This window comes from Chelativorans intermedius (assembly GCF_025398255.1).
Lineage (GTDB): Bacteria > Pseudomonadota > Alphaproteobacteria > Rhizobiales > Rhizobiaceae > Chelativorans > Chelativorans intermedius.
The window spans coordinates 332,795-388,848 of the sequence record NZ_JAODNW010000001.1 but is presented as its reverse complement, the minus strand read 5'-3'; the positions used below and the strand labels follow the sequence as shown (position 1 = coordinate 388,848).

The following is a 56,054-nucleotide window of genomic DNA, read 5'->3' as shown; positions in this document are numbered from 1 at the left end:
TGCCGGTCATCGAGTTGGCGATGACCTCGGCATCCGCCCCCACATATTCGGACCGCGCGAGGATCTCCACCGCTTCCATGCGGTTGGCATTGTCGTTCTCGTCCAGCCACTTGGCGGCGCGGATCAACGCCTTTGTGATGGCAAGCGTTGTGTTGGGATACTTCTCCACGAACTCCGCCGTCAGCCCGAACACCTTCTCGGGATTGTTCTTCCAGATCTCGTAATCGGTGATGACCGGCACGCCGATACCCTTGAAGACGGCCTGCTGGTTCCACGGCTCGCCAACGCAATAGCCGTGGATGGTTCCAGCCTCCAGCGTGGCGGGCATCTGCGGCGGCGGCGTCACGGAGAGGAAGGCATCGGCCTTGATCTGGCCGGAGACATCGGTCTTCGAATAGAAACCGGGGTGGATGCCGCCCGAGGCGAGCCAGTAGCGCAGCTCGTAATTGTGGGTGGAGACGGGAAAGACCATGCCCATGTTGAAGGGCTTGCCTTCCGCCTTGAACTGATCGACCACGGGCTTCAGGGCATCGGCCTTGATGGGGTGGACCGGCTTGCCGTCTTCGCCCATCGGCACATGCTCCTTCATCATCTCCCACACTTCGTTGGAGACGGTGATGCCGTTGCCGTTCAGGTCCATGGAAAAGGGGGTGACGATGTGCGCCTTGGTGCCGAAGCCGATCGTCGCCGCCAGCGGCTGGCCGGCAAGCATGTGCGCGCCGTCGAGCTCGCCGGTAATCACGCGGTCGAGCAGCACCTTCCAATTGGCCTGCGGCTCCAAGGTGACATAGAGCCCCTCATCCTCGAAGTAATGGAGCTCCTTGGCGACGGCGAGCGGCGCCATATCGGTGAGCTTGATGAAGCCGAAGGTGAGCTCGTCCTTCTCCACGTCGAGCATCTCGGCTTCCGCCATCGTTGCGGCCGAAACCAGCGCGAGCGCTGTCACGGCGCCGAGAACCCGGTTTTGGCAAGCATGGGCGGTCATGGTTTTCTTCATCGCTGTCTCCGTGGGGCCGTCGGGAAGTCGGTCCCCTGGTTGGCTGTTCACGCAAAAGAAAAGCTGCCGGTCAGAAATCACGCGCCCGCGGTCACGGCGGCGATTCCCGATCGGCAGCTTTGCCCGAGCGCCCTTCCTTGGACGCTTTCTGTTGGTGTCCCCTCTGGACCCGACATCTTCCATGCAGGAAGCGTGCCAAACCGAGGGCGATTCTTGAAATCTTTTAATTTCAAGTACTTATGGAAATACGCCACGCGCCAGGCTGCAAATGCGGAGGGCGGATGCTGTCTAATGTTGCATCGCAGCGAACAAATTTTAGGCAGATGTAGAGAATGCCTATATTTCAGGCAACACTATGGGAGCGCGACTGCGCGGCGATATAGGCGTCCAGTTCGGCGGGGTCGAACACCGCGCCGTCGAAGAAGCCATCGGGACCCAGGATGAGCCGCCCGGAAGCCGACCCAACGGGAGTGGGGCCGGTCAACGCGCCTTCCACCTTCATGTTCGCCGAGGGCAGCGTCACCCCCAGCGGGCCGAGGGCCGCGCGATAGATGTCCGGGCGGAAGGTGCGTCGGGCACGCTCGGCATTCTCCGCACTGTGCGCCACCTGGCGCCAGCGCACCATCTGCGAATAGAACCACAGCGCGTGGCTCTGCCAGGGAAAGGTCGCCGCCTTCTGCACGGGAAGGAAGAAATCGTCGACCCGGTGGATGCTGCCGCCCGTCTCCAGCCGCCCCTCGAGGGCGCCGAGCACATGCCGTGCAGGCAGGTCGAGATAGGCTGCGCCCGACAGGATCGCCGCCAGCTCGCCGCGGTTTTCGGCCTCTCCGCACCATTCGGCGGCGCGATAGAGCGCGCGCAGCAGGCGGGCAAGCGTGTCCTCATGCGCCTGCGCCCATTCGGCACGCACGCCCAGCACCTTTTCCGGGCTCGATTTCCATATGGCGGCCTTCACCGTGGCGATGCGCGCATGGCCTGCCGCCACGGCCACACTGTTCCATGGCTCACCGACGCAGAAACCGTCGATACGGCCCGCTGCGATGGCATCAGCCGTCAGCGGCGGCGGCACGATGGCGATTTCCACGTCGCGCCCCGGCTGGATACCGCAGGCAGCCAGCCAGTAGCAGAGCTCGAAATTGTGCCCGGAGTGGGGATGCACCACCCCGAAGCGCAGCCTCTCCGCGCCTTCCGACCTGCGTTTGCCGATCACCCTGCGCAGCGCCGCACCGACGGCAGCCGGCGCCTCCGGTCCGGTCGCCCCTGCCTCCTCCATGGCGCGCCACAGGGCGTTGGAGACGCTGACGGCGTTGCCGCCAAGGCCAAGCGCCAAAGGCGCCACCAGCTCCAGGCGCATGGGTGTGAGCCCCAGATTGGCGGCGATCGGCATGGGCGCAAGCATGTGCGCCACGTCGAAGTGGCCGACCGCGATGCGGTCACGGATGCTGGCCCAGGATGTTTCGCGCACCAGGGAAAGGGCAATCCCTTCCTGGGCGGCAAACCCCTTCTCACGCGCAATCACCAGTATGGCGCTGTCCATGAGCGGCAGAAATCCGGCAGTGATGTGATGATCGGCCATGGTACGCCTCATTCGTCGAGCAGCCCGGAAGCCAGGATGAGGCTTTGGGCGATTTCCGATATCTTGCGGTTCTGGTTCATCGCCGTGCGCCTCAAAAGCGCGTAGGCCTCCTCTTCCGAGATCCCCTTGGAACGCATGAGAATGCCCTTGGCGCGGTCCACCAGCTTGCGGTTTTCGAGCGCGCTCTTCGCCTCCTCCAGTTCGCGCGCCATGCGCGAATAGGCGTTGAAACGGCTGATCGCCATGTCCACGATGGGCTTGACGCGCTCCTGCCTGAGCCCGTCCACCACATAGGCGGAGACGCCGGCATCCACCGCCGCTTCGATGGCGCTCTGGTCGGATTGATCCACGAACATGGCAATGGGCCGCTTCACCGCCCGCGACAGGCTGAACATGTTCTCAAGCATGTCGCGATTGGGATTTTCCAGGTCGATGACGATGACGTCCGGCTCAATCGCCGCGATGCGCTGCGCGATGCCGTTCACATCGTGCACCACGGTGACACGCTCATGCCCGGCCTCGCGCAGCCCCGCCTCGATGATGGCGGCGCGCACGGTGTTTTCGTCAATGACCAGAACGGAAAGCGAGCGGGGCAACATGCCTTTATTTTGCGCATGCACAAAGCTTGTGCAATGCAAAAATCGCTCCGCCCGCTTTTTTCCCGGCCGCGCCGCTACAGGCGCAGCTTTCTCAGCCTCAGCGCGTTGCCGATCACCGACACCGAGGACAGGCTCATCGCCGCAGCGGCGATCATGGGAGACAGGAGAACGCCAAACACCGGATAGAGGATACCGGCGGCAATCGGCACGCCTGCCGCGTTGTAGACGAAGGCGAAGAAAAGGTTCTGCTTGATGTTGCGGATGGTTGCCCGCGCCAGCCTGCGGGCGCGCACGATGCCCCGCAGATCGCCCTTCACCAGCGTGATGCCGGCGCTTTCCATCGCCACATCGGCGCCCGTTCCCATGGCGATTCCCACATCCGCGGCGGCCAGCGCTGGAGCATCGTTCACCCCGTCGCCCGCCATCGCCACCCTGGCGCCCTTGGCATGCAGCTCGTCGATCAGCCTTTTCTTGTCCTCCGGCAGCACGTCCGCGCGCACCTCGTCGATGCCGAGCTTCCCGGCCACCGCGCGCGCCGTGCGCGCATTGTCGCCGGTGGCCATGATGATGGTCAGGCCGAGATCGTGCAGCGCGCGGATGGCCTCCGCCGTCGTCTCCTTGATGGGATCGGCAACGGCAATGAGACCGGCAGGCCGACCGTCGAGGGCGACGAACATCGCCGTCTTGCCCTCCTCCTGCAGGCGCTCGGCGCGGGCCGCCAGCGGACCGGGATCGACCTGCAGATCGCGCATCATCGCCGCATTGCCGAGCGCCACGCGCCGGCCGGACACCGTGCCCGTCACGCCCTTGCCGGTGGCTGCCTCGAAGTCCTTCACCTCCGCAAGCCTCGCGCCTTCGGCCTCCGCACCATCCACGATCGCCTCGGCCAGCGGATGTTCCGACCCGCGTTCAAGGCTCGCCGCCAGGGACAGAAGCTCGCCCCGCTCCATTCCTTCGGCAGGGATGACGTCGGTCAGCCTCGGGCGACCCTCCGTCAGCGTGCCTGTCTTGTCCACCACCAGCGTGTCCACCCGCGCAAAGCGCTCCAGCGCCTCGGCGTCGCGGATAAGAACGCCGCCCTGCGCCCCGCGTCCGGTCGCCGTCATGATCGACATCGGCGTGGCGAGCCCCAGCGCACAGGGGCAGGCAATGATGAGCACGGAGACCGCGGAGACGATGGCGAAGATCATGCTGGGCGACGGGCCGAAGAGCGCCCACACGACAAAGGCGACGACGGCCACCAGCACCACGGCGGGCACGAACCAGGCCGAGACGCGGTCGGCCATTCCCTGAATGGGCGCGCGCGAGCGCTGGGCCGCCGCCACCATCTCGACGATCCTGGCCAGCATCGTCTCATCGCCCACCCGCTCGGCACGCATGACCAGCGTGCCGTTCTTGTTGAGCGTGCCACCGGTCAGCCGGTCGCCCGGCTGCTTCTCCACCGGCACGGGCTCGCCTGAGATCATCGATTCATCGACGGACGAGCGGCCATCTTCCACGACGCCGTCCACAGGCACCGATTCGCCGGGCCGCACGCGCAGGAGATCGCCCACCTTCACGGCCTCCAGCGGAACGTCGCTCTCCTTGCCATCGGCGTCGATGCGCCGCGCCGTCTTCGGCGAAAGGTCGAGAAGCGCGCGAATGGCGGAGCCTGTGCGCTCCCGCGCCTTCAGCTCCAGCACCTGGCCGACGAAGATGAGCGCGACGATCACCGCCGCCGCCTCGAAATAGACCGGCACGGTGCCCCCGTGCGTGCGGAACGAGGCGGGGAAAGCCTGCGGGAAGAGCGTCGCCACGACGCTGTAGCCATAGGCCGCGCCGACGCCGATGGCGATCAGCGTCCACATGTTGGGGCTGCGGTTGCGGATCGACTGCCAGCCGCGCTCGAAAAAGGGCGCGGCCGCCCACAGCACCACGGGGCTTGCCAGAAGAAGCTCAAGCCACACCGAGAGCCTCTCGCCCAACCAGTGGCGCACCGGCAGGCCCAGCATGGGGCCCATGGCGATGATGACGAGCGGGGCGGCCATGAGCGCACTCACCCACAGCCGCCGGGTGAAGTCCACAAGCTCCGGGTTGGGGCCCTCCTGGCCGGTGGGCACTCCCATCGGCTCCAGCGCCATGCCGCACAGGGGACAGCTTCCCGGCTTGTCCTCGACGATCTCGGGATGCATGGGACAGGTGTATTTGGTTCCCTTGGGCATCGGTTCGGGCTTTGCCCGCTCCCCCAGATAGCGCTCGGGATCGGCGGCGAACTTTTCCGCACAGCCCGCCGAGCAGAAATAGTGGGCCTGCCCCTCGTGGCGATGGAAATGGCGTGCCGTGGCGCGCTCCACCTCCATGCCGCAGACCGGGTCCCTGGCTTTCAGATAGGCTTCGGGGTCGGCGGCAAAGCGACCATGGCACGACGTGCTGCAGAAATGGTAGGTGTGTCCGGCATGCTCCAGCCTCGGCTTGCCCACCGCGGGATCGACCGTCATGCCGCAGACCGGGTCGCGGACCACCGTTTCCTGATCGTTGTGGACGGTATCGTGTGCTTTGTGCATCTGGCTCTCCGCAATCGCTTCCGGCGTGCAGATAGGCTTTCCAGCAACTGGAAGGTCAAGACGGCACGGCCCGCCTGGCAGGCCTCTCAGCTCTGCTCGTTACAGACCACGGGATGGGCCTCGGCGTAAAGCCGCGCGAAGCTCATGGCCACATGGGCGCGCCGGACATGGCCAACCACCTGCAGATCGCCTGTTTCGATGGCCGCCAGCGTGTCGGCCATCTCGCGCTGGAAGAAGCGGATCTCGTTCCTCAGCATCTCGCGATACTGGGCCAGCCGCGAGGCGGTTTTCAGCCAGTTGCGCGTCGTCTGGTAATAAAGCCTTTCGGAAATCTCGCGCAGCGGCTCGTTGGCCGTCAGCGTCATCAGAAGATGGAAGAATTCCATGTTGAGGCGGGCGAACTCGCGCGCGTCCGGCCGCTTGGCAAGGGCCCTGCCGCGCGCCTCAAGCTCCCGGAACTCTTCGATGGTCCGCCGGTCCGGCATCACCGGCGCCAGCTTGCCGATGAGCTCGGCCAGCTCCACGCGCAGCTGGTAGACCTGTTGCAGATCGTCGATGTGAATGTCGGTGACGATGGTGCCGACGCCATGGACGGAACGCAGCAGGCCCTCGTCTTCGAGCCGGGCCAGCACGCGGCGGATGGGCGTGCGGCTGGTCTTGAACTCCTCGGCCAGGTCCTCCTCCCGCAGCCGTCGGCCAGGCGGGTAGTCGAGCAGGCAGATGCGCTGGCGCAGCGTGCGGTAGATGCGCTCGAAGCGGGCACGCGACTCGCTGCCTTTGTTCATCGGCCGCTCACCTCAGCGTTCGCGCCAGCCGCTCCAGCATCTCCAGGCAGGCGGCAAGCTGCTGCCGCGAGACGAACTCGTCCGGCTTGTGCGCCTGCTTGATGGAGCCGGGGCCGCAGATGACCGCGGAGATGCCGGCGCGCTGAAACAGCCCCGCCTCGGTGCCGAAGGACACCACCTCGGCCTCCGTCAGGCCGGTCAGCGCGCAGACGATGCGCCGCGCCTCCGATTCGGCCGCGGGCTCCAGCCCCTCCACCTCGCCCACCACACGGGTCACGATGTCGGCATCCGCGCACACTGCCTTCATCGCCGGGCGCAGCACCGTGTCGATATAGGTCTGGATGCCTTCTTTCACGAAATCGGCATCGGCCTCCTGCACGGGCCGCATCTCCCATTCCACGATGCAATGGCCGGGAATGACATTGCGCGCAGAGCCACCCTGCATGAGCCCCACCTGCAATGTGGTCCATGGCGGCCGGAAGCGGCTGTCGGGCGGTGCGCGGCCCTTCAGATCCTCCGCCAGCGCCATGAGGCGGGAGACATAGCGCACGGCATATTCCACCGCGTTGACGCCACGCTCCGGGTCCGAGCCATGTCCCTCCAGCCCGCGGAACTCTGTGGTGTATTCGTAGCAGCCCTTGTGCCCTTCGATGATGCGCATCATCGTGGGCTCGCCAATGATGGCCGCTGCCGGGCGGATGTCCGCCCGGTCGATCTCCTCCATCAGGGCGCGGGCGCCGAAGCAGCCCACCTCTTCGTCATAGGTGAAGGCGAAGTGCAGAGGCCGCCTGAGCGTGCCCTCGGCGAAGGAGGGCGCCATCGCCAGGCAACAGGCGATGAAGCCCTTCATGTCACAGGTGCCGCGGCCGTAGAGCCGATCGCCCGCCTCGCGCAGGGTGAACGGATCGCCCGTCCACTCCTGCCCCTCCACGGGCACCACGTCGGTGTGGCCCGAGAGCACGATGCCGCCATCGCCTTCCGGCCCCAATGTGGCAAAGAGATTGGCCTTGGTGCCCGTCCCGTCGTGGTGGATTGACAGCCGCGCCCCCAGGTCGCTGAGAATCTCGGCCGCATAGGCGATGAGCTGCAGATTGCTGTCGGCCGACACCGTGGGAAAGGCCACCAGATCGGCCAGAATCTGCCGGGTCCGCGCAAGATCGGGCATCTTAGAGGCTCATTCCTTGACGATCAGCTCGCGCGGGCGCTTGCAAAGGGTCTCCGCCGGGCCTTCCTCCTTTATCAGGATGCTCTCGGTAATCTCCAGCCCCCAGTCGGCCATCCACAGGCCCGGCATGAAGTGGAAGGTCATGCCGGGTTCGAGAATGGTCTCGTCCTCGCGGCGCAGCGAGATCGTGCGCTCGCCCCAGTCGGGTGGATAGGAAATCCCGATCGAATAGCCGCAGCGCCCGTCGCGGCGGATGCCGGCCTTCTCGAGCTCGCCGTAGAGTGCCTCAGCCACCTGTCCGGCCCGGTTTCCCGGCCGTGCCATGTCGAGCCCGGCTTCGATGCCGGCGACCAGGGCCTTCTCGGCGTCCAGCATGTATTGCGGCGGTCTGCCGAGGAAGACCGTGCGGCAGAAGGGCGCGTGGTAGCGCCGATAACAGCCGGCAATCTCGAAGAAGGTGGCCTGCCCCTCCTCGAAGCGGCGTCCGTCCCATGTCAGGTGCGGCGCCGCCGCGTCGGAGCCGGAAGGCAGAAGCGGCACGATCGCGGGGTACTCGCCCCAGTCGTCGTCGACGCCGCGGATGGCATCGGCATAGATCTCGGCGACCAGGTCGTTCTTTTTCATCCCCGGCTCAATGCGCTCGACGATTCCGTCGATCATCTTCTCCGAGATGCGCGCCGCCCGGCGCATGAAGGCGATCTCCTCGTCGGACTTGACGGCACGCTGCCAGTTGACCAGCGCCGTGGCATCGACGAACTTGGCGTCGGGCAGCTCCTCCTGCAGCACCAGATAGGCCTTGGCGGAGAAGTAGTAGTTCTCCAGCTCCAGCCCGATGCGCTTGTTGGCGTAGCCATGCGCGCGGATCACCTCGGCCAGATGCTGCATGGGGTGCAGCGTATTGGCCTGCACATAGTGGTCGGGATAGCGCAGCACCCTTTCGTCATCCATGTAGCAGGTGCGCACCGCGCCGTTGCCGTCCATGGCCCGGCCCCACCAGATGGGATCGGCATCCTTGAAGACCAGGACGCCCTGGTGAACGTAGAAGGACCAGCCGTCATAACCGGTCAGCCATGCCATGTTGGAAGGGTCCTCGACAAACAGGATGTCGATCCCCTTGGCCTCCATCGCAAGACGGGTCTTCTCCAGGCGGTTCGCATATTCCTGGATGCTGAAAGGCAATTGGGATGCGGGCAATTCTTGACCTCCGAAACCACGGCACCCTCCCGGCGTTCCCGGCGGCATCACGCCCGCAAGGGCGGCCGAGTTGTGCACAAATGTTGCTGACCCGAATTGTTGGGAACGTCCTCTGAAACATCTGCTGGCTTGAAGGTCGTTGACAACCCGGCAGCCTGCGTGATGTTGTATACAACAGGCTCTTCCGGCCAGCAATTTCATTTTCATCAAAAACAGGGGAGAGAACATGAGACGCACGGTTCTGAAGGGAATGGTGGCCCTGGGTGCCATTGCCGCCATGCTCGGTTCGGCCGCCGCGCAGACCACGCTGGAGCGCGCCAAGGAGCAGGGCTATATCCGCGTCGGCTTCGCAAACGAGGCTCCCTATGGCTATGCAACGCCCGATGGCCGGCTGACCGGCGAGGCGCCGGAAGTGGCCAAGGCCATCCTCGCCAAGATGGGCATCAACGAGGTGGACGGCGTTCTCACCGAGTTCGGCTCGCTCATTCCGGGGCTCAAGGCGGGCCGCTTCGACATCATCGCCGCCGGCATGTTCATCACGCCCGAGCGCTGCCAGCAGGTGCAGTTCTCCGAGCCCTCCTATGGCATCGGCCAGGCATTCCTGGTGGCCGAGGGCAATCCGAAGAATCTGGTGGACTATTCGAGCGTGGCCGAGAACAGCGACGTGAAGCTCGCCGTCATGGCCGGTGCCGTGGAGGCCGGCTATGCGGAGGCCGCGGGCGTGCCGCAGGACCAGCTTGTCATCCTGCCCGACCAGGCAAGCCTCGTAAGCGCGGTGAAGTCCGGCCGTGCGGATGCCGCGGCGCTGACCGCCCTTTCCATCGCCCGCATGGCAGAGAACAACGAGGGTGTGGAGTCGACCCCGCCCTTCGGCGAGGTGGCCGGCGAATCGGTGAAGGGCCATGGCGGTTTCGCCTTCCGGCCGGAGGACACCGACCTCTACGAGGAGTTCAACCGGCACCTGAAAGAGTTCATCGGCACGCAGGAGCATATCGAGCTCGTCTCCCAGTTCGGCTTCGGCGAGGGCTACCTGCCGAACAAGACCACCGAGGAGCTTTGCGCCGGCGAGTGACCGGCATCCGAACCTGCGCGCCGGCGCGCCCTTCTGCGGTCGCGCCGGCGTGACAATCCGCACCGGGCCCCTGCGGAGCCGAACGTCAAGTGGGGCCGGGCGTCGGACGCCTGCGCCGCCGCCAGTGGGATTTCAGGGTTTACGCGATGCAGCTTCGCCAGCTCGCGGTTTGCGCGATCGTCTTCTTCACCGCCGGACTGGCCGTCGCCAGCTTCGCGGGTTTCCGTGAATTCATTCCAGGTCTTCTCGAAGGCGCTTGGGTCACTGTACAGATCACGCTCGGCGGCTGCCTTCTGGCCGTCGTCATGGCGCTTGTCGCGGCCATGGCAAAGATGTACGGACCGCTGCCGCTGCGCTGGCTGGCCGTTGCCTATATCGAGGTCTTCCGCGGCACCTCGGCGCTGGTGCAGCTTTTCTGGCTGTTTTTCGTGCTGCCGCATTTCGGCGTCAATCTCGGGCCGATGACGGTGGCCATCGCCGCGCTCGGTCTCAATGTCGGGGCCTATGGGGCCGAGGTAGTGCGCGGCGCGGTCAACGCGGTACCGCGCGGCCAGTGGGAGGCCTCCGTCGCTCTCAACATGTCGCGGCCGCTTGCGCTGAGGCGTATCATCCTGCCGCAGGCGTTCGTGGCCATGATCCCGCCCTGGGGCAATCTGTTCATCGAGCTCCTGAAGGCCACCGCGCTGGTGTCGCTGATCACCATTTCCGACCTTGCTTTCAAGGCGCAGCAGATGAACCAGACGACCTTCCGCACCGTGGAGATCTTCACCATCGTGCTGATCGTCTATCTTGCGATCTCGGTGCTGATCACCGTCGGCACGCGCACGCTGGAAACCTTCGCCGCGCGCGGCATTGCGAGGGGGAGGTAGCGCCCATGTTCTGGGACTGGAACTATGTCTGGGAGATCACCCCTGCCCTTCTCAGGGCCTCGTTGGTCACCATTCAGGCCACGCTCCTGGGCTTTGCCCTGGCGGCCACGCTGGGCCTCGTGCTGGCCATCATGCGCATGTCGAGAACAAGCTGGATTTCGGTGCCGACGGCGGGCTTCGTCGAGTTCATCCGCTCCACGCCGGTGCTCATCCAGATCTTCTTCATCTTCTTCGTCTTTCCCGAGTTCGGCATCGTGCTGCCGGCCATGACGGCGGGCGTCATCGCGCTCGGCCTGCATTACGGCTCCTATTGCTCCGAGGTCTACCGCGCAGGGCTTGAAAACGTGCCGCGCGGCCAGTGGGAGGCGGCGACGGCGCTCAATCTGAGCCCCTACATCACCTTTCGCGACATCATCATCCCCCAGGCGATTCCGCCCGTGGTGCCGGCGCTCGGCAACTATCTGGTGGCGCTCTTCAAGGAGACGCCGCTTCTTTCGGCCATCGCCGTGCTGGAGCTCATGCAGACGGCGAAAATTCTCGGTTCGCAAAGCTTCCGCTATGTCGAGCCCATCACCCTGGTGGGCGGCTTCTTCCTGGTGATGAGCCTGGTGGCCGCGGCCTTTATCCGGCAGGTGGAAGCCTGGCTCAACCGCTCCCTGCGCAACCCCGGAGGCGAACGATGACGACCCCCATGGTCAAGTTCGAGAATGTGACCAAGCGCTATGGTGCGCTCACGGTGCTCGATTCGCTCAATCTGGAGATTGCACCCGACGAGAAGGTCGCCATCATCGGGCCGTCGGGCTCCGGCAAGACGACGGTGCTGCGCATGCTGATGACGCTGGAGCGCATCAACGACGGCATCATCTATGTCGACGGCGAACCGCTCACCCACATGCCGAAGAACGGCAGGCTGGTGCCCGCGGACGAGCGTTATCTGCGCCGCGTGCGCGGCAAGATCGGCATGGTGTTCCAGCACTTCAACCTGTTCCCGCACATGTCCGCGCTCAGGAACTGCATGGAAGCGCCCATCCACGTGCTGGGCCTGTCCCGGCAGGAGGCCGAGCAGCGCGCGGCCGAACTCCTGGACATGGTGGGGCTGAGCGACAAGAAGCACCAGTATCCCAGCCAGCTTTCCGGCGGCCAGCAGCAGCGCGTGGCCATTGCGCGGGCGCTCGCCATGCGGCCCAAGGTGATGCTGTTCGACGAGGTGACCTCCGCCCTTGATCCCGAGCTGGTCGGCGAGGTGCTGAATGTCATCCGCAAGCTGGGCAAGGAACACAACCTGACCATGCTCATGGTCACGCACCAGATGGGTTTCGCCAAGGAGTTTGCGGACAGGGTCTGCTTCTTCTACGGCGGCCAGATCGTCGAATCCGGCAGACCGGAGGAGATTTTCAGCGCGCCGAAGGAGGAACGCACGAGGCAGTTCCTGAGCGCGGTGCTGGAGGCTTCCTAGTGTCGTCTCTCTCGCTGGCAGACATCGTGGCCGCGCGCCGGCGCATCGCCGGCATCGCCGTGCTCGACACACCGCTCGTCCCCTCGCCTTTCCTGTCGCAGCGCGCGGGGACGCAGGTTTTTCTGAAGCTGGAGCTTGCCCAACACACCGGCGCCTTCAAGCTGCGCGGGGCGGCCAATGCCCTCGGGCTGCTGCCTGACGATACGGCGGGTATCACCTGCTGTTCCACCGGCAATCACGGCCGCGGCGTGGCCTATGCCGCAGCGCGGCGCGGCATTCGCGCCGTCATCTGCATGTCGCGCCTCGTGCCGCAGGCCAAGGTGGACGGCATCAAGGCGCTGGGCGCCGAAGTTCGCATCGTCGGCCACAGCCAGGACGAGGCTCAGGTCGAGGCGGATCGGCTGGTGCGCGAGGAAGGTTTGACCGAGATCGCGCCCTTCGATGCCCTGCCCGTCATTGCCGGCCAGGGCACCATCGGGCTGGAGCTGGTCGAACAATTGCCGGCGCTCGAAACCGTGCTCATCCCGCTTTCGGGCGGCGGGCTTGCCGGAGGAATCGCCTTCGCGCTCAAGCGCATGAAGCCGTCGATCCGCGTCGTCGGCATCTCGATGGAGCGCGGCGCGGCCATGCATGCCGCGCTGCAGGTGGGTCGGCCTGTGGAGATTGCCGAGGTGCCGAGTCTTGCCGATTCGCTGGGGGGCGGCATCGGGCTTGCGAACCGCCACACCTTCGCGCTGTGCCGGCAGCATCTGGACGAGGTCGTGCTGGTGTCGGAGGAGGAAATCTACCGTGCCATGCAGGCCCACTATTACGAGGACCGCATCGTCTGCGAAGGGGCGAGCGCGGTGGGTGCGGCGGCCCTGATGTCGGGCAGGCTCGGCGTGGTGAAGGGACCGGTGGCCAACATCGTCACCGGCCGGAATGTGGACATGAAGGTCTTTACCGACATCGTGAACGGCCGCAGCGTCAGGCTCGGCGGCGATCTTCTGGAAGGGTCCCCCTATGGCGAATGACATCTTCATCCTCACCGAGAGCGAGCTGCGCAAGGCCGTCCGCCTCGACATGGAGGCCATCGACGTGGTGGAGCAAGCCTTTGCCGCCCTCGGCACCGGCAAGGTCATCATGCCGCCCATCCTCTCCATGGCAATTCCCGAAGCCAATGGCGAGGTCGACGTGAAGACGGCCTATATTCCCGGTTTCGACGGATTTGCCATCAAGGTCAGCCCCGGCTTCTTCGACAATCCGAAGCTGGGCCTGCCCAGCCTCAACGGGCTGATGATCCTGTTTTCGGCCAGGACGGGCCTTGTGGAGGCGCTGCTGCTCGACAATGGCTATCTCACCGACGTACGCACCGCTGCTGCCGGTGCGGTGGCCGCCCGCCACCTGGCGCCCGCAACCGTGCAGACGGCCGGCGTCATGGGCACCGGCGTGCAGGCGCGCCTGCAGATCGCCGCCGCCCATCTGGTACGCCCCTTCAGCCGCGTGCTGGTGTGGGGGCGCGATGCGCGGAAGGCGCAGTCCTGCGCCCGCGATCTGGCGGCAAATCTCGGCATCGAGGCCCACGCCGAGGCCGACCCCGCCCGGCTGGTTGCCGAAAGCCAGCTCGTGGTGACGACCACGCCCGCGGAAGAACCAATCCTGAAGGCCGAATGGCTGCACCCCGGCCTGCACATCACGGCCATGGGCTCCGACCAGGAAGGCAAGAACGAGATCGACCCGAAGGCCATCGCGGCCGTCGACCTCTATGTCGCCGACCGTGCCAGCCAGTGCGAGAAGCTGGGCGAGCTGCGCACCGCCATCGCAGCCGGTCAATGGAAGGGCGGCCAGCCGCGGGAGCTCGGCGCAATCGTGCAGGGACAGCCGGGGCGCACGGACGAGGCACAGATCACCCTTTGCGACCTTACCGGCACCGGCGCGCAGGACACCGCCATCGCCACCCATGCCCTTTCCGCCGCCCGGGCAGCGGGCGCGGGCCGCGTGATCGAAAGCTGAATCTGGAAATTGCCGGCCAATGGGGGCAAAACACCGCGACGGCCCAGGACCACGCCTCCATGCTCAAGCTCGATGACCGCGACCTGAAGATCCTCTCCATACTGCAGAGGGAGGGCCGCATCTCCAAGGCGGCGCTGGCCGAGCGCGTCAATCTCACGCCTGCCCCCTGCTTCGAGCGGCTCAAGCGGCTGGAGAAAGCCGGCATCATCACCGGCTATCGCGCCGAGGTGGCGCTCGCCCGCATCGCGCCGCACATCGTCGTCTTCATGGCGGCGGAACTCGAAGGGCACCGGGCGGAGAATTTCCAGCTTTTCGAGCGCTGGGTGCAGAAGGTGGATGAGATCGTCGGCTGCTGGGCGGTGGGCGGCGGATTCGACTATATCCTGCAGGTCGTCGCCCGAGACATCGACGCCTATCAGCGCCTGGTCGACCGCCTCCTGGAGGCGCGCGTCGGGCTTGTGCGCTACTTCACCTACATCGTGACCAAGCCGGTCAAGCAGCCCAGGGCGATGCCGCTGGAAACGCTTCTGGAATCGGCGGGCGCGCGGCAGAAGAACTGACGGCGCGCCTCCGTCAACTCAGAAGAATCATCGGCAACGGGCGCTTATTCCATCGGAAAATTTGCCGTCGCAAACCCCATCTCAGAGCGAACGATGGAATCGCCCAGGGAGTGAGCCGATGTCCGCCCTTGCAGCCCTTGAGAAAACCGAGCTTTCAGCCCTTCGCGACCCCCGCCTCTTCCGCGAATACGCCTATGCCGACGGTCGCTGGATCGCTGCCCCCGGCGATGCCGCCATCGACGTGGTGAATCCCGCCGATGCCAGCCGCATCGGCTGCGTGCCGGCGCTGACCGCTGCCCAGGCGGACGCAGCGATCGCCGCCGCGCAGCGGGCTTTCTCCGGCTGGGCCGCGCGCCTGCCGCAGGAGCGCTCAGAGCGGCTGAAGCGCTGGCATGCCCTCATCATGGAGTCGCGCGAGGATCTGGCGCATATCATGGTGCTGGAGCAGGGCAAGCCGCTTTCCGAAGCGCGCGGCGAGATCGACTATGCCGCCTCCTTCGTCGAGTTCTATGCCGAGGAGGCCAGGCGGCTGAACGTCGAGAGCGTCACCTCCCACCTGCCGGACGCCGAGATGCGCATCATGCGCGAGCCCGCCGGCGTGGCCGGGCTCGTCACGCCGTGGAACTTTCCCTCGGCCATGCTCACGCGCAAGGCCGCTGCCGCTCTTGCCGCGGGATGCACCGTGGTCGCCCATCCCTCCTCCGAGACGCCCTTCTCGGCGCTGGCGCTGGCAGAGCTTGCCGAGCGCGCCGGCCTGCCCGCCGGGGTCTTCAACGTGCTCACCGGCAGGGCGGCGGAGGTGGTGGGCGCCATCACCGCCTCGCGCCACGTGCGCATTCTCTCCTTCACCGGCTCCACCGAGATCGGCCGCCTGCTCTACGGCCAGTCCGCCCCGACGGTGAAGAAGCTTGTCATGGAGCTTGGCGGCCACGCCCCGTTCATCGCCTTTGCCGACTGCCATCTGGAGCGCGCCGTGGAAAGCGCGATGGCGGCGAAGTTTGCGACCTCGGGCCAGGACTGCCTGGCCGCCAACCGCTTCTATATCGAGCGCCCCATCTACGAGGCATTCGTGGAGGCATTCGCCACGAGGGTGCGCGCGCTGCGCCTGGGCCCCGGGCTCGCCGACCCCGACATCGGCCCGCTCATCCACGAACGCGCGGTCAAGAAGCAGGAAGAGCACGTGGCCGACGCGGTGCACAAGGGCGCGCGCCTGCTCGTCGGCGGTGAGCGGGCTGCGGCGGGCAGCAACTTCTTCCTGCCCACGGTGCTTGCCGACGTGCCGGACGATGCCCTCGTCTTCCACGAGGAGACCTTCGGCCCCGTTGCCGCCTTCGCGCCCTTCGACGCGGAGGAGGACGTGCTGGCACGCGCCAATGACACCGAGACCGGCCTCGTCGCCTATCTGCACACGCGCGATGCCGGCCGCATCGCCCGCCTCTCGCGGGCGCTGCAGTTCGGCATGGTGGCGGTCAACCGCACGAAGATCACCGGTGCGCCGATCCCCTTCGGCGGCGTCAAGCAGGCCGGGCTTGGCCGCGAGGGCGCGCGCATGGGGATGGAGGCGTTCACCAATGTGAAATATGTCTGCACCGACACGCGCTGAGGCCCGGTCATGTTCGCCAATCCCTTCACCGACGAAGAATTGAGCGGAAGGCTTGCGGCCGTGCGCGCGGCCATGGCCGAGCGCGGTCTCGACATGGTGCTCGTCTCGACGCCGGAGAACATCTTCTATCTGACCGGCCTTGACCATTGGGGCTATTTCGCTCCGCACCTGCTCGTCGTTCCCGCCGAGGGCGACATGGTGCTCGTCACCCGCCAGATGGAGCGCGTCTCGATCGAGAAGCAGGTGCGCAACGCCCTTTTCCACGGCCATGCCGACAATGAAACGGCGGCCGATCTGGCCGTGCGGCTTTTGAAGGATTCCTTTGCCGCCAGGGAGCGCTCGCGCGCTGTCCTCAAGGCCGTGGTGGCAGAAATCGAGGGGCAGGCCGACGGCGCCATGCGCATCGGCGTGGAAACCTGGTCAGCGGGCCACTCCTATGGCTTCGGCCACGCGCTGCGCGAGAGCCTGCCCGACATCCACTGGGTCGACGTGACCGGCCTCGTGGATCACCTGCGCCTCGTCAAGTCGCCGCTCGAACAGAATCTCATGCGCCGCGCCGCCGCCATCTCCGACATCGCCGCGCAGGCGGCCATCGAGGCCATCCGGGATGGCGCGGGCGAACGCGACGTGGTGGCCGAATGTCATGCCGCCATGATCCGCGCCGGCGGCGAGGTGCCGGGTTTCGGCCCCTTCATCCGCCCCGGCGGAAGGCTGGACGAGGAACACACCACCTGGGGCGACGGCGTCTATCGCACTGGCGAGCCGGTGTTCATCGAGCTTTCGGGCTGCGTCAGCCGCTATCACGCCCCGCTCGGTCGGCTCGTCCATGTCGGCGCCATCCGCGACGAGGACGCCCGCATGGCCGAAGTCGCAGGCCGCGCCTTCGACGCGGTGCTTTCCGCGCTGCACCCCGGCGCCCTGGCGCGCGATGTCTATGCCGCCTGGCAGGCGGTGGTCGACGAGGCCGGCCTTTCCCATTACCGCCGTCACCATTGCGGCTATTGCGTGGGCATCGGCTTCCCGCCCTCTTGGACCGGCGGCAACCGCGTCACCGGCCTGAGACACGATTCCGACCTCGAAATCCGCGAGGGCATGAGCTTCCACATCCTCTCCTGGCTGATGGGAACCGGCAAGGGAGACTTCTTCGTCTCCAACGCCGTGCTGCTCGGGCCGGAAGGGCCGGAAGTGCTGACCAGAACGCCCCTCGGGCCCACCGTAAGATAGGAGACGAACATGCTGCTGAAGAACGACCAGCTCGACCAGTGGGACCGGGAGAACTTCTTCCACCCCTCCACCCATCTCGCCCAGCACGCGCGTGGCGAATCGCCCAATCGCATCGTGACGGGCGGCTCGGGCGTCTATATCGAGGATCGCGACGGCAAGCGCCTCCTCGATGCCTTTGCCGGGCTCTATTGCGTGAATGTGGGCTATGGCCGGCAGGAAATCGCCGAGGCAATCGCCGAGCAGGCGAAGGAGCTGGCCTATTACCACGCCTATGTGGGCCACGGCACCGAGGCGTCGATCACGCTTGCCAGGATGATCCTGGAGCGTGCGCCCGAGAATATGTCGAAGGTCTATTTCGGCCTCGGCGGTTCTGACGCCAACGAGACCAACGTCAAGCTGGTCTGGTACTACAACAACATTCTGGGACGCCCCGAGAAGAAGAAGATCATCTCGCGCTGGCGCGGCTACCACGGTTCCGGCCTGATGACCGGCTCGCTGACGGGGCTGGAGCTGTTCCACAAGAAGTTCGACTTGCCGCTTGCCCAGGTCATCCACACCGAGGCCCCCTACTATTACCGCCGCCCCGACCTCTCCATGAGCGAGGAGGACTTCACCGCCCATTGCGTGGCCGCGCTCGAAGCGCTGATAGAGCGCGAAGGGGCGGATACCATCGCCGCCTTCATCGGCGAGCCGGTACTGGGCACCGGCGGCATCGTGCCGCCGCCGGCCGGCTACTGGGAAGCCATCCAGAAGGTTTTGAGGAAGCATGACATCCTTCTCATCGCCGATGAGGTGGTCACGGGCTTCGGCCGGCTGGGCTCCATGTTCGGTTCCCATCACTATGGCCTCGAGCCGGACCTCATCACCATCGCCAAGGGGCTGACTTCGGCCTATGCGCCGCTTTCGGGCTCCATCGTGTCCGAAAGGATGTGGGCAGTCCTGGAGCGGGGCACGGACGAATATGGCCCCATCGGCCATGGCTGGACCTACTCCGCCCACCCCATCGGCGCGGCCGCCGGCATCGCCAATCTGAAACTCATCGACAGCCTGAATCTCGTGAAAAACGCCGGCGAGACAGGCGCCTATCTGCTGGGCGCCATGCGCGATGCCGTGGGCGGCCATCCCCATGTGGGCGAGGTGCGCGGGGAAGGCATGCTGTGCGCCGTGGAGTTCGTGCAGGACCGGGAAAACCGCCGCTTCTTCGATCCGGCAAGCAAGATCGGCCCGAAGGTGGCCGCGGCACTTCTGGAACAGGGCGTGATCGGCCGCGCCATGCCGCAGGGCGACATTGTGGGCTTTGCCCCGCCGCTCTGCCTGACGCGCGGGGAGGCGGAGAGCATCGTCGATGCCACGGCGAAGGCGATGAAGGCGGTCTTCTGACCTCCGCTGGCCAGCCCGGCGCGGGAGGCAGCCTACCGCGCCGGCATGCCGTCGGCCTCGAGCGGCGGCAGGAAAGCGAAAAGATCGGCGTCGCGCAAGGGCGCGGCGTCGAGTTCGATCAGCCCCACGGTCTCGCCCGCCTCGAAGCTCAGCCGCGCATTGAACTTGCGCGCCAGCGCCCGCATCGCCTCGTTGTGCGGGTGGGTGGTCACGCGCAGCCGCGTATAGCCGAGCGCCCGCGCATGGGCGATGAGCCGCTGGAAGAGCTGGCTGCCGAGCCCGCGATGCTGAAGCGGCTTCTCGACGCTGAAGGCGATTTCCGCCGTCGGCGGGTCGAGATCGGGGCGCTCGTGCAATTCTGCCGCACCCAGCACACGGCCACCCTCCACATAGCCGACCACCGTTGCCCCCTGCGCGAAGCTGCGCGCGGCATAGTCCTTGATGAACGCATCGCAGGCCACACCATTGAAGCGGTCGCGGCGGCTCTCACCATCGAGGCGCATCAGGTGATCGCGGAAAAGCGGCAGTTCGGAGGGTCTCAACCGGCGCACCACGCCGGCGGGCGGTGATTCAGCTCTTACCATCCAGGCCATAAGTCGCACTCCTCGCGGGTTCCTCCCCGAGCCGTTCGACTCGCACGCTATATGTGCGGTGCAACAAGGAACCGCAAGAGCCTGCACGCCCGCGCATTGCCCCCATGCATGGACTGCATGGCTCGGTCCTGCTATTTTCCTGATCATGAAAATCATGTTTTTGCGATCGTCTCTGGAATTGTTCTAAACTATGCGCCATATTAGGCACTGGTCTGAGACAAAGGGGATTCCATGCGCCTGACCCGGCAAACCAACTATGCGATCCGCATTCTGATGTATTGTGCGGCCAATGAGGGGCGCCTGAGCCGGATTCCAGACATCGCGCAGGCCTATTCGCTGTCGGAGCTGTTCCTGTTCAAGATCCTGCAGCCGCTTGTGGAGAACAATCTGGTGGAGACCGTGCGCGGGCGCAACGGCGGCGTGCGCCTGGCAAGGCCTGCCGAAGAGATCACGCTGTTCGACGTGGTGCGGGTGACGGAAGAGAGCTTCGCCATGGCGGAGTGCTTCGAGAACGATGGCACCGACTGCCCGCTGGTCGATGGCTGCGGTCTCAATGAGGCACTGCGCAAGGCGCTCGGCGCCTTCTTCGACGTTCTGTCGTCCTACACCATCCGCGATCTCGTCAATGCGAGGCCCAACATGCGCGGACTGCTGGGCATCGAGCATCTGGAAATGCGGCCGGCGGTCAGCTGATCCCGGCCGTCATCCGCCCGGGCGCCAGGGCGGAGCGCCAGTTGCGCGCCGTGTCATCGCCACCTTCGGCGTCGGCTCGATCCCGGGCGCGGATTTGGGGCATCCCTACAGCATTTTGCAGCCAGATGGAATCATCTGGCGACGCACAAATGCCGCAAAAACAAATAGATGGACCGGATCAGCGTTTCATTGAAACGATGAACCGGTCTAGCGGTCGGGCGTGTGCAGCTAGAGCACTCAGCCCAGGAACAGAACGATATGGGCGCTCATATCAGCATCCCTGCGATGGTGTCGTTGTCGGTAATGTCCTGATAGGCCCAGCCGGCCTCGTCGAAACGCCGCTTCAGCAGGGCAAAGTTGCGGGGATCCTTCGTCTCCAGCCCGATGAGCACGGAGCCGAAATTGCGCGCCGACTTCTTCAGATATTCGAAGCGCGTGATGTCGTCGTCCGGCCCCAGCAGTTCCAGAAAGTCGCGCAGGGCGCCGGGCCGCTGGGGAAAGCGGAAGATGAAATACTTCTTCAGCCCCTCGAATCGCAGTGCCCGTTCCTTCACCTCCGGCAGGCGCTCGAAGTCGAAGTTGCCACCGGAAATCACCGCCACCACCGTGCGCCCCTTGAGCGTCTTGCGCGGGAGGTCTTTCAGCGAATCGATGGCCAGGGCGCCGGCTGGTTCCAGCACCACACCCTCGATGTTCAGCATCTCGATCATCGTGGCGCAGAGCCTGTTCTCGGGAACGATATTGACGGTTTGCGCGGAAAAACTCTTGAGGCGCTTGAACGGTTCGCGGCCGATCTCCGCCACCGCCGCCCCATCCACGAAATTGTCCACCCGCTCAAGTTTCACCCGCTTGCCGGCGGCCAGGCTGCGCTGCAGGCTCGGCGCGCCGGCGGGCTCGGCAAAGAGGAAATCCGCTGCCGCGCCGATGTCGCGCAGATAGCCGGTCACGCCGGCCGCCAGCCCACCGCCGCCCACCGGCAGCAGCACCAGCGCCCCGTCGAGATTGTCCAACTGGCCCGCCAGCTCGTGCGCGACCGTCGCCTGCCCTTCGATGATGTCCGGGTGGTCGAAGGGCGGCACCATCAGCGCGGCGTTGGCGGCGGCGAAATCCGCAGCCGCCCGATAGCAATCGTCGAAATAGTCGCCGACAAGCCGCACCTCGATGAAGTCGCCGCCGAAAAGCCGCGTCTTGTCGATCTTCTGCTGTGGCGTCGTCACCGGCATGAAGACCACCCCCTTGCGGCCGAAGTGGCGGCACGCGAAGGCAAACCCCTGGGCATGATTGCCGGCCGAGGCACACACGAAGCTGTCCACCCCGGCCGTGGCGGACAGCGCCTTGCGGATGAAATTGAAGGCGCCGCGCAGCTTGTAGGAGCGCACGGGCGTCAGGTCCTCGCGCTTGAGAAGCACGCGCGCACCGGTCTTCTTCGACAGATAGTCGTTTTCCTGCAGGGGTGTTTCGGGAAAAAGGGCGCGCAGGGCATCGGCGGCCTGTCCGACACGCTCGACAAATGATCTCATCTCGCCTCCGTTCCCACCCTTGGCTTTCCTCGGCTGCGGCTGTATCGCATATCGGATGATGCGAAGCCACACCAGGGCGGACCGGCCGGGCCGCCCGCACTGACCGATACGAGTTGTCGCCGAAAATGCCATTTGCCTCCATATCCAGGCGCCTTCTTCCGTTGCTGCTCGTGCTGCTTGCGGCCGGCTGCGCCTCTGTGGACCGGCACCGCCTGATCGCCGAGACCATCGCCCCGGCCACGCCGGCGCAGCTCTCCGCCCTGCACCGCATCTTCATCGCCACGTCGCGCGAGCGCACGCCGGCGCCGGGCGTGATCTTTTCCGGCGAACGCGCCCAGCAGACCGCATTCGCCTTCGTCGACATCTCCGTACCTGCCATTCATCAGGCGGGTCGGGAGGAACGCTCCCCCTCCCCGCGCGTGGCCGATCCCGCGCGCTATTTCGCCGCCAGAAGGCTCGGCATTTACGGCGGAGAGAAGGGCTTCCGCGATGCGCTCGCCCGCGACATCGCCGCGCGCGGCGGGCGGGCGCTCGTCTTCGTCCACGGCTTCAACACCGGATTCGACGATGCCGTCTACCGCATCACCCAGATCGTGCACGATTCGGGCTATCTCGGCGCGCCGGTCCTGTTCACCTGGGCCTCTGCCGCGCGAACCGTGGACTATATCTACGACAACAACAGCGCCACGGCGGCGCGCGACGCGCTGGAGGAGACGCTGCGGCTCGTCGCCAGCGCCGGCGCCAGGCGCATCGACATCGTTGCCCACTCCATGGGAAGCTGGGTGACCATGGAGGCGCTGAGGCAGCTTGCCATTGCCGGCGACCGGGATCTTGGCGGCCGGCTGGCGGATGTCGTGCTCGCCTCCCCGGACATCGACGTGGATGTCTTCAAGACGCAGATGCGCCGCTACGGCGTTCCAGAGCAGAACTTCTTCATCCTGACATCGCGGGACGACCGGGCGCTCGACGTGTCGCGCCTGATCGCCGGCAACCGGCCGCGCCTGGGCGGCGCCATAGACGCGCAGGAGCTTGCCGGATACGGCGTGACCGTGATCGACGCCACCGAGCTCTCCTCCCCCAGCGGTCTCAACCATTCCAAGTTCGCCGAGAACCCGCTTCTCGTGCGCCTACTGGGCGAGGGACTTGCCGCATCGCGGAACGGCCCCACCCCGTCCGAACAGGAGATCTCCCGGCGAATCGAGCGGCTGACGCGCGGCATCGGCCAGACCATAGGCTCGGCGGCAGAGCTCATCGTCACCACGCCCTTCGAGGCGCTGAACATCGCCGTCGGCCAGTAGGCAGGCGCACACGGGCTTGACTTTCCCGGCATTCCCTTTATGTGTCCGGCGAGTTTTCCGCGCCCCGGCGCCAACGCCTGCGGGCCGCCACCTTCACGACAAGAAACGGACGAATGCCATGGCCAAGGCCACGACCATCAAGATCAAGCTCCAGTCGACGGCCGACACGGGCTACTTCTACGTCACGAAGAAGAACAGCCGCACGATGACGGAGAAGATGACCAAGCGCAAATACGATCCGATTGCGCGCAAGCATGTCGAGTTCAAGGAAGCCAAGATCAAGTAGGCTCAATCATATCTGACACACGAAAGCGGCGCCCCATGGGCGCCGTTTTCGCATGTGCGGAAATGAAAAAGGGGCCGACCGGCGGAACTGGCAGCGGTACGAGGAGGCCACTTTGAGCCAGCCGCCGGCCGGCCGACCCCACGGAACCCAGGAGATGCGGCGGACCTGAGCATCATGGGGTATTCCACCTGATGGCGCCGCGCCTCCCCAAGCGGCGGGTCCACCATCGGTTGCAAGAGTCGCGCAACTGCTCAAGAAAATCAACAATTACTTAACCATCGTGAGAGGCGGCCTCGCATTAGGGTAAATGCGTAACCATGCCCTGCCGCCCTGCGCCGTCACGCGGCTGGCGCCACCACCCGGTTGCGCCCGCCCGTCTTGGCCTCGTAGAGGGCCATGTCGGCGCGCTTCATCAGCGCCTCCACCGTATCGCCGGGCATCTTCATCGACGCCACGCCGAGGCTCGCCGTCACCTCGATGGCCGGCCCGCCCTCGCCCACCGGAAAGGGGCCGCTGGCGATCTCGGCACGGATGCGCTCGGCCACCTTCTCGGCCACGGCAAGCTCCGTGTCCGGCATGACGACCACGAATTCCTCGCCGCCGTAGCGGCACACGAGATCGATGCCGCGCAGGTTGCGGCGCAGCCGCTCGGCGAACGCCTTGAGAACGGCATCGCCCGCATCGTGGCCCAGCGTATCGTTGATGGACTTGAAGCGGTCGATGTCGGTGATCATCACCGAGAGCGGCCGCTTGCGCGCGGCGGCGCGGTCGAAGAGGCTCTTGAGATGGCTGTCGAGATAGCGCCGGTTGTGCAGGCCCGTCAGCGGGTCCGTCACCGCCATCTCCACCGTGCGGGCAACACTGGAGCGCAGGCGGTCATTGTAGCGCTTGCGGCGGATCTGTGTGCGCAGGCGGGCGATCAGCTCCTGGCGCTCCACCGGACGCAGCACATAGTCGTTCACCGCCAGCTCCAGCGCGCGGATGATGCGCGCCTCGTCGTCTTCGCGGGCCAACAGCACGATCGGCACGAGCCGTGTACGCTCCAGCGCGCGCAGTTGCGAACAGAGCCGCAGCGGGTCGTAATCGGCAAAGTCCGCAGAGACGATGATGCATTCATAGGCGCCCTCGCCCGCCTGCTGCAGCGCCTTCTGCGGCTCTCCCACCACATCGACGGCGAAGCTGCCGCGAAGCAGCCGGGTGACGTTGCGGGCCGAGGCGGCATCCTCCTCCACCAGGAGCACCGGCGGCGTCTCTCCGCAATCGCCGCACTTCCTGTCGAGAAGCTGCTCGATGCCGATGTTGCGCGTGGTCGCCGCGCGCAGGCGCAATTCGTCGGTGAGCGCCTTCAGCCGCACAAGGCTTTTCACCCGCGTCAGAAGCTGCAGGTCGTTGACCGGCTTGGTGAGGAAATCGTCGGCCCCCGCCTCCAGCCCGCGCACGCGGTCGGCCGGCTGACCGAGCGCAGTGACCATGATGACCGGTATGTGGGTGGTGGCCGGGTCCGCCTTCAGCCGCCGGCAGACTTCGAAACCGTCCATCCCCGGCATCATGACATCCAGAAGAACCACATCGACCTTGCTGCATTCGCAGATCTCGATGGCGTCCTGCCCGGTGCTGGCGGTGACCACCTCGTAGTACTCGGCAAGAAGCCGTGCCTCCAGGAGCTTGAGATTGGCCGCCACATCGTCGACCACGAGGATGCGGGCTGTCATGGCCGCCTCCCGATGAATGCCCCCCCGGTGCCCATCAGGCGTCTCCGAGATAGGATTTGATGGTTTCGATGAAACTGGAGACCGAGATGGGCTTCGAGATGTAAGCCTCGCAGCCTCCCTGGCGGATCCGTTCCTCATCCCCCTTCATGGCAAAGGCGGTCACGGCGATGACCGGAATGGAATGCAGATCGTCATCCTCCTTCAGCCACTTGGTGACCTCGAGGCCGGAGACCTCGGGCAACTGGATGTCCATGAGGATGAGATCGGGGCGCTGCTCGCGCGCCAGCTCCAGCGCCTTGAGTCCGTCGCGCGTGCGCACGGTCTCGTAGCCGCTGGCCTCGATAAGGTCGCGGAAGAGCTTCATGTTGAGCTCGTTGTCCTCGACGATCATGACCTTCTTCGGCATTGGCTCCCCTAGCGCTCAAACGCGGCCTCTCCCGCCCGCCGCGGGCAGACGCATCCGCCGATCCCCGCAAGTCTTATGGCACGATTTGATTTACGAAAAGAAAAAGGATCCGCCGCGAATTGATCGGTTCGGCAACAAGCCCCGCGGGCCGCTTGCGCGACGGACGCTTTGGCCTTATCGCCTGCGGCAGAGCCGGGCTTGAGGAGACGCCGCCCATGCAGCAGGAACAGGCCGAAGCGATTGCCATAGACGCCCTCTCCTTCATCGCCTCCGATCCCGATCTGCTGCCCCGTTTCCTGGCGCTGACGGGCATCGAGGCGCGCCACATCCGCAAGGCGGCGGGGGAACCGGGTTTCCTGGCGGGCGTGCTGCAATTCGTGCTGGCCCACGAGCCCACCCTCATGGCCTTCTGCGAAAAAACCGCCATCCCGCCGCGGCAGGTGGAAGCCGCCCACCGGGCGCTGCCGCTGGGCGAGGAAGGCTGGGACATCCAGCCCTGAACCGCTCACAGCACGCGCCGCATCAAAGGCCGGCCGGGCTTGCGCTCGGCCACGGTCACGAAGCCCGCCCTGTCGAAAACCCGCTGAGAGCCGGCGAAGAGGCCGATGGAGCGCGAATCCTTCGACTGGCGCATCGGGCAGGCCTCCAGAAGCCGCGCCCCTTGCGCACGGGCATAGGCAATGCCGGCCTCCACCAGCGCATGGGTGTGGCCGCGCCCGCGCGCCGAGGCGCGGACGAAGAAGCACGAGATGGCCCACACGGCAGGATCATCGGCCGGCGCATCCTCCAGCGGCGCGGAGACGCGGCCGCGATTGTTCCACTCCGGCACGTCGAGCCGCGGGCCGATCTGCATCCAGCCATCCGCCCTCTCCCCATCGAAGAGGAGAAGCCCCGGCGGCGGGCCGGCCTCGATCCGTTCGCGGATATGGTCCTTGTTGCGCCGGCGGTCGTTCTCGCGGCGCACGGCCGGCGGCAGGCGGAAATGGGTGCACCAACAGCCATAGCAGGCCCCCTGCTTGCCGAACAGATCCTCGAACGCCGGCCAGAGCTGCGGCGTCAACGGGACGATGGAGATCGCCACGCTCCCTCTCCTGTGCTTGTGCGCGGAGGCGCCATGCTTTATCATTCTGTTCTCTTTATGTTCTCATAATCGGCCATGGCTGTCAACGCTTCGCCCGGTATCTGCCGCGACTGCCTCTCCCGCCCGCAACCGGGGGTGCGGCGCTGCCCTGCCTGCGGCAGCCCGCGCGTACTCCACCACGAAGAGCTTTCCAGCCTTGCCATTGCCCATATCGACTGCGACGCCTTCTATGCCGCCATCGAGAAGCGCGACAATCCTGCCCTGCGCGACAAGCCGCTGATCATCGGCGGCGGCAAGCGCGGCGTCGTCTCCACCGCCTGCTACATCGCCCGCATCAACGGCGTGCGCTCGGCCATGCCGATGCTCAAGGCTCTGGAAGCCTGCCCGCAGGCAGTGGTGCTGAAGCCCGACATGGAAAAATATGCGCGGGTCGGTCGCCAGGTGCGCGAGATGATGCTGGCGCTCACCCCGCTGGTCGAGCCGCTCTCCATCGACGAAGCCTTTCTCGACCTTTCCGGCACGCAGCGGCTGCACGGGGCGGAGCCGGCCATGGTGTTGGCCCGCTTCGCCGCCCGGGTGGAAAAGGAGATCGGCATCACCGTGTCGGTGGGCCTTTCCTACTGCAAGTTTCTCGCCAAGGTGGCTTCCGACCGCGACAAGCCGCGCGGCTTTTCCGTCATCGGGCGCGGCGAGGCGCTCTCTTTCCTGGCCGGCCAGCCGGTGACCACCATCTGGGGCGTCGGCAAGACCTTTGCCGCCACGCTGGCCCGCGACGGCATCCGTACCATCGGCCAGCTGCAGCGCATGGAACGGGCCGAGCTCATGCGCCGATACGGCACCATGGGCGAGCGCCTTTACAGCCTGTCGCGCGGGCAGGACACACGGGCGGTGAAGCCGCAAGGCGCCGCCAAGAGCGTATCCTCGGAGACCACCTTCGACCACGACATCGCCGCCCTGGAGGATCTGGTGCCGGTGCTCAGGGCCCTGTCCGAACGGGTCTCGGCGCGGCTGAAGAAGGCGGACATCGCCGGGAGAACGGTGGTCCTGAAGCTGAAGAGCGCCGACTTCCGCATCCGCACGCGCAACCGGCAACTGGGCGACCCCACTCGGCTTGCCGACCGCATCTTCCGCACCGGCCTCGACATGCTGAAACGCGAGGTGGACGGCACCCGCTTCCGCCTTCTCGGCATCGGCGTGGCCGATCTGACCGACGCGGCCAAGGCCGACCCGCCCGACCTGGTCGACACGCTGTCGCACAAGCGGGCCCTCGCCGAAGGCGCCATCGACAGCCTGCGGGAGAAATATGGCCGCCAGGCGGTGGAGACGGGCTACACCTTCGCGCGGGCAAGGAACGCGCGTCCGCAGCGCGACAGATAGATGGCCCGCCGCCTCCTGACACCCGCCGCTACCGTTGCCGCGCTCCGCTTTCGCCGTCCGGCCTTTGTCAAGGAACTCGGGAAACGGGGCGCGTCCAACGGCCCTGCGCCATGGCTCCGGGCGTTCGTCGCTCGAAAAGGCAAAGGGTTGGCGGGGATGGAGATTCTGCGCGGTGCGGATCCTGTCCCCGCGCGGGCGCGCGGTGCGCTCGAAGCGGCGGAGAGCCCGTTTCGCCAAGGCGCCGCAAGGCGGGAAAAGCCCCGCGCCAGGCGCGCGATTTCGATATTGTGCCCGCAGCTATAAACTCCGCATCCAGAGGCTTGAAAACACACCAAGGGCGTGACAGAACCGTACCGTACGGTACTCACCAGAAGCCGGCGCTTTGCGAGGATGGAATGGACGAGAAAAGCATCGAGATGCTGAACGAGAAGCTGGAACGGCTGATCGGCATCGTTTCCCGCATGGCCCCTGCTCCCTCTCCCGAGCCATGCTTCGAGGCGGCCGACTGCTTCGTCTGGCAGGCCGAGCGCGGGGCGTTTCTGCCCGTCTCCCGCGTCAACCGGGTGGACCTGTCCCTGATCCGGGGCGTGGAGCGGGTACGCGACATTCTTCTCGACAACACGCGGCGCTTCGCCACCGGGCTGCCGGCCAACAACGCGCTCTTGTGGGGCGCGCGCGGCATGGGCAAGTCGTCGCTGGTCAAGGCGGTGCACGCCGAGGTGAACCGGACGCGCAAGAAGGCCGCCCTGCCCCTGAAGCTGGTGGAAATCCACCGCGAGGACATCGAGAGCCTGCCCAGGCTGATGAATCTGGTGAAGACGGACCGGCACCGCTTCATCCTGTTTTGCGACGACCTGTCCTTCGACCACGATGACACGTCCTACAAGTCGCTGAAGGCCGCGCTCGAAGGCGGCGTGGAAGGACGGCCGGACAACGTGATCCTCTACGCCACGTCCAACCGCCGCCATCTCCTGCCGCGCGACATGATCGAGAACGAACGCTCGACGGCCATCAACCCCTCGGAAGCGGTGGAGGAAAAGGTGTCCCTCTCCGACCGCTTCGGCCTGTGGCTCGGCTTCCACAAATGCTCGCAGGACGAGTATCTGGCAATGATCGAGGGCTATGCGCGCTATCACGATCTGCCCGTCGATGCCGAGACGCTGCGCGCCGAGGCGCTGGAATGGGCGACCACACGCGGAAGCCGCTCGGGCCGCGTGGCCTGGCAGTTCATCCAGGACCTGGCGGGACGGCTGGGCAGAAGGCTGAAGGCGTGAAACCCGGCGCGCCGGCCTATTCCAGATAGCGCATCGGATCGACCGGGCTCGTGCCCTTGCGCACCTCGAAATGCAGCTTCGGCCGGTCGGCATCGCCGCTCATGCCCGAAAGGGCGATTTCCTGGCCGCGCCGGACATTGTCGCCGCGCTTGACCTTGAGGCTGGAGGCGTGGCCGTAGACGGTGACCAGGCCGTCCTCATGGCGCACCAGCACGGTGTTGCCGAAGCCCTTCAGCCCGTCGCCGGAATAGATGACGACGCCGTTTTCGGCCGCGCGCACGGGCGTTCCTTCCGGCACGGCGATGTCGATGCCGTCATTGCCACTGCCGAAGCCGGTGACGACGCGCCCCTGCACTGGCCAGCGCAAACGGCCGACTCCCGTGGCATCGGGCGCGATGGCCGCCACCTCGGTGGCCTCCTCGATGTTGCCGGCGCTCTCCTCTTCCTGCACGGGCGGTGCGGCGCTGACGACCCTGGGCTTTTCCTGCTCCTGGCTGCTGGCGGCAACCTTGGTGACAGGGGCCGGACGGGATGGTGCGGGCGTCGGCCTTTCGACTGGCTCTGCCGCCGCCACGCTGGCGCCGGCGGCGGGGATGGTCAATGTCTGCCCAACCCGGATCATGCCGTCGGACAGGCCGTTGGCCTGCTTGATGCGCTCGACGCTGACACCTGTCTTGCGCGAAATGCCATAGAGCGTGTCGCCCGAGACCACCGTATAGGTGCTGCCCGGGCTGGGAGCGGCATTGTCGGTGCGGCTGTCGGTGCGCTGTGCGGGCTTCGGCGCCTGCGGCAGCACGGCGACCTGGGCCTGCGGCGGCTCGACCGGCTGGGGAGCGGGCGACGTGCCGCCGCGCGTGTCGGGCAAGGCGGCAGCCTGCACCGGCTGCGGCGCCTGCGCCGGCGGCGGCAGCGGCTGGGAAGAGACATCCTGGCGCACCGGCTGGCTTGCCGGTGCCGCGGCATAGCCGGGACCGGAGGGCGGAGGCAAGGGCGCGTCCGCCCTGTTCTGCACACTGCCGCCGCCGACGGGCACCTTCGGCCGCACAATCTTGTCGTATTCCGGCGCGCTGCGCCGGCCTTGCGGCATGTCGCCGGGATAGGGCTGGTCCGCCTGGGCGACCGTCACCGGCGCGCTGGCGGTGGTGGAATTGGTGACGAGACCGTCGTCCAGACTGGCGGCACCCGAAGTGCAGCCGGCGGCAACTGCGCCCACCACGAGGACAGCCGCGCCCCGCGCCAGGAGGTTTCGATGATGCCCGGTGATGCCGAAACGCATGTGGCTACTCGCACTTATCCCGTTACTCGCGACAGCCACGATTAAAGCGCGTTAATGTTACCGTCGGGTTAACCCGCATCAAAGGGCCAGGGCGACACCGCGGGTAAGCGGCTGCAGGCGCACGGGCTCCAGCACCGTGCGCTCGAAGCGGCTGCCGACCTTGACGAACTTCGTCATCGTCTGCACGTCCTCGGCCGGCCCCACGGGCGCCACCATGATGCCGCCGCTGACCAGATAGTCCACGAAATGGCGGGGCGGCTCCTCGAAGGCGGCCCAGACGACGATGCGGTCGAACGGGCCGTCGGCTGGCCCCTCCAGCCCGTCCGCCTGGCGGGCAACGATGTTTTCGAGCCCGAAGCCCTCGTGACGAAGCTGCGCCTGCTCGACGAGCGTCCTGTAGCGGTCGATGGTGACGACGCGCTCTGCAAGCCGCGCCATAACGGCCGCGGTATAGCCGGAGCCCGTGCCGATCTCCCACACGCGCAGGCCGGGCTTGAGCTCCAGCGCCTCGATCACCGTCGCCTGCAGGTCGCAGCCTTCCAGCGTCTCGCCGCATTCGATGGGCACGGTGCGCTGCGACCAGGCCCACTTGCGCCATTCGGCCGGCACGAAGCCCGAGCGCGGCGTCGCCTCCATGGCCGCGAACAGCGCGTTGGAGCCGATGCCGCGCGCCCGGCAGCGCAGCATGAAGGCGGCAAATCCCTCGCGCTCGTCGTCGGTTGCCGTCACGAAAGCGCCTTCGAAAGCCGCTCGCGCACCTCGTGCGCGGTCAGATCCAGATGCAGGGGAGTGACGGAGATGTAGCCGTCGCGCACGGCGGCCTGGTCGCTGCCCTTGCGCACCTCCTCCTCCTTGCGGCCGAAGCGCAGCCAGTAATAGGGAAAGCCGCGGCCGTCGCGCCGCTCTTCGATCCACAGCCCGTGCACCAGCTTGCCCTGGACGGTGACGCGCGTGCCCTTGACCGCCTCCGGCGGGCAATTGGGGAAATTGACATTGAGGAAGACGCCGCGCGGCAGCTCGGTCTCGACCAGCTTCTTGAGCAGCGGCGGCGCCACCGCCTCTGTTGTCTCCCAAGGGATATAGCGGATGTCGTCGGCGAAATCGTAGGCCTGGCTGAGCGCGATGGACCGGATGCCCAGCAACGTGCCCTCCATGGCGCCGGCCACCGTGCCCGAATAGGTGACGTCGTCGGCGATGTTGGTGCCGTTGTTGACGCCCGACAGAATGAGGTCGGGCGGCGCGTCCATCACCTTGCGCACGCCCATGATGACGCAATCGGTGGGCGTGCCGCGCAGGGCGAAGTGCCGTTCGTCGATCTTGCGCATCCTGAGCGGCTCCGAAAGCGACAGCGAATGCGCAAAGCCCGACTGGTCGGTCTCCGGCGCGACCACCCATACGTCGTCGGAAAGCGTGCGGGCGATCCGCTCCAGCACCTGCAGGCCCTCGGCATGGATGCCGTCATCATTGGTCAGAAGAATGCGCACCGTCAGTCTCGCCCAGCTTCGATTCGCGTCATGCCTCCCATATAGGGCTGCAGGATTTCAGGAATGCTAATGCTGCCGTCCTCGTTCTGATAGTTCTCCATCACGGCGATCAGCGCGCGGCCGACGGCGACCCCGGAGCCGTTCAGCGTGTGCACGAAATGCGCCTGCTTCTCGCCGGCACGCCGGTAGCGCGCGTTCATGCGGCGGGCCTGAAAATCGCCGCACACCGAGCAGGAGGAGATTTCCCGATAGGCATTCTGCCCCGGCAGCCACACCTCGATGTCATAGGTCTTGCGCGCGCCGAACCCCATGTCGCCGGTGCAAAGCACGACGGTGCGGAAGGGAAGCCCGAGCTTCTTCAGCACGGTTTCTGCGCATTCGGTCATGCGCTCGTGCTCGGCGATGGAGCTTTCGGCATCGGTGATGGAGACGAGCTCGACCTTGTAGAACTGATGCTGGCGCAGCATGCCGCGCGTGTCGCGCCCGGCAGAACCGGCCTCTGAGCGGAAGCAGGGAGTGAGCGCCGTGAAGCGCAGGGGAAGCCTTTCGGCGTCCAGGATCTCCTCGCGCACGAGATTGGTGAGCGGGACTTCGGCGGTGGGGACGAGCCAATGGTGCTCGCCGGCTCGGAACAGATCCTCCGCGAATTTCGGCAACTGGCCGGTGCCGAACATCGCCTCGTCGCGCACCAGAAGCGGCGGCTGCACCTCCGTGTAGCCGTGCTCGCCCGTGTGCAGGTCGAGCATGAACTGGCCGAGCGCGCGTTCAAGCCGCGCCAGAGGCCCCGACAGCACGGTGAAGCGGCTGCCCGACAGCCTGGCCGCGCGCTCGAAATCCATCATGCCGAGCTGCTCGCCGAGCTCGAAATGCTCCCTGGAGGCGTTCGCCCGCCTCGGCTCGCCGATGCGGCGGATTTCCACATTGCCGCTCTCGTCCGCACCCACCGGCACATCGTCGAGCGGCAGGTTGGGAATGCGGGCCAGCCGGTCGTGAAGGGCGGCATCGAGCCTGCGCTCCTCCGCCTCCCCATCCTGCACGAAGCGCTTGAGCTCGGCCACCTCGGCCTTCAGCGCCTCGGCGCGCGCCGTCTCGCCGGCGGCCATCGCCTTGCCGATCTCCCTGGAGGCGGCGTTACGGCGCTCCTGCGCCTCCTGCAGCCGCACGAGATGGGTGCGGCGCGCCTCGTCGGCGGCCAGCACGGCGTCGACCTCGGAACGCGCCTCGCCCGCCGCCTGGCCGCGCTCTTCAAGCGCGGCGACAAGGGCTTCGGGGTTTTCGCGAATCCATTTTATATCGAGCATGATGCGGTTCCGGGCGTGTGCGTGATCTCTCGCCCGAAGATGCGCCGCGCGGGCGGCGGAGGGAGGCGGTGCGGAGGCTCTAGCCCGTTTGCGAGCTGGCCGTCGAGCCGGCGCTCTCCTTCTCCGCTTCTTCCCTCTCGCGCCTGCGCTCCACCATCCGGGCGCTCCAGATGGCAATCTCGTAGAGAAGGATGGTGGGAAGCGCAAGACCGATCTGGCTCACCGGATCGGGCGGAGTGAGCACCGCGGCGACGATGAAGGCGCCGACGATGGCATATTTGCGCTTGTCCACCAGGCCGGTGGAGGTCAGCAGGCCGACGCGGGCCATCAGTGTCGTCACCACCGGAAGCTGGAAGACGAACCCGAAGGAGAGGATCAGCGTCATGATGAGACCGAGATACTCCGACACGCGCGGCAGCAGCGAGATCTGCACCTCGGTGCCCGGCCCGACCTGCTGCATGGACAGGAAGAACCACATCACCATGGGCATGAAGAAGAAATAGACGAGCGCCCCGCCGATGATGAACAGGATGGGCGAAGCAATGAGGAAGGGCAGGAAGGCGCGCCTCTCGTTGCGGTAGAGACCGGGGGCCACGAACTTGTAGACCTGGGTGGCGATGATCGGGAAGGCGAGCACCAGCCCGCCGAACATGGCAAGCTTGATCTGCGTGAAGAAGAATTCCTGCGGGGCCGTATAGATGAGGTCCACCTTTTCCGAATCGAGCCCCGCCCAGTTGCTGGCCCACTGGAAGGGGATGACCAGCAGATTGAAAATCTGCTTGGCGAAGAAGAAGCAGAAGAGAAACGCCACGAAGAAGGCCGCGATCGCCCAGATCAGCCGCGAGCGCAGCTCGATCAGGTGCTCCATCAGCGGCGCGGAGGACTTGTCGATGTCGTCGTCGTCGTTGTTTGCTGCGCTCACGACGCGGTTCCCGCCTTTTTCTTCTTGTTGCTCCCGCCGCTGCGCGACGCCGGCTTAGCAGCCGCCCTGGCGGCGGGCTTCTTCGCGGTGGAGGGCCCGGCCGCCTTTTTCGGCGCGGGCTTCTTCTCCTTCTTCGGCGTCGCCGCTGCCGGCGGCGCCGGTGTCGAGGGCGCGACCTCCGCCGGCTTGTCCGGCTGTTTCGCCGCGCCGCCCGGCTTCATCGCCTCGTCGAGCCCCTTGCGCACGCTGCGGCCGGCCTCCTCGAACGAGCTCAGATGCTTGCGGATCTCGCCGCGCGGATCGAGCTTACGCGCGTCATCCACCAGGCCCTTCACGTCATCGAGCTCGGCCTCGCGCAGCGCCTCGTCGAACTGCTTGCGGAAATCGCCGGCCATCGACCGAAGTTTCGACGTGGTGCGGCCGAAGCCGCGCAGGACGCGCGGCAGATCCTTCGGCCCGACGACGACGATCAGCACGATCGCGATGACGAGCAGCTCAGGCCATCCGAGGTCAAACATCAATCACCGTTGCAAGGAAAGGCGGCAAACGCCGCAGATCAGGACTTGCTCGCCTTTTCCTTGGCGCCCTTTACCGGCTCGTCGGCTTTGTGTTCGACGGTCTTGGCGGCCTGGGCATCGTCATCCTCGGCCATGCCCTTCTTGAAGCTCTTGATGCCCTTGGCCATATCGCCCATCAGCTCGGGGATCTTGCCCCGCCCGAAGAGAAGCAAGATGACGACAAGCACGATGAGCCAGTGCCAGATTGAAAAGGAACCCATATCTCTCTGCCCGTTTCCTGAGGTCTTTCCTGATTTATGCGCTTTCGCGGCGTCTTTCAAACACTAGAACGTCACTGCGGTTCACATTCAACGATATATCGCGAACGCCCGGGGGAAGCTGGCCGCGCCGGATGCGGGCCCGCAGATGTTCGTCGCACCCTTCCACCGCCAGATCAAGAAGCTCGACGACGCCGAGGAACCGCCGCGAGAGGATGCGCGCCGCCACACCCTCCCCCGCTTCCGCGACGTCGAAGCCGGACAGGCGGATGGCCACGGTCACCGGCTCGCCGTCGTTGCGTCCGGGAGCCGGAAAGCGGCCAAGCGGCGTGTCCGCCGCGCCGCCCCGCACCCGCGCGTCGAGAAGATTGAGCTCGGAAAAGAAGCCGGCCACGAACAGATCCGCCGGGTGCAGGTACAGCTCCTCCGCCGTCCCCACCTGCACCAGCCGGCCATGGCGCAACAGCGCGATACGGTCGCCGAGCCGCATCGCCTCCTCCGCATCGTGGGTGACGACGATGGCCGTCGCCCGGCTCTGGCGCAGGATGGCCAGCGTCTCGGCACGCACCGTGTCCTTCAGCCGGGAATCGAGACCGGAAAAGGGCTCGTCCATCAGCAGCACGGCCGGGCGCGGGGCCAGCGCGCGGGCAAGCGCCACGCGCTGCTGCTCGCCGCCCGAAAGCACATGCGGATAGGCCCCGGCATAGCGCGCCAGCCCCACGCGCTCAAGCGCGATCATCGCCTCGCCCCTCGCCTCTTCGCGCGACAGCGCGGTGAGGCCGAAGCGCACATTGTCGAGGATGGTGAGATGCGGAAAGAGGGCGAAATCCTGGAAAACAAGGCCGATGGAGCGCTGCTCGGGCGGCAGGAAGACGCTGGGACCGGCGATCTCCCGGTCGTTGAGCAGCACCCGGCCGGCACTCTGGGTCTCGATGCCGGCGGCGATTCTGAGCAGCGTCGTCTTGCCGGACCCCGAAGGCCCCAGAAGGCACAGAACCTCGCCGGGCTCAGCCGTCAGCGTGACGTCGTGAAGCGTGGCCTGATGAGGCGTGAAACGATGGCCGATGCCCTCGAACGCCAGACGCGCGGCAAACGTCACCCCGGCGGTTACCCGCGCCGGCTTTTCATGCATCTCGCTCATCGCTGTGATGTTCTCATCTCCGGCCCCGCCGGAAGCGGTCAATCATCCTCGACGCGCGGTGTCAACAGGCCGAGTTCTTCCAGATCGACATCGGTCAGCGGATCCTCGTCCTCGCCCAGCGCATCGGCATCGGCCGGCGGCTGCGGCACCGCAAAGTTGGACGGCATGCGCGGCGAAAGCAGGCCCGCGCCCTTGAGCTCCTCCAGGCCCGGCAGGTCGCGCAGCTCTTCCAGGCCGAAATGGTCGAGAAACTCCGTCGTCGTGCCATAGGTGACCGGGCGGCCCGGCGTGCGCCGGCGCCCGCGCATGCGCACCCAGCCAGTCTCCAGGAGTGTGTCCAGCGTGCCCTTGGAGGTTTCCACACCGCGGATTTCCTCGATCTCGGCGCGGGTGACGGGCTGGTGGTAGGCGATGACGGCCAGCATTTCGAGGGCAGCGCGCGACAGCTTCTTCTGCTGCATGGCCTGGCGGCTCATGAGAAAGGCCAGATCGCCGGCGGTGCGGAAGGCCCAGCAATCGGCAACCCGCACGAGATTGACGCCGCGGCGGGCATAATCGCTCCTGAGGTCTTCCATGACGGCCTGGACATCCGTGCCCTCCGGCAGGCGCTCGGCAAGCGCGCGGGTGGAAACCGGCTCGGCACTGGCGAACACCAGTGCCTCGGCCATGCGTTTGGCCTCCGCGAAGGCGACACTGCGGGCCGGCGCATCGTGCGCTTCCGCCGCGGGCGCCTTCTCCTCGGCGCGGAAAGGAACCACATTGGCGCTTTCGTTCATGGCATTTCCCGGTTGTCGATCGGCGGCTTGGAGCCGCCGCGCATGTAGAGGGGCGCGAAAGGCGCGCTCTGGCGAATCTCCAGCGCCCCCTCGCGCACCAGTTCAAGGCTTGCGGCAAAGGTGCTCGCCACCGCAGTGACACGCTCCTCTGGACGGGTGAGATAGGCGATCAGGAAACGGTCGAGCGCCGTCCAGTCGGACAATTCGCCCATCATGCGGGCTAGAATGTCGCGCGCCTGCTTGAGCGACCACACGCCGCGCTTGGCGATCTGCACATTGGTGATGGCGCGGCGCTGGCGCTGGGCGGCATAGGCGGTGAGCAGATCGTAGAGCGTCGCCGAATAGGCGCTCTTCTTCTCCACCAGCACCGGCTCCGGCATGCCGCGGGCGAACACGTCGCGCCCCAGCCGGTTGCGGTTGACGAGGCGGGCAGCGGCATCCCGCATGGCCTCCAGCCGCTTCAGGCGAAACTGCAGGAGCGCGGCCATCTCCTCGCCCGAGGGCTCCTCGTCGTCCTTCTGCCGCGGGATCAGCAGCCGCGACTTGAGATAGGCGAGCCAGGCGGCCATCACCAGATAGTCGGCCGCAAGCTCCAGCCGCATGCGCCGCACCCGCTCGACGAAGGCCAGATACTGCTCCGCCAACGCCAATACGGAGATGCGCGCCAGATCCACCTTCTGGTTGCGCGCCAGATGCAGGAGCAGGTCGAGCGGCCCCTCGAAGCCGTCCACATCGACGGTAAGGGCCGGCTCCGACACTCCGCGCCCGGCGCCATCCTCCGCCCACAGCTTCTCCATGGGGATGGGCTTGCCGGGCTCCTTCCTGTCTGCCGCATTTTTCGCCGCTTCGGCCACCGTCAGCCTTTCCTTTTCGTTGCTCAGGCCACAGCCGCAAGAAGGCTGTCGAATTCGGTGCGCGCCGCCGCCTCCACCGTGTCGTCGGCGGGCTGGCGGCGCGCAAGCGCCGCCTCCGCCCGCGCCAAGGCACGCCCGGCCAGCACCGGCACCTGCCTGGCCACCGCCTGCATCTGCGCCATCACGCCGTTGCAATGAAGGACGAGATCGCACCCGGCTTCAAGGATGGCCTGCGTGCGCGCCCCGTAATCCCCAGAAAGCGCGTCCATCGACACGTCGTCGCTCATCAACAGCCCGTCGAAGCCAAGCTCCGCGCGCACGATCTCTGCAATGACGCGCCGCGAGGTCGTGGACGGGTTGTCCGGGTCAATCGCCGTGTAGACCACATGCGCCGTCATGGCCATGGGCAGCGAACGCAACTCCCTGAAGGGCACGAAATCGTGGGCTCGAAGCGCCTCCAGCGGCGCATCGACGCGCGGCAGGGCCTTGTGGCTGTCGGCGCCGGCGCGCCCGTGGCCGGGAATGTGCTTCATCACCGGCAGGATGCCACCGGCCATCAGGCCCTCCGCCTGCGCCCGACCGAGGGCGGCGACGGCCTGCGGATCGCCGCTGAAGGCGCGGTTGCCGATGACATCGTGCGCGCCGGGCACCGGCACGTCGAGCACCGGCAGGCAGTCGGCACACAGGCCGTAACGCGAAAGATCGAAGGCATGGAGCCGTCCCATCAGCCAGGCGGCCCGCAGGCCGGCTCGCGCATCGCGCGCATGGAGCGCGCCGATGGCGCTGGCGGGGGGATAGTCCGGCGCCAGCGGCGGACGCAGGCGCTGCACGCGCCCGCCTTCCTGGTCCACGAAGACGGGGGCATCGGCGCGGCCCACGCTGTCGCGCAGCGCCGCAGTCAGCGCGGCAAGCTGTGCCCCGTCGGCGACGTTGCGCGCAAACAGGATGAAGCCCCAGGGGCGCTCGCCGCGGAAAAAGGCGGCCTCCTCCGCCGAAAGCCGGGTGCCGGCAAGCCCCAGGATCATGGCCTTTGATTCGCTCATGAGGGAATCATAGCGCCAAAGGCGCCGCCATGACATGCCGGGCGTACGCCGTCTATCGGGAGACGAAGCAGTTGCCGCCGGCGCCCTTGATGCGCTCGCAAAGGCGAATGGCCTCGTCCTTGGATGAAGAGGGAATGCGCACGCGGTAGAAGGTGCCCCTGCCCTCGATGTCGGCCTTGACGATGTTCACGCCCCTACCCTGCAGAAGGCTGCCGTAGCGCTCGGCCAGCTCGCGATAGGACTGCTGGGCGCCTTGGAGGCTGGGCTGGGAGGAAATCTGCACCGACCAGTCGCTTTCGGCGGACGGTTGGACGGCAGCGAGCTGGGTGGAGGCCGTCTGGCGCGCCGGGGCCTGTGCGGCGGCAGCGGTCTGCCGGCTGGCGGCGGGAACGACGGCGGGACGTGACGGCGGGATCGGCCCGGTGCGCGGGATCGAGACCTGGGCAACGGCGGTATCCGTCGCTTCTTCCCCCGCGGCGGGCTGACCGGCGGTCTCCTCCGCCACAGCCTCTCTATCGGCCGGCCGGGTCGTCTCAGCGGCGGGGCTTTGCTGCCCACCGGAGGCGGCGAGCGCCTGCCGCACGGCCGCATCCGGGTTGACGCTGACGCCGGGAAGCCCGCCATCCGCATCCTCGGCATTGCCGTTGGCGGTGGCGGCCGCCGTGCGGGTGGCAGCGCCGGACTGCGGGGCATCGTCCGCCGCATCGGCGGCAGCCTGCGCCGCCACCGGCGGCTCGTAGGGCTGCATCGCGCCGTTGGGCCGCACCACGAAGGTGCGCACGCGCCGTGCAGCCACCGCGGCGGTCTCCTCCGCCTCGGCGTCGTCCACCGGCGTGCTCTCCAGCCGATCCTCGATCTTGGCCGTGCCGGCGTCCTGGCTGCCCTCTCCGGCAGGCGGCAGATCCAGCGGCTCCTCGACCGAGGACACAAGGCGTGTCTGCGACGGCTGGGTTTCCGGCGTCTCGCCGGCAACCCGCCGATAGACCTGGTTGTCCTGATTGGGAATGGTCGTGCCGCCGGGATCCTCCGGCTTCACCTTGACCGGCGAGTCTTCGGCGCGCACCACGGCCGGCCCGGCATCGCCCGCACCGTCGCCGCCGGATAGCGCGAAGACGGCCACGCCCCCAAGGACCACGACGCAGCCGACCGCGGCTGCCACCAGAACGGGCGTGCCGATGCGGCGCTTCTCTTCGGGCTGCGGCGGCGCGGCCGCCAGCTCCGGTTTCAGTTCGTCAGACGGCGGCACCCAGGAATCGGAAGCAAAGGCTCCGGCGGCGTCCGCGGCTGGCGCGGGCTGCAGACCGGAGCGCGCATAGGCGGCGGCACCCGCCGCAACGCCTGCGCCGATGCCGGCGGCCAGCAACTCCTCAATCTCCCGCTCGGTATCGTCCTCGCCGCCGCTCTGGGGTCCGGCGGGGGACGGCGTATCCGTCCATGGCCGCTGGCGCGTCTCCGGCGTGACGTCCGCCTCTCCGAACGCGCCGGACAGAAGGTCTTCGATCTCGTCGAAATCGTCCTTGGCCCGCTTCTCCTCGTAGGAGACCTCGGGCACGTCGAGATTGTCGGCCAGGGGAACCGTTTCCTCGGGGATATCCACCGTATCGACCGGCGGCGGGCCGGTGTCCCCATCGCGCCGCGCAGGTGTTGCCGCTGCCTCGTCATGGGTCGCCGCCCCTGCGGCGCCGCCAAGGAATGCCTCCGGCGACCAGTCGCCCAGCGCGCCACCTTCGCTGCGCGCCTCGTACTCATCCTCGCGCGGCGCCGGTGCCTCAGCCCAGGCGCTCTGCGAGACTGCCAGCGGCTCTGCGGAGGAGGCCGAAGAAAAGGTACCCGCCACGGGCATGGCGGGCTCGTCCTCAGCCGGGGGCGCAGGCTCGGGGGCAGCGGCCTGGATCTCGCGTGCGGCCGAGGCGGGATCTGCCTCATTCTCCCCGTCGGACGCGGGCCTGAAGAACGGCTCGGCGGCGGTAAAGGTGGCGCGTGAAAGCACCTCTGCCAGGGACGGGGCGGACTGCGCATCCGCCGCCTGCGGCTCCCCGGCGAACGGTTCCTCGGCGGGAAGGGTCTCGGACGGCGCAAACTCGGACTCCGTCTCGCCGGCCACCTCGGCGACCGGGTCCCGCCGCTCGCCGCCCTCCCCAAGGGCGAAGATGTCGTCGAACACGCTGTCGAGATCGTCGAAATCGGGCGTCTGCGCCGCATCCTGCGATGGGGGCGCGGGCTCCGCCGCCTGCGCTTCCGGCGCGGCCGCGTCTGCCTCGTCCGCCTGCAGATCCAGATCGCCCATCAGCTCGCTTTCGAGCTCAAGGGCCAAGCTGTCGTGGGCAAGGCTGTCGGTCTCTTCCCGTTCGCTTTGCACCGACGCCGCCGCGCGGTCGGAAAGCAGATCCTGATTCATGATCTGCGTCAACTCGGCGAACGGATCGTCCTGCGTCAGCTCCTTCGCCTCGACGGCGCTCGGATAATTGCTGTCAGCCATGCCTGTTCCCACACTCAGTCGGACGTCCGCGGACGTCGCACTGCAAATTCGGCCCTACCAGTGCATTGTGGGCAAAAGGTGACAGTTTCCGCCTGTTTTCAGCGCATTTCCGCCGGCGCCTCCGCCCCAACGAGCGTCAGTCCCGACGTCACGACATCGCAGACAGCCTGCACCAAGCCCAGCCTGGCACGAGTCAACTCTGGGTCGTTAACCTTAACAAAACGTAACGCGGGAGTCTCGGTGCCCCGGTTCCATTGTGCGTGGAACTGGCTGGCGAGGTCGTAGAGATAGAAGGCGAGCCGGTGCGGCTCCAGCGCCTGTGCCGCACTTTCGACAAGGCGCGGATACTCCGCCAGCTTGCGGATGAGCGCAATCTCGCCCTCGTCGGTCAGCAGGTCGAGATGGGCGCGCAGGTCGGCCCGCTCCAGACGTTCGATGCCGAGCTGCTCCCGCGCCTGCCGGAAGACAGAATGGCAACGCGCCGAGGCGTATTGCACATAGAAGACCGGATTGTCCTTCGACTGCTCGGTGACCTTGGCGAAGTCGAAATCGAGCGGCGCATCGGACTTGCGGTAGAGCATCATGAAGCGCACCGGATCGCGCCCCACCTCGTCGATGACGTCGCGCAGCGTCACGAACTCCCCTGCCCGCTTGGACATGCGCACCGGCTCGCCGCCGCGATAGAGCTTGACGAGCTGGCACAGAAGCACAGTCAGCTTCAGCCTGCCGTCGGAGATGGCGCGCGCCAGCGCCTCCAGCCGCTTCACGTAGCCGCCGTGGTCGGCACCCAGAACATAGATCAGGTGCTCGAAGCCGCGCGCGTACTTGTCCTTCATATAGGCCACGTCGGCGGCGAAATAGGTGAAGCTGCCATCCGACTTGATGAGCGGGCGGTCGATGTCGTCTCCCACCTGGGTGGAGCGGAAAAGTGTCTGCTCGCGGTCTTCCCAGTCTTCCGGCACCTGCCCCTTGGGCGGCGGCAGCTTGCCCTTGTAGACATGACCCTTCATGGTGAGATCGTTGATCGCCGAGCGGATCTTCCCGCCGTTGCCGGCATGCAGCGAGCGCTCGGAAAAGAAGACGTCGTGATGCACGTTGAGGGCCGCCAGATCCTCGCGGATCATGGCCATCATGGCGTCGATGGCGCGCTCCTTGACAATCTCCAGCCGTTCCGCCTCCGGCATCTCCAGAAGCCTGGTGCCGAACTCCTCGGCGAGCGCAGCGCCAACGGGCTTGAGGTAGTCGCCGGGATAAAGCCCCTCGGGAATGGCGCTCACCGTCTCGCCCAGCGCCTCCCGATAGCGGACGAGGACCGAGCGGGCGAGCACGTCGATCTGCGCGCCGGCATCGTTGATGTAATATTCGCGCGTCACGTCATAGCCGGCGAAGGCAAGTAGATTGGCCAGCGCATCGCCCACCACGGCGCCCCGGCAATGGCCGACATGCATGGGGCCGGTGGGATTTGCCGACACGTATTCGACATTCACCTTCTGCCCCGCCCCCATCTGCGAGCGGCCATAATCGGTGCCCATGTCCAGCATCTCGCCAAGGCGGGCCTGCCAAAAGCCATCGGCCAGCCGCAGATTGACGAAGCCTGGACCGGCCACGCTGGCTTCCGCCACGTCGGGGTCCTCGGCCAGGGCAGCGGCCAGCCGTTCGCCCAGGGCGCGCGGATTCTCGCCCACCGCCTTGGACAGCACCATGGCGGCATTGGTGGCCAGATCGCCATGGCTGGGGTCGCGCGGCGGCTCGACGGTGACGCGCCGCAGGTCGAGGGTTCCCCCATCCCTGGGCTTGAGCCCCAGCCTTTCGACGGCCTTGACGATCCGATCGGAAAAATCGGCAAAAATGTTCATGGGTCCGTGTCTCGGATAGCTGATCTTCACGCGGCGCCCTGCCGCAAGCTGCCTGCGCCCTATCGCAATTCGGGAGTGCGGTCAAACAGGCGCGCATGCTCCTTGAGCGCGTAGGTGTCGGTCATGCCGGCCAGGAAATCGGCCACGCGCCGCGCCCTGATGCGCTCCTCCGCACGGTCCAGCCCCGCCCGCCAGCTCTCCGGCATCCGGCGCGGATCGGCGAAATAGGCGTCGAAAAGCTCGCGCACCACGCGGTCGGCCCGCCGGCGCACCGCCACCACCTCCGGGTGACGGTAGAGATTGGCATAGAGAAAGTCCTTGAGCGCCTTCTCCTCTGCGGCCATGGCGGCGGAGAAGGTGACGAGCGTGCGCCCGGCATCGCGCACGTCCTCCACCGAGCGCGGCCTCAAGGCATCGAGATTGGCGCGCGCCGTGTCGATCACGTCCTCCACCATCAGGGTGATCTGCCGGCGCATGAGCTCATGGCCGGTGCGCACCGGGTCGAGACCGGGATAGCGCTCGGCCACGGCGCGCAGGATGCGCCCCGGCAGCGCCACCTCGGCAAGCATGTCGAGTGTGATGAGCCCGGCGCGCAGGCCGTCGTCGACGTCGTGAGCATCGTAGGCGATGTCGTCGGCAATCGCCGCGCATTGCGCTTCGAGGCTGGCAAAGCGTGAAAGCTCCAGGTCGTGGCGGGCAGCATAATCGAGGATGGCGCGCGGCACCGGCCCCTTGAGGCCGTTGCCTGCGGCGTCCGTCAGCGGGCCGTTGTGCTTGACGAGGCCCTCCAGCGTCTCCCATGTGAGGTTGAGGCCGTCGAACTCGGCATAGCGGCGCTCCAGCCGGGTGACGACACGCAGGGACTGGGCGTTGTGGTCGAAGCCGCCCCATGGCGCCATCTTCTCGTTCAGCGCCTCCTCGCCGGTGTGGCCGAAGGGGGTGTGGCCGAAATCGTGCACCAGCGCCACCGCCTCCGCCAGATCCTCGTCGCAGCACAGCGCCCGCGCCAGCGCCCGGGCGATCTGCGCCACCTCGATGGAATGGGTAAGCCGCGTGCGGTAGTGGTCGCCCTCATGCGCGATGAAGACCTGCGTCTTGTGCTTCAACCTGCGAAAGGCCGTGGAATGGATGATGCGATCCCGGTCGCGCTGGAAAGGGGTGCGGGTGGGGCTTTCCGGCTCGGCATGAAGGCGCCCGCGCGAGCGCGCCGGGTCGCACGCATGGGCCGCGCGCGGCCGGTAGCCGAAGCCGATGCCTTGCAGATGTGCGGGGCCTGCCATGTGCGCCCTTGTTGACTCGCCGCCTCGCCGTTCATACCTATTCTGCATATGCGAAAGCAAGGTGACCTCCATGGGCATTGACGCGAAGACCGACATGAAGGGCGTCGAGCTGACCGACGCGGCGGCCAGGCGGATAGCCAGCATCCTCGGCGAGGATCCCGGAAAGATCGCGCTGCGCGTCTCCGTGGAAGGGGGCGGCTGCTCCGGCTTTTCCTACAAGTTCGACCTTGTGGACAGCCGCAACGACGACGACATGGTGATCGAGAAGGACGGCGCGCGGGTGCTGATCGACGAGCTGTCGCTGGTCTACATGGGCGGCTCGGTGATCGACTTCGTTGACGATCTCATCGGCCAGTCCTTCCAGATCCGCAACCCCAACGCCGTCGCCTCCTGCGGCTGCGGCACGAGCTTCTCGATCTGACGCGGGGCGCCCGTCAGCAGAGATCTTCTCTCCCCGCAATTGGATTTGACGGAGGACGCGATTCCTCTACTGTGCGCGCCATGAAGATCGCCACCTGGAACATCAACGGCGTCAAGGCGCGCATCGAAAACCTGCTGCACTGGCTGGGCGAGGCCGAGCCGGACATCGTCTGCCTGCAGGAAATCAAGTCGGTCGACGAGCAATTTCCCCGCGAGCCCGTGGAAGCGCTCGGCTACCACGTGGAAACCTGCGGCCAGAAGGGCTTCAACGGCGTCGCCATCCTGTCGAAGCTGCGTTTCGACGAGGTGAATCGCGGCCTTCCCGGCGACGGGGAGGATGTGCAGGCGCGCTTCATCGAGGGCGTGTTCTCCACGGCAAGCGGTGTGCTGCGCGTCGTCTCGCTCTATCTGCCCAACGGCAATCCGGTGGCCAGCGAGAAGTTCTCCTACAAGCTCGGCTGGATGAAGCGGCTTGAGGGCTGGACGCGGGAAAGGCTGACCCTGGAGGAGCCGCTGGTGCTTGCCGGTGACTACAACGTGATCCCCGAACCGGAGGATGCCCGGGACGCCACGGCCTGGGTGGACGATGCGCTTTTCCGGCCGGAAAGCCGCCAGTCCTTCCGCAGGCTTGCCCATCTGGGCATGACGGACGCGCTGCGCGCGGTCAGCGACGAGAAGGACGTCTATACCTTCTGGGACTATCAGGGTGGCGCCTGGCAGAAGAACAACGGTATCCGCATCGACCACCTGATGCTTTCGCCCGAGGCGGCAGACAGGCTTTCGGCCGCCGCCGTGCACAAGCACACCCGCGCCTGGGAAAAACCGTCGGACCACGTTCCTGTGGTGGCCGAGCTGGCCTTCGAGGCCGCCTGAGCCCGCGCGGCGGGCAGGCGGCGGAGCGCTATTTCAGCCCGTTGGCGAGATAATCCTCCGCCAGCGCGATGGCCGTGCGGCGGTCGGCCTCGGCGGCGATGGCGAACGCCTCTTCATGCATGGCACGGATCCAGGGCGTGTCGGCCGGCGAGGCCCGCTCCAGCGCGGCGGTCATCAAAGCCAGGCCGCGCACGGGTTTGCCGCTCTGGAAGAGAAGGTTGCCAAGCGTGGCCTGGGCGGCGGCATGGCCCTTCTCGGCGGCAAGCTGCAACCAGCGCGCCGCGTGGCGGACATTGCGCGTGCCCCCCTCCCCGGTCAGGAACATGCGACCAAGCTCATATTGCGCCGCAGCATTGCGGTAGGTAGCGGCCGCGCGCATGAAATACTCCTGCGCAGCGACTGGATCGGCCTTGACGGGAGAGCCCGGAATGCCGGTCTTCAGATAGCGGCCGATGGCCACCAGCGCGTCCGAGATATAGCTCTCGTCGCGGCTGCCCGGCCGCACCTCCTGCTGGGCGACGGCGGTGAAGAACTTGAACGCCTCGTAGTCGTTGCGCGCCACGCCGTCGCCTTCGGCATACATGCGCGCAAGCTTCCAGCGCGCGCCCACCTGGCCGTTCTCGGCGGCGTAGCGATAGGCCTTCACCGCCTCCTCCTTCTTGCCGCTCTTGTAGGCGGAGAAGGCGAAGCGGAAGACGGCCCAGGGGCTGCGCTCGGCCGGCTGCTGCACCACCGCCTTCTCGTCGAGGGCGGCGGCCGGGCCAAGCCCGCCCGACAGCAGGAGCGCGGCGGCAAGCGCGCCGCCGGCTATGGCGTTTTTCTCATATATCCGCATAGCAGTGGGTTTCTTTCTCGCCACCGGGATGGGTCACGGCGCCATAGCGGGCCGAACCGACCGTCTGTGCATATTTCCAGATGGCACCGGACTGGTAGTCGGTCTCGCGCGGCGTCCAGCTCTTGCGGCGCTCGGCCAGCTCTTCCTCGCTCAGCGCCACATCGATGGTGCCGGCCACGGCGTCGATGGAGATGATGTCGCCGTCGCGCAGAAGGCCGATGGGACCGCCGACCGCTGCCTCCGGCCCGACATGGCCGATGCAGAAGCCCCGCGTAGCGCCCGAAAAACGCCCGTCGGTGATCAGCGCCACCTTGTCGCCCATGCCCTGGCCATAGAGGGCGGCGGTGGTGGCCAGCATCTCGCGCATGCCGGGGCCGCCCTTCGGCCCCTCGTAGCGGATGACCAGCACCTCGCCCTCCTTGTAGCGGCGATCCTTGACGGCAGCGAAGCACTCCTCTTCCGAGTCGAAGCAGCGCGCAGGGCCGGAGAACTTCAGGTTCTTCATGCCCGCCACCTTCACGATGGCGCCGTCGGGGGCGAGATTGCCCCTCAGCCCGACCACGCCGCCGGTGGGGCTCAGCGGCCTGTCGGCCGGATACACCACGTCCTGCTCGCCGTTCCAGGCGACACGCTCCATGTTCTCGGCCACCGTGCGGCCGGTCACCGTCATGCAGTCGCCATGCAGATAGCCGTGCTCCAGAAGCGTCTTCATGAGCAGCGGGATGCCGCCGGCCTCGAACATGTCCTTGGCGACATATTTGCCGCCGGGCTTGAGGTCCGCGATATAGGGGGTCTTCCTGAAGATTTCGGCGACGTCGAAGAGGTCGAACCTGATGCCCGCCTCGTGGGCGATGGCCGGCAGGTGCAGCGCTGCATTGGTGGAGCCGCCGGAGGCGGCGACCACGGCGGCCGCATTCTCCAGCGATTTGCGCGTGACAATGTCGCGCGGGCGGATCTGGCGGGCGATCAGCTCCATCACCTTCTCGCCGGAGGCGTAATTGAAGCGGTCGCGCATCTCATAGGGGGCCGGCGCGCCGCAGGAATAGGGCAGCGCCAGGCCGATGGCCTCGGCGACGGTGGCCATGGTGTTGGCGGTGAACTGCGCCCCGCAGGAGCCGGCCGACGGGCAGGCCGCCTGCTCGATCTCCGTCAGCTCCTCGTCGGAGATCGAGCCGACGGAATGCTGGCCCACCGCCTCGAAGACATCCTGCACCGTGATCTGGCGGCCGCGCCAGGTGCCCGGCAGGATGGAGCCGCCATAGATGAACACCGACGGCACGTTGAGGCGCACCATGGCCATCATCATACCGGGCAGCGACTTGTCGCACCCGGCAAGCCCCACCAGCGCGTCGTAGCAGTGGCCGCGCATGGTAAGCTCGACGGAATCGGCGATCACCTCGCGGCTGACAAGCGACGCCTTCATGCCCTGGTGGCCCATGGCGATGCCGTCCGTCACCGTGATGGTGGTGAACTCGCGCGGTGTGCCGCCTGCCGAGGCAACGCCCTTCTTGACCACCTGCGCCTGGCGCATCAACGAAATGTTGCAGGGAGCGGCCTCGTTCCAGCAGGTGGCGACCCCCACCAGTGGCTGGGCGATCTCCTCGGCCGAAAGGCCCATGGCATAGAGATAGGAGCGGTGCGGCGCGCGCGCCGGCCCCACCGTCACGTGGCGGCTGGGAAGCTTGTCCTTTGAAATCGCTCGGGTGTCCATAAATCAAATCCTTGCCGCGGCTTGGCGGCTTTTTCTGACACGCGTTAACATCCGGCGCGGTCCGAGACCCTTTCTCGGTGCGCCCGGTTTATGGCGGGAAATTGGCGTTTCGCCCCCGGCACTGTTCTAGCGCATAGCATCTTGAGAAACTGTTGCCATACGGCAACATTTTCGCTGCGAAACGGCGCGGTCAGCGCTCGCTTTCGGAGTGCTCGGGGGCGCGTTGCGGCGCCGCCTCTCCCTCCGGCGCCGCCTCCCGGTGCAGCAGGGAGGCGACCACCGAACCGCCGATAATGAGCGCGGTGATGGACAGCGCCAGCATGGAGGGGATTTCCACATATTCGGCGAACAGCATCTTGAGTCCGATGAAGACGAGCACCAGCGAAAGCCCGGTCTTCAGATAGCGGAAGGCGCGCATCATGCCAGAGAGAACGAAGAACAGCGCGCGCAGGCCGAGAATGGCGAAGACGTTGGAGGAGAAGACAATGAAGGCGTCGTTCGACACCGCAAGCACGGCGGGAATGGAATCGATGGCGAAGATCAGGTCGGTGATCTCCACCGTCACCAGCACGACGAAAAGCGGCGTCATGTAGAGAAGGCCGTCGCGACGGATGAAGAATTTCGAGCCTTCGTAGTCCGGCGTGACGCGGCCGGAGCGCATGAGAAGCCTGACGATGCGGCTGTCGCCCGGATCGACCATCTCGTCGCCCGAGGTGAGCATCTTGAAACCGGAGAAGATGAGAAGACCGCCCAGTGCCATGGCCACCACGTGGAACTGGTCCACCAGCTTCACGCCCGGCACGATGAGCGACAGGCGCATGACGATGGCGCCGACGATGCCGTAGAAGAGCACCCGATACTGGGCTTCCGCCGGCACCTTGAAATAGGCGAAGATGAGCGCGATGACGAAGATGTTGTCGAGAGAGAGCGCCTGTTCGATTAGATAGCCGGTGAGGAACTCCGCCCCCCGCCCGGCGCCGGCGAAGAAGAAGACGCCAGCGGCAAACAGCATCGCCAGCGTGACATAGGCGGCCACTGTCCGGCAGGCTCCCGTCATCGAGATGACGCTGTCGCGGCGGTGGAGGACGAAAAGATCGACGAACAGAATGGTGGCGACAAACGCCAGGAAGCCGGGCCAGAGCCAGTCGTGCAGGGTCATGTCTAGGGTGAAAGGGTTGCGCCGCGTCTGCGCGTTGTCGATCGGTCCGACATCACAGGCGACGCCTCGCCTGCCAGAGGGGCCCGGCCCGGGTGACACCCCATATCTGCGCCAGTTGCCGGCAAGATTCAACCCCCGGGCGGCACCGCCGGCAAAAGAAAGGCCCGGCACGAGGGCCGGGCCAGGATACGGATCGACCCGATCCGCCGCGGTATCACCAATTGACGCTGTAGGAGGCGGAGAAGATTCCGGCCCAGCCCGAATCGGCAGCGGCACCGAAGAAGCGCGCGCCAGGCTTGTCGATTTCGGCGGAGGTGAGATAGACGGCACCGGCCCCGATGCGCAGCTCGCCGCCGATGTCGTCCTTTATCCTGGCGGCCCCCGCCAGGAGCCACTTGTCGGTTCTCAGATCATAGCCGGTCGCCACGCCGCGGTCCCACTGCACGCTCACAAGGCCGGAAACGCGCTCGTTGAACGCATGGCCGATGCCGGCGGTCACGGTCCAGCCGTCACGCCAGAAATAGTCGTTCGGCGCCGCCACCGGGGTGCCGGGAACATTGACGTTGAGCGTCTCGTTGACGGACCAGTCCATCCACTTGATCGAGCCGAAGGCCAGCCAACCCGGTGCGATGCCCGACTGCACCTTGAGTTCCACACTCTGCGGCAGTTCGCCCGTCCCCGTGGCCGGCATGGTGGTGCCGGGCGCGCCGAGCACCGGGAAGATTGGCGAGGTGGCCGTTCCCGTGGCGCCATAGCTGGTGCCGGAGCGGTACAGAAGCTGCGCGCGGAAGGCAATGTCCGGCACCTCGTAGGCGACCCCGGCGCGCCAGCCATAGTCGGTGCCGCTGAGGCCGATGTTCAACGGCGCCCCGCCAAGGCCCGGCGGCGTGGCGTCGAGATCATAGTCGAGAGTCTCGACGAAACCACCGCCGAGCACGGCAAAGCGGCCCGGCCCTGCATCGAAGAAGAGCGCGCAGGTGGCACCGAACTCGCTGAGCGCCAGGTCCTCCGAGAGCTTGCCGCTCACGCCAAAGGGCGCTGCATAGCTCGTCGACGCGCCGTGAGGCTGGGTAAACGTGCCGGCGCAGGAGAAGCTGTCGGTGATCCTGAACTTCACCGCGACGGAGGGGATGACATAGGAATCCAGATAGTTGGTGCCGACGAGCGCTCCGGGATTGGGGCTTCCCACGGGTGCGGCCGTAAGCTTCTGGCTGGGTACGACGATCGTCGCACCGGCACGGAAATTGAAGTTCCCCTCCTCGAAGAGAATGTCGGTGTCCGCCGTGCCGCGCGAAAAACCGCCAGCCTGGGCGCCGGCCACCATCATCAGAACACTCAGGGCCGAACATCCAAGAAAGCTGAGGCGCATACGAGATCCCTCCCTACCTTTATGCACACGCATGAGGGCAAGATAGCAGGGCGAATGACGGGCACAATCGGCTTCGCGCCTTCCGCACCCATCGGCGTTTATCTTACTTGTACGTAAGCCCCTTGAATTTTGCGCCTCAACCACCGCGACGCGCCCTGCACGCGCCATGATTGGCGCCATTTTTGCCGCAAATCCGCCATTTTTTGGCCTGTACGCCTTCGCAGAAGACACCCGTTGCAGAAATGTGACACTTCCGCAAAAAGACGGTGACACGCTGCACGGAAGGGCCGAAAAGGCCAGTCCATGAGCCGCCAGGGGCGTGCGCCGCGGCTGCGCGGCGCACGAATCGCCGGGCTTTGCGCTCCGGTGCTCAGCCTGCTTCGCGCACGCGGGTGAGCGCAGCTTCCAGCCGCGCCTTCGCCTCCACGAAGCCTGCCAGCTTCTCGCGCTCAGCGGCGACGATCTCCTCCGGCGCGTTGGCAACGAACTTCTCGTTGGACAGCTTCCTTTCCACGCGCTCGATCTCGCCGGCGGCGCGCGCGATCTCCTTTTCCAGCCGCGCGGTCTCCGCCTTCAGGTCGATGAGGTCGCCGAGCGGCAGGCAGAAGGTGGCCTCGCCCAGCACGATCTGTGCCGAGCCCTTTGGCGCCTCGCCGGCAAAGCCCACTTCTCCGACGCGCGCCAGGCGGCGGACGGCCGGTTCGTGGCGGGCAAGCCGCGCCCGCGTCGTCTCGCCGGCGCCGATGGCAACCAGCGGCGCGGTGGCCGCCGGCGGCACGTTCATCTCCGCGCGCACGGAGCGGATGCCCGAGACCAGCTCGATGAGCCAGTTGATGTCGGCGGCCGCGTCCCCGTCCTCGAAGGACGGTTCGGGCCAGCGCGTCAGCGCCAGAAGGTCCTCGCGGCCCGCCTCGCCCGCCGTCAGCGCCCACAGCTCCTCCGTCATGAAGGGCATCATGGGATGCAGCAGCTTGTAGGTCTCGTCGAGCACATGGGCCGCGCAGGCGCGCGCCTCGGCCTTGGCCGCCTCGTCCTGGCCCGCGAAGACAGGCTTCAGAAGCTCCAGATACCAGTCGCAGAACAGGCTCCAGACAAAGCGGTAGGCAGCGGCGGCGGCTTCGTTGAAGCGATAGCCCTCGATGCCCTCCGTCACCGCGCGGGCAGCGCGCGTCAGCTCGGTCAGGATCCAGCGATTGATGGACAGCCGCGCATTCTCCGGCCGGAAGGCGGGATCGCCCTTTACGCCGTTCATCTGCGCAAAGCGGGTGGCGTTCCACAGCTTGGTGCCGAAGTTGCGGTAGCCCGCCACTCGCGCCGGATCGAGCTTCACGTCGCGGCCCTGCGCAGCCATGATGGCGAGGGTGAAGCGCAGCGCGTCGGCTCCATAAGCGTCGATCAGCTCCAGGGGGTCGATGACATTGCCCTTGGACTTCGACATCTTGGCGCCGTTCTTGTCGCGCACCAGGGCGTGAACATAGACCGTGTGGAACGGCTCCTTGCCCGTGAAGTGCAGGCCCATCATCATCATCCGGGCAACCCAGAAGAAGATGATGTCGAAGCCGGTGACGAGCACGGAGGTGGGATAGTAGGTCTTCAGCTCCTTTGTCTGCTCCGGCCAGCCGAGCGTCGAGAAGGGCCACAGCGCGGAGGAGAACCAGGTGTCGAGAACGTCTTCGTCGCGCGTCAGGATGTTGCCGGGCTGGAAGTTTTCAAGCTGCTCCTCGACCCAGCTCTTCCACGGGCCCTCCAGCGCCAGGTAATATTCGACCGCGTCGTCCAGCGCCTCCTTCTCGGTGCGCGCCACGAACACGTGGCCGTCCGGCCCGTACCAGGCAGGGATCTGGTGCCCCCACCAGAGCTGGCGGGAAATGCACCAGGGCTGGATGTTCTCCATCCACTCGAAATAGGTCTTTTCCCAGCTCTTCGGGACGAACCGCGTGCGCCCCTCGCGCACCGCCTCGATGGCGGGCCCGGCGAGGGTCTTGGCGTCCACATACCACTGGTCGGTCAGGAACGGCTCGATAGGCACGCCGCTGCGGTCGCCATGGGGCACCGTGTGGCGGTGTTGCTCGACCTTGTCGAGCAGCCCGGCCTCCTCCATCATCGACACGATGCGCTGGCGCGCCTCGAAGCGGTCCATCCCGTCGAGCCGTGCAATGGTGGCGGAAAGAACGGCGGTCTCTTCCAGCCCATCGAGGAAGGCCTCGTTCTCCTTCAGGGCAATGGCTGCCTCGACCGTGAGCACGTTGATCTGGCGAAGGCCGTGCCGCTTACCCACCTCGAAATCGTTGAAATCGTGCGCCGGCGTCATCTTCACCGCGCCGGTTCCCGCCTCGGGGTCCGGGTACGGATCAGCGACGATGGGCAGGCGCCGGCCGACCAACGGCAGGATGGCATGCTTGCCGATCAGGTCGCGGTAGCGCGGATCGTCGGGATGCACGGCCACGCCGCTGTCGCCCAGCATGGTTTCCGGCCGTGTCGTCGCCACGACGAGATAATCCCGCGTTTCATAGCCGTCCGGCGCGCCGTCGGATGGCCGCCAGGCCACGCGGTTGCCCTGCTCATCCAGCTTGTAGGGATGTCTGTAGGTAACGCCCGGTTCGAGCGGATAGCGGAAATGCCAGAGATGGCCATCGACCTCGATCTGCTCGACCTCGAGATCGGAGATTGCCGTCAGCAGCTTGGGGTCCCAGTTGACCAGCCGCTTGTCCTTGTAGATGAGGCCCTGCCGGTAGAGCGAAACGAAAACCTCGATGACGGCCTTCGAGAGGCCCTCATCCATGGTGAAGCGCTCGCGCGACCAGTCGCAGGAAGCGCCCAGACGCTTCAACTGGTTGAGGATGGCGCCACCGGACTGCGCCTTCCACTGCCACACCGTCTCGACGAACTTCTCGCGTCCGAGCGCGCGGCGGTGCTGCTGGCGCTCCATGAGCTGGCGTTCGACCACCATCTGCGTGGCGATGCCGGCATGGTCCATGCCCGGCTGCCAGAGCACGTTCTTGCCGCGCATGCGCTCGAAGCGCACCATGATGTCCTGCAGCGTATTGTTGAGCGCATGGCCCATATGCAGCGAGCCGGTGACATTGGGCGGCGGGATGACGATGGTGAAGGCTTCCGCGCCGGGCTCGGCACCCGCCCCGGCGGCGAAGGCGCCCGCCTCTTCCCAGCGTTCGGCGATCTTCTTTTCGACGCTTGCCGCGTCATAGGTCTTTTCAAGCATGAGGGATGTCCGCGCTCGGCCAGCGTGTCTGTTCGCTTTGCGGTGTAAAGCCGAAGGGTCCAGGCAAGTCAACCTCGCGCCGGCGGGCGATTCCCGCCCGACGGCCTGGCGCAAGAGCCCTCAGCCGCCGCGCGCGACGCGCTCGATCTCCTCGCGCACCAGCCGCTCGACGAGCTGCGGCAGGTTGTTGTCGAGCCATTCCTGCAGCATCGGGCGCAGCATCTCCTCGGCGGCATCGGCAAGGCTCTTGCGCCGGCTGGCCTCGTAGGCCTCGTTCAGCTCCTCGAACGCCGCCGCCACCTTGCGGCCCGGCTCCTCCGACAGGATGGCCGGCCGCGCCTCGGCGCGAGACCGGGAAACGCCGGCAGGCGCGCTCGCTGCCGCAGGCCGCAGGGGCTCGGGGTTCCGGGCGGTCTGCGGCGGCTGCCGCGCCTCGTCCGGCTCCTCCATGGAAGCGGGCCGGGCCTTCGGCGCGGACTCTTCAGGACCGGCAGATTGCGGCGTCGCATCCGTCGGCTCGGAGGCTTCGGAGGCCGGCTCGGCGGCATCCTCGTTCCGGGGTTGAGGCTCTTCTTCCGCCCGCGACCAGCCCAAGGTGGGACGCGCGGGCGCCTGCTGCTCCTCGCGGCGGTCGCGCTCGCGGCGCTCGACGGACTCGCCATGAGGCGAAGGCTTCAGCTCCTCGCGAAAGGCCGCCACCTCGCCGGCGGCTTCGGCCGGCGCGGAAGATGCGGCCTGCCTTTGCCCGGTCTCGCCATCCTCGATGATGCGCCGGATGGACGCCAGTATCTCCTCCATCGAGGGTTCGCGCTGTGCGCTGCTTGCCTGTGCCATGACCGAAGGTTCCGCCACTCTTGATCTGCCCCGCCGAAGGTCCGGCCGCTTCACGCGGACAGGACATTATTGCGAATCACAGATCAAGCGTAGCGAAGGGAGCAGGCGGTGAGAATCCCTCAAGCGGGATTTGCCGGTCTTTGCACAGACTTCCCGTCCCGTGCCCGCCGCCAGCACCGCGCATGAAAAAAGGGCCGCCGCGCGGCCCTTCCTCAAAAGACAACGATCGCGCGGCCTCAACGCCCGTCGGGCGTGCGCAGGCCATACCACTTGTCCTTCACGGCGTTGAAGTGCTCTTCCGGCCGATAGGTCGCCACCTGCAGCCCCAGGCGGGCGGGCGAAAGACGGCCCATGGCCGAGGCGATGGCATAGCTTGCCACCACCACGTCGCGCTGCGCCTGCACGAGGTTGATCTGCGCGTCGATGAGATCGGCCTGGGCATTCAGCACGTCGAGCGTGGTGCGCTGGCCCACCTCGCGCTCCTCGATCACGCCGTCGAGGGCGAGCTGCGCGGCCCGCACCGTCTCCCGGTTGGCGGCCACGCCCTCCACGGCGGATTTGTACTGCACCCAGGCCGCCGTGACGGCGCGGCGCACGGTGTCGCGGGTGACATCCACGTCGATGCGCGCCTTGCCGAGCGATTCCTTCGACTGGCGCACGCGCGCCGAGGTCTCGCCGCCCTGATAGATGGGCACGGTCAGATTGAGGCCGATGGAGGCGGAATCCGTGCTTCCCTCCGCTCCGGAACTCCTCGGGCCGTCGTTCAGGTAGTTGTTGTAGCGGGTGCTCACGCCGGCATTGGCCGTCAGCCGCGGCAGGAGCCCGCCTTCCGCCGCCTTGACGGAGAAAGACGCCGCATCCACCTGGTGCCGGCGTGCGGCAATGGCCGGATGCTCGGCCAGGGCGATGGCGACCGCCTGGTCGAGGCTTGCGGGCAGCAGGCCGGTCAGCGGCTGCGGCGTCTGCAGCGTGCCCGGCTCCTCACCCACGAGCTGGCGATAGGTCGCCGCGCTGGCATCGGCCTGGGCGCGCGCCGCAGAAAGCTGCGCAAGAGCGGCCTGCTGGCTGGCCTCGGCCTGGGCAAGGTCGGTGCGCGTGCCCTCGCCCACCTCCAGGCGCGAACGGGCGGCACGCACCTGTTCTTCCAGGAACTCCAGATTGCGCGCCCTCAGGACGGCGATCTGCCGGTCT

General features: G+C 66.6%; 52 protein-coding genes (2 of these 52 running past the window's edge). 19 read left to right on the top strand and 33 right to left on the bottom strand.

Annotation, left to right across the window (positions count from 1 at the left end; genetic code table 11):
- The 7 genes from NYR58_RS01950 to doeA all read right to left on the bottom strand — a co-directional run.
- Positions 1 to 997, bottom strand: partial view of a CmpA/NrtA family ABC transporter substrate-binding protein gene (locus NYR58_RS01950; RefSeq protein ID WP_261518714.1) — the 5' portion only. 410 nt of this gene lie to the left of the window's left edge; 997 of the gene's 1,407 nt are visible here — the first part of the coding sequence; its start codon is at positions 995 to 997; the stop codon falls past the left edge of the window.
- Between the two features lie 343 nt (positions 998 to 1,340).
- The gene (locus tag NYR58_RS01945; RefSeq protein ID WP_261518713.1) at positions 1,341 to 2,573 is read right to left on the bottom strand and encodes a CmpA/NrtA family ABC transporter substrate-binding protein; all 1,233 of its coding nucleotides are present in this window, start codon (positions 2,571 to 2,573) and stop codon (positions 1,341 to 1,343) included.
- Between the two features lie 8 nt (positions 2,574 to 2,581).
- Entirely contained in the window at positions 2,582 to 3,172 is a 591-nt protein-coding gene (locus NYR58_RS01940; protein WP_261518712.1) for an ANTAR domain-containing response regulator, read from the bottom strand.
- Positions 3,173 to 3,246: 74 nt separating this feature from the next.
- The gene (locus NYR58_RS01935; protein ID WP_261518711.1) at positions 3,247 to 5,715 is read right to left on the bottom strand and encodes a heavy metal translocating P-type ATPase; all 2,469 of its coding nucleotides are present in this window, start codon (positions 5,713 to 5,715) and stop codon (positions 3,247 to 3,249) included.
- Positions 5,716 to 5,801: 86 nt separating this feature from the next.
- A complete protein-coding gene (locus NYR58_RS01930) occupies positions 5,802 to 6,500 on the bottom strand; it encodes a GntR family transcriptional regulator (protein WP_261518710.1) in 699 nt (232 codons plus the stop codon).
- A gap of 7 nt (positions 6,501 to 6,507) precedes the next feature.
- Positions 6,508 to 7,665 (bottom strand): acetylornithine deacetylase, encoded by a 1,158-nt coding sequence (argE, locus tag NYR58_RS01925; RefSeq protein WP_261518709.1) that lies wholly within the window; start codon positions 7,663 to 7,665, stop codon positions 6,508 to 6,510.
- Positions 7,666 to 7,674: 9 nt separating this feature from the next.
- Positions 7,675 to 8,859: an ectoine hydrolase DoeA gene (doeA, locus tag NYR58_RS01920; protein ID WP_261518708.1), complete on the bottom strand. Its 1,185-nt coding sequence runs from the start codon at positions 8,857 to 8,859 to the stop codon at positions 7,675 to 7,677.
- A gap of 226 nt (positions 8,860 to 9,085) precedes the next feature.
- On the opposite strand from doeA, the gene ehuB reads away from it, so the two are divergent.
- The 10 genes from ehuB (at position 9,086) to NYR58_RS01870 (ending at position 19,015) form a co-directional block, all read left to right on the top strand.
- The gene (gene ehuB, locus NYR58_RS01915) at positions 9,086 to 9,931 is read left to right on the top strand and encodes an ectoine/hydroxyectoine ABC transporter substrate-binding protein EhuB (RefSeq protein WP_261518706.1); all 846 of its coding nucleotides are present in this window, start codon (positions 9,086 to 9,088) and stop codon (positions 9,929 to 9,931) included.
- A gap of 146 nt (positions 9,932 to 10,077) precedes the next feature.
- Positions 10,078 to 10,800 (top strand): ectoine/hydroxyectoine ABC transporter permease subunit EhuC, encoded by a 723-nt coding sequence (ehuC, locus tag NYR58_RS01910; protein ID WP_261518705.1) that lies wholly within the window; start codon positions 10,078 to 10,080, stop codon positions 10,798 to 10,800.
- 5 nt (positions 10,801 to 10,805) lie between these two features.
- Positions 10,806 to 11,483, top strand: coding sequence for an ectoine/hydroxyectoine ABC transporter permease subunit EhuD (gene ehuD, locus NYR58_RS01905; RefSeq protein WP_261518704.1), 678 nt, complete (start codon positions 10,806 to 10,808; stop codon positions 11,481 to 11,483).
- Entirely contained in the window at positions 11,480 to 12,256 is a 777-nt protein-coding gene (gene ehuA / locus NYR58_RS01900) for an ectoine/hydroxyectoine ABC transporter ATP-binding protein EhuA (protein ID WP_315903314.1), read from the top strand. Before ehuD ends, ehuA begins: the two co-directional genes overlap by 4 nt.
- A complete protein-coding gene (gene eutB, locus NYR58_RS01895) occupies positions 12,256 to 13,269 on the top strand; it encodes a hydroxyectoine utilization dehydratase EutB (protein WP_261518703.1) in 1,014 nt (337 codons plus the stop codon). The genes ehuA and eutB overlap by 1 nt, the downstream gene beginning before the upstream one ends.
- Complete coding sequence (locus NYR58_RS01890; RefSeq protein ID WP_261518702.1) at positions 13,259 to 14,248, top strand: cyclodeaminase; 990 nt, start codon at positions 13,259 to 13,261, stop codon at positions 14,246 to 14,248. Before eutB ends, NYR58_RS01890 begins: the two co-directional genes overlap by 11 nt.
- A 59-nt stretch (positions 14,249 to 14,307) precedes the next feature.
- On the top strand, positions 14,308 to 14,808 hold the full coding sequence (locus NYR58_RS01885; RefSeq protein ID WP_261518701.1) for an Lrp/AsnC family transcriptional regulator: 501 nt from the start codon (positions 14,308 to 14,310) through the stop codon (positions 14,806 to 14,808).
- Between the two features lie 118 nt (positions 14,809 to 14,926).
- Positions 14,927 to 16,411: an NAD-dependent succinate-semialdehyde dehydrogenase gene (locus NYR58_RS01880; RefSeq protein WP_261518700.1), complete on the top strand. Its 1,485-nt coding sequence runs from the start codon at positions 14,927 to 14,929 to the stop codon at positions 16,409 to 16,411.
- A 9-nt stretch (positions 16,412 to 16,420) separates the two neighbouring features.
- A complete protein-coding gene (locus tag NYR58_RS01875; protein WP_261518699.1) occupies positions 16,421 to 17,635 on the top strand; it encodes a M24 family metallopeptidase in 1,215 nt (404 codons plus the stop codon).
- A 12-nt stretch (positions 17,636 to 17,647) separates the two neighbouring features.
- Positions 17,648 to 19,015: an aspartate aminotransferase family protein gene (locus NYR58_RS01870; protein WP_261518841.1), complete on the top strand. Its 1,368-nt coding sequence runs from the start codon at positions 17,648 to 17,650 to the stop codon at positions 19,013 to 19,015.
- A gap of 32 nt (positions 19,016 to 19,047) precedes the next feature.
- On the opposite strand, the gene NYR58_RS01865 is transcribed toward NYR58_RS01870, so the two are convergent.
- Entirely contained in the window at positions 19,048 to 19,608 is a 561-nt protein-coding gene (locus NYR58_RS01865) for a GNAT family N-acetyltransferase (RefSeq protein WP_261518698.1), read from the bottom strand.
- Positions 19,609 to 19,839: 231 nt separating this feature from the next.
- On the opposite strand from NYR58_RS01865, the gene rirA reads away from it, so the two are divergent.
- Positions 19,840 to 20,301 carry an iron-responsive transcriptional regulator RirA gene (rirA, locus tag NYR58_RS01860; RefSeq protein ID WP_261518697.1) on the top strand — a complete coding sequence of 154 codons (462 nt, stop codon included), beginning with the start codon at positions 19,840 to 19,842 and terminating at the stop codon, positions 20,299 to 20,301.
- Between the two features lie 266 nt (positions 20,302 to 20,567).
- Here rirA and ilvA read toward each other — a convergent pair whose 3' ends face one another.
- On the bottom strand, positions 20,568 to 21,821 hold the full coding sequence (gene ilvA, locus NYR58_RS01855) for a threonine ammonia-lyase IlvA (RefSeq protein ID WP_261518696.1): 1,254 nt from the start codon (positions 21,819 to 21,821) through the stop codon (positions 20,568 to 20,570).
- A gap of 125 nt (positions 21,822 to 21,946) precedes the next feature.
- Between ilvA and NYR58_RS01850 the strand changes: the two genes are divergently transcribed.
- Both NYR58_RS01850 and rpmG read left to right on the top strand, forming a co-directional pair.
- Positions 21,947 to 23,119 (top strand): alpha/beta hydrolase, encoded by a 1,173-nt coding sequence (locus tag NYR58_RS01850; RefSeq protein ID WP_261518695.1) that lies wholly within the window; start codon positions 21,947 to 21,949, stop codon positions 23,117 to 23,119.
- A 118-nt stretch (positions 23,120 to 23,237) separates the two neighbouring features.
- Positions 23,238 to 23,405, top strand: a complete 168-nt coding sequence (gene rpmG / locus NYR58_RS01845) for a 50S ribosomal protein L33 (protein ID WP_261518694.1) — start codon at positions 23,238 to 23,240, stop codon at positions 23,403 to 23,405.
- Positions 23,406 to 23,743: 338 nt separating this feature from the next.
- Here rpmG and NYR58_RS01840 read toward each other — a convergent pair whose 3' ends face one another.
- Positions 23,744 to 25,117, bottom strand: a complete 1,374-nt coding sequence (locus NYR58_RS01840) for a PleD family two-component system response regulator (protein WP_261518693.1) — start codon at positions 25,115 to 25,117, stop codon at positions 23,744 to 23,746.
- Between the two features lie 34 nt (positions 25,118 to 25,151).
- The gene (locus NYR58_RS01835) at positions 25,152 to 25,523 is read right to left on the bottom strand and encodes a response regulator (protein WP_261518692.1); all 372 of its coding nucleotides are present in this window, start codon (positions 25,521 to 25,523) and stop codon (positions 25,152 to 25,154) included.
- Between the two features lie 215 nt (positions 25,524 to 25,738).
- On the opposite strand from NYR58_RS01835, the gene NYR58_RS01830 reads away from it, so the two are divergent.
- Positions 25,739 to 26,023, top strand: coding sequence for a DUF3572 domain-containing protein (locus NYR58_RS01830; protein ID WP_261518691.1), 285 nt, complete (start codon positions 25,739 to 25,741; stop codon positions 26,021 to 26,023).
- A gap of 5 nt (positions 26,024 to 26,028) precedes the next feature.
- Here the strand turns inward: NYR58_RS01830 and NYR58_RS01825 are convergent, their stop codons facing one another.
- Positions 26,029 to 26,649: a GNAT family N-acetyltransferase gene (locus tag NYR58_RS01825; RefSeq protein WP_378074577.1), complete on the bottom strand. Its 621-nt coding sequence runs from the start codon at positions 26,647 to 26,649 to the stop codon at positions 26,029 to 26,031.
- A gap of 30 nt (positions 26,650 to 26,679) precedes the next feature.
- On the opposite strand from NYR58_RS01825, the gene NYR58_RS01820 reads away from it, so the two are divergent.
- Genes NYR58_RS01820 through NYR58_RS01815 form a run of 3 tightly spaced genes read left to right on the top strand, consistent with a single transcriptional unit; the run spans position 26,680 to position 29,255 of the window.
- Complete coding sequence (locus tag NYR58_RS01820) at positions 26,680 to 27,981, top strand: DNA polymerase IV (protein ID WP_261518690.1); 1,302 nt, start codon at positions 26,680 to 26,682, stop codon at positions 27,979 to 27,981.
- A 34-nt stretch (positions 27,982 to 28,015) separates the two neighbouring features.
- Entirely contained in the window at positions 28,016 to 28,324 is a 309-nt protein-coding gene (locus NYR58_RS20555) for a DUF3653 domain-containing protein (protein WP_390880914.1), read from the top strand.
- Positions 28,325 to 28,376: 52 nt separating this feature from the next.
- Positions 28,377 to 29,255 (top strand): ATP-binding protein, encoded by an 879-nt coding sequence (locus tag NYR58_RS01815; protein WP_261518689.1) that lies wholly within the window; start codon positions 28,377 to 28,379, stop codon positions 29,253 to 29,255.
- A 16-nt stretch (positions 29,256 to 29,271) separates the two neighbouring features.
- Here the strand turns inward: NYR58_RS01815 and NYR58_RS01810 are convergent, their stop codons facing one another.
- The 14 genes from NYR58_RS01810 to NYR58_RS01745 form a co-directional block, all read right to left on the bottom strand.
- On the bottom strand, positions 29,272 to 30,531 hold the full coding sequence (locus NYR58_RS01810) for a peptidoglycan DD-metalloendopeptidase family protein (RefSeq protein WP_261518688.1): 1,260 nt from the start codon (positions 30,529 to 30,531) through the stop codon (positions 29,272 to 29,274).
- Between the two features lie 78 nt (positions 30,532 to 30,609).
- The gene (locus NYR58_RS01805; protein WP_261518687.1) at positions 30,610 to 31,260 is read right to left on the bottom strand and encodes a protein-L-isoaspartate(D-aspartate) O-methyltransferase; all 651 of its coding nucleotides are present in this window, start codon (positions 31,258 to 31,260) and stop codon (positions 30,610 to 30,612) included.
- Positions 31,257 to 32,015: a 5'/3'-nucleotidase SurE gene (gene surE, locus NYR58_RS01800; protein ID WP_261518685.1), complete on the bottom strand. Its 759-nt coding sequence runs from the start codon at positions 32,013 to 32,015 to the stop codon at positions 31,257 to 31,259. Before surE ends, NYR58_RS01805 begins: the two co-directional genes overlap by 4 nt.
- 2 nt (positions 32,016 to 32,017) lie before the next feature.
- Complete coding sequence (gene serS / locus NYR58_RS01795; RefSeq protein ID WP_261518684.1) at positions 32,018 to 33,316, bottom strand: serine--tRNA ligase; 1,299 nt, start codon at positions 33,314 to 33,316, stop codon at positions 32,018 to 32,020.
- A gap of 79 nt (positions 33,317 to 33,395) precedes the next feature.
- Positions 33,396 to 34,184, bottom strand: coding sequence for a twin-arginine translocase subunit TatC (tatC, locus tag NYR58_RS01790; RefSeq protein WP_261518839.1), 789 nt, complete (start codon positions 34,182 to 34,184; stop codon positions 33,396 to 33,398).
- Positions 34,185 to 34,234: 50 nt separating this feature from the next.
- On the bottom strand, positions 34,235 to 34,756 hold the full coding sequence (gene tatB / locus NYR58_RS01785; protein WP_261518683.1) for a Sec-independent protein translocase protein TatB: 522 nt from the start codon (positions 34,754 to 34,756) through the stop codon (positions 34,235 to 34,237).
- Between the two features lie 38 nt (positions 34,757 to 34,794).
- The gene (locus tag NYR58_RS01780) at positions 34,795 to 35,016 is read right to left on the bottom strand and encodes a twin-arginine translocase TatA/TatE family subunit (protein WP_261518681.1); all 222 of its coding nucleotides are present in this window, start codon (positions 35,014 to 35,016) and stop codon (positions 34,795 to 34,797) included.
- A 34-nt stretch (positions 35,017 to 35,050) separates the two neighbouring features.
- A complete protein-coding gene (locus NYR58_RS01775; protein ID WP_261518680.1) occupies positions 35,051 to 36,154 on the bottom strand; it encodes an ABC transporter ATP-binding protein in 1,104 nt (367 codons plus the stop codon).
- Positions 36,155 to 36,192: 38 nt separating this feature from the next.
- Positions 36,193 to 36,930, bottom strand: coding sequence for an SMC-Scp complex subunit ScpB (gene scpB, locus NYR58_RS01770; RefSeq protein ID WP_261518679.1), 738 nt, complete (start codon positions 36,928 to 36,930; stop codon positions 36,193 to 36,195).
- Positions 36,927 to 37,727 (bottom strand): segregation and condensation protein A, encoded by an 801-nt coding sequence (locus tag NYR58_RS01765; protein ID WP_261518838.1) that lies wholly within the window; start codon positions 37,725 to 37,727, stop codon positions 36,927 to 36,929. The genes scpB and NYR58_RS01765 overlap by 4 nt, the downstream gene beginning before the upstream one ends.
- 80 nt (positions 37,728 to 37,807) lie before the next feature.
- Entirely contained in the window at positions 37,808 to 38,827 is a 1,020-nt protein-coding gene (gene nagZ / locus NYR58_RS01760) for a beta-N-acetylhexosaminidase (protein WP_261518678.1), read from the bottom strand.
- Between the two features lie 52 nt (positions 38,828 to 38,879).
- A complete protein-coding gene (locus NYR58_RS01755; protein WP_261518677.1) occupies positions 38,880 to 41,306 on the bottom strand; it encodes an SPOR domain-containing protein in 2,427 nt (808 codons plus the stop codon).
- A 98-nt stretch (positions 41,307 to 41,404) separates the two neighbouring features.
- On the bottom strand, positions 41,405 to 43,162 hold the full coding sequence (argS, locus tag NYR58_RS01750; RefSeq protein WP_261518676.1) for an arginine--tRNA ligase: 1,758 nt from the start codon (positions 43,160 to 43,162) through the stop codon (positions 41,405 to 41,407).
- Between the two features lie 59 nt (positions 43,163 to 43,221).
- Positions 43,222 to 44,442, bottom strand: a complete 1,221-nt coding sequence (locus tag NYR58_RS01745) for a deoxyguanosinetriphosphate triphosphohydrolase (protein WP_261518675.1) — start codon at positions 44,440 to 44,442, stop codon at positions 43,222 to 43,224.
- A 70-nt stretch (positions 44,443 to 44,512) separates the two neighbouring features.
- Here NYR58_RS01745 and erpA point away from each other — a divergent pair, with 70 nt between their 5' ends.
- Both erpA and xth read left to right on the top strand, forming a co-directional pair.
- A complete protein-coding gene (gene erpA / locus NYR58_RS01740) occupies positions 44,513 to 44,863 on the top strand; it encodes an iron-sulfur cluster insertion protein ErpA (RefSeq protein WP_261518674.1) in 351 nt (116 codons plus the stop codon).
- Positions 44,864 to 44,943: 80 nt separating this feature from the next.
- Positions 44,944 to 45,735: an exodeoxyribonuclease III gene (gene xth, locus NYR58_RS01735; protein ID WP_261518673.1), complete on the top strand. Its 792-nt coding sequence runs from the start codon at positions 44,944 to 44,946 to the stop codon at positions 45,733 to 45,735.
- 28 nt (positions 45,736 to 45,763) lie between these two features.
- On the opposite strand, the gene NYR58_RS01730 is transcribed toward xth, so the two are convergent.
- The 7 genes from NYR58_RS01730 to NYR58_RS01700 form a co-directional block, all read right to left on the bottom strand.
- The gene (locus NYR58_RS01730; RefSeq protein ID WP_261518672.1) at positions 45,764 to 46,570 is read right to left on the bottom strand and encodes a tetratricopeptide repeat protein; all 807 of its coding nucleotides are present in this window, start codon (positions 46,568 to 46,570) and stop codon (positions 45,764 to 45,766) included.
- Positions 46,557 to 48,281: a dihydroxy-acid dehydratase gene (ilvD, locus tag NYR58_RS01725; protein ID WP_261518671.1), complete on the bottom strand. Its 1,725-nt coding sequence runs from the start codon at positions 48,279 to 48,281 to the stop codon at positions 46,557 to 46,559. Before ilvD ends, NYR58_RS01730 begins: the two co-directional genes overlap by 14 nt.
- A gap of 190 nt (positions 48,282 to 48,471) precedes the next feature.
- Positions 48,472 to 49,440 (bottom strand): TerC family protein, encoded by a 969-nt coding sequence (locus NYR58_RS01720; RefSeq protein ID WP_261518670.1) that lies wholly within the window; start codon positions 49,438 to 49,440, stop codon positions 48,472 to 48,474.
- A gap of 214 nt (positions 49,441 to 49,654) precedes the next feature.
- Complete coding sequence (locus tag NYR58_RS01715; RefSeq protein ID WP_261518669.1) at positions 49,655 to 50,809, bottom strand: outer membrane protein transport protein; 1,155 nt, start codon at positions 50,807 to 50,809, stop codon at positions 49,655 to 49,657.
- 370 nt (positions 50,810 to 51,179) lie between these two features.
- Positions 51,180 to 54,029 carry a valine--tRNA ligase gene (locus NYR58_RS01710; RefSeq protein WP_261518668.1) on the bottom strand — a complete coding sequence of 950 codons (2,850 nt, stop codon included), beginning with the start codon at positions 54,027 to 54,029 and terminating at the stop codon, positions 51,180 to 51,182.
- A gap of 120 nt (positions 54,030 to 54,149) precedes the next feature.
- On the bottom strand, positions 54,150 to 54,863 hold the full coding sequence (locus tag NYR58_RS01705) for a PopZ family protein (RefSeq protein ID WP_261518666.1): 714 nt from the start codon (positions 54,861 to 54,863) through the stop codon (positions 54,150 to 54,152).
- Between the two features lie 236 nt (positions 54,864 to 55,099).
- Positions 55,100 to 56,054 carry the 3' portion of a TolC family outer membrane protein gene (locus NYR58_RS01700; RefSeq protein WP_315903313.1) on the bottom strand. 422 nt of this gene lie beyond the right edge of the window, so only the last 955 of its 1,377 coding nucleotides appear in the window; its start codon lies off the right edge, out of view — the gene reads right to left on this strand; the stop codon is at positions 55,100 to 55,102.

Excerpts from the sequence above, each read along its gene's own strand:
- nagZ (WP_261518678.1), bottom strand. The coding sequence starts at position 38,827 with ATGAGCGAATCAAAGGCCATGATCCTGGGGCTTGCCGGCACCCGGCTT.
- ehuA (WP_315903314.1), top strand. The coding sequence starts at position 11,480 with ATGACGACCCCCATGGTCAAGTTCGAGAATGTGACCAAGCGCTATGGT.
- NYR58_RS01875 (WP_261518699.1), top strand. The coding sequence starts at position 16,421 with ATGTTCGCCAATCCCTTCACCGACGAAGAATTGAGCGGAAGGCTTGCG.
- NYR58_RS01710 (WP_261518668.1), bottom strand. The coding sequence starts at position 54,029 with ATGCTTGAAAAGACCTATGACGCGGCAAGCGTCGAAAAGAAGATCGCC.
- rirA (WP_261518697.1), top strand. The coding sequence starts at position 19,840 with ATGCGCCTGACCCGGCAAACCAACTATGCGATCCGCATTCTGATGTAT.
- NYR58_RS01825 (WP_378074577.1), bottom strand. The coding sequence starts at position 26,649 with ATGATAAAGCATGGCGCCTCCGCGCACAAGCACAGGAGAGGGAGCGTG.
- NYR58_RS01820 (WP_261518690.1), top strand. The coding sequence starts at position 26,680 with ATGGCTGTCAACGCTTCGCCCGGTATCTGCCGCGACTGCCTCTCCCGC.
- NYR58_RS01850 (WP_261518695.1), top strand. The coding sequence starts at position 21,947 with ATGCCATTTGCCTCCATATCCAGGCGCCTTCTTCCGTTGCTGCTCGTG.
- NYR58_RS01745 (WP_261518675.1), bottom strand. The coding sequence starts at position 44,442 with ATGGCAGGCCCCGCACATCTGCAAGGCATCGGCTTCGGCTACCGGCCG.
- NYR58_RS01830 (WP_261518691.1), top strand. The coding sequence starts at position 25,739 with ATGCAGCAGGAACAGGCCGAAGCGATTGCCATAGACGCCCTCTCCTTC.
- erpA (WP_261518674.1), top strand. The coding sequence starts at position 44,513 with ATGGGCATTGACGCGAAGACCGACATGAAGGGCGTCGAGCTGACCGAC.
- NYR58_RS01775 (WP_261518680.1), bottom strand. The coding sequence starts at position 36,154 with ATGAGCGAGATGCATGAAAAGCCGGCGCGGGTAACCGCCGGGGTGACG.
- NYR58_RS01930 (WP_261518710.1), bottom strand. The coding sequence starts at position 6,500 with ATGAACAAAGGCAGCGAGTCGCGTGCCCGCTTCGAGCGCATCTACCGC.
- NYR58_RS01810 (WP_261518688.1), bottom strand. The coding sequence starts at position 30,531 with ATGCGTTTCGGCATCACCGGGCATCATCGAAACCTCCTGGCGCGGGGC.
- xth (WP_261518673.1), top strand. The coding sequence starts at position 44,944 with ATGAAGATCGCCACCTGGAACATCAACGGCGTCAAGGCGCGCATCGAA.
- NYR58_RS01755 (WP_261518677.1), bottom strand. The coding sequence starts at position 41,306 with ATGGCTGACAGCAATTATCCGAGCGCCGTCGAGGCGAAGGAGCTGACG.
- NYR58_RS01935 (WP_261518711.1), bottom strand. The coding sequence starts at position 5,715 with ATGCACAAAGCACACGATACCGTCCACAACGATCAGGAAACGGTGGTC.
- NYR58_RS01765 (WP_261518838.1), bottom strand. The coding sequence starts at position 37,727 with ATGGAGAAGCTGTGGGCGGAGGATGGCGCCGGGCGCGGAGTGTCGGAG.
- tatC (WP_261518839.1), bottom strand. The coding sequence starts at position 34,184 with ATGGAGCACCTGATCGAGCTGCGCTCGCGGCTGATCTGGGCGATCGCG.
- NYR58_RS01715 (WP_261518669.1), bottom strand. The coding sequence starts at position 50,809 with ATGCGCCTCAGCTTTCTTGGATGTTCGGCCCTGAGTGTTCTGATGATG.
- scpB (WP_261518679.1), bottom strand. The coding sequence starts at position 36,930 with ATGAACGAAAGCGCCAATGTGGTTCCTTTCCGCGCCGAGGAGAAGGCG.
- NYR58_RS01940 (WP_261518712.1), bottom strand. The coding sequence starts at position 3,172 with ATGTTGCCCCGCTCGCTTTCCGTTCTGGTCATTGACGAAAACACCGTG.
- NYR58_RS01835 (WP_261518692.1), bottom strand. The coding sequence starts at position 25,523 with ATGCCGAAGAAGGTCATGATCGTCGAGGACAACGAGCTCAACATGAAG.
- ilvD (WP_261518671.1), bottom strand. The coding sequence starts at position 48,281 with ATGGACACCCGAGCGATTTCAAAGGACAAGCTTCCCAGCCGCCACGTG.
- NYR58_RS01945 (WP_261518713.1), bottom strand. The coding sequence starts at position 2,573 with ATGGCCGATCATCACATCACTGCCGGATTTCTGCCGCTCATGGACAGC.
- NYR58_RS01890 (WP_261518702.1), top strand. The coding sequence starts at position 13,259 with ATGGCGAATGACATCTTCATCCTCACCGAGAGCGAGCTGCGCAAGGCC.
- NYR58_RS01730 (WP_261518672.1), bottom strand. The coding sequence starts at position 46,570 with ATGCGGATATATGAGAAAAACGCCATAGCCGGCGGCGCGCTTGCCGCC.
- serS (WP_261518684.1), bottom strand. The coding sequence starts at position 33,316 with ATGCTCGATATAAAATGGATTCGCGAAAACCCCGAAGCCCTTGTCGCC.
- NYR58_RS01720 (WP_261518670.1), bottom strand. The coding sequence starts at position 49,440 with ATGACCCTGCACGACTGGCTCTGGCCCGGCTTCCTGGCGTTTGTCGCC.
- ehuC (WP_261518705.1), top strand. The coding sequence starts at position 10,078 with ATGCAGCTTCGCCAGCTCGCGGTTTGCGCGATCGTCTTCTTCACCGCC.
- NYR58_RS01840 (WP_261518693.1), bottom strand. The coding sequence starts at position 25,117 with ATGACAGCCCGCATCCTCGTGGTCGACGATGTGGCGGCCAATCTCAAG.
- NYR58_RS01780 (WP_261518681.1), bottom strand. The coding sequence starts at position 35,016 with ATGGGTTCCTTTTCAATCTGGCACTGGCTCATCGTGCTTGTCGTCATC.
- ilvA (WP_261518696.1), bottom strand. The coding sequence starts at position 21,821 with ATGAGATCATTTGTCGAGCGTGTCGGACAGGCCGCCGATGCCCTGCGC.
- NYR58_RS01815 (WP_261518689.1), top strand. The coding sequence starts at position 28,377 with ATGGACGAGAAAAGCATCGAGATGCTGAACGAGAAGCTGGAACGGCTG.
- tatB (WP_261518683.1), bottom strand. The coding sequence starts at position 34,756 with ATGTTTGACCTCGGATGGCCTGAGCTGCTCGTCATCGCGATCGTGCTG.
- NYR58_RS01865 (WP_261518698.1), bottom strand. The coding sequence starts at position 19,608 with ATGGCCTGGATGGTAAGAGCTGAATCACCGCCCGCCGGCGTGGTGCGC.
- ehuD (WP_261518704.1), top strand. The coding sequence starts at position 10,806 with ATGTTCTGGGACTGGAACTATGTCTGGGAGATCACCCCTGCCCTTCTC.
- NYR58_RS01880 (WP_261518700.1), top strand. The coding sequence starts at position 14,927 with ATGTCCGCCCTTGCAGCCCTTGAGAAAACCGAGCTTTCAGCCCTTCGC.
- argS (WP_261518676.1), bottom strand. The coding sequence starts at position 43,162 with ATGAACATTTTTGCCGATTTTTCCGATCGGATCGTCAAGGCCGTCGAA.
- NYR58_RS01885 (WP_261518701.1), top strand. The coding sequence starts at position 14,308 with ATGCTCAAGCTCGATGACCGCGACCTGAAGATCCTCTCCATACTGCAG.
- argE (WP_261518709.1), bottom strand. The coding sequence starts at position 7,665 with ATGCCCGATCTTGCGCGGACCCGGCAGATTCTGGCCGATCTGGTGGCC.
- ehuB (WP_261518706.1), top strand. The coding sequence starts at position 9,086 with ATGAGACGCACGGTTCTGAAGGGAATGGTGGCCCTGGGTGCCATTGCC.
- rpmG (WP_261518694.1), top strand. The coding sequence starts at position 23,238 with ATGGCCAAGGCCACGACCATCAAGATCAAGCTCCAGTCGACGGCCGAC.
- NYR58_RS01705 (WP_261518666.1), bottom strand. The coding sequence starts at position 54,863 with ATGGCACAGGCAAGCAGCGCACAGCGCGAACCCTCGATGGAGGAGATA.